General features: G+C 63.0%; 51 protein-coding genes and 1 tRNA gene (2 of these 52 only partly in view). 24 read left to right on the top strand and 28 right to left on the bottom strand.

What is annotated here, in order from left to right:
- The 3 genes from EN845_RS04745 to EN845_RS04735 all read left to right on the top strand — a co-directional run.
- On the top strand, nt 1–1,463 hold the 3' portion of the coding sequence (locus tag EN845_RS04745; protein WP_127871307.1) for an alpha-D-glucose phosphate-specific phosphoglucomutase. 166 nt of this gene lie to the left of the window's left edge; only the last 1,463 of its 1,629 coding nucleotides appear in the window; the start codon falls outside the window, past its left edge; its stop codon occupies nt 1,461–1,463.
- Between the two features lie 196 nt (nt 1,464–1,659).
- Nucleotides 1,660–3,657, top strand: coding sequence for a glycogen debranching protein GlgX (glgX, locus tag EN845_RS04740; protein WP_127276088.1), 1,998 nt, complete (start codon nt 1,660–1,662; stop codon nt 3,655–3,657).
- Nucleotides 3,657–5,291 carry an alpha-glucosidase family protein gene (locus EN845_RS04735; RefSeq protein ID WP_127871308.1) on the top strand — a complete coding sequence of 545 codons (1,635 nt, stop codon included), beginning with the start codon at nt 3,657–3,659 and terminating at the stop codon, nt 5,289–5,291. Before glgX ends, EN845_RS04735 begins: the two co-directional genes overlap by 1 nt.
- Nucleotides 5,292–5,319: 28 nt before the next feature.
- Here the strand turns inward: EN845_RS04735 and EN845_RS04730 are convergent, their stop codons facing one another.
- Together EN845_RS04730 and EN845_RS04725 are read right to left on the bottom strand one after the other, a co-directional pair.
- The gene (locus EN845_RS04730) at nt 5,320–7,089 is read right to left on the bottom strand and encodes a TadG family pilus assembly protein (RefSeq protein ID WP_127871309.1); all 1,770 of its coding nucleotides are present in this window, start codon (nt 7,087–7,089) and stop codon (nt 5,320–5,322) included.
- Nucleotides 7,090–7,536, bottom strand: coding sequence for a TadE/TadG family type IV pilus assembly protein (locus EN845_RS04725; RefSeq protein WP_167531186.1), 447 nt, complete (start codon nt 7,534–7,536; stop codon nt 7,090–7,092).
- 283 nt (nt 7,537–7,819) lie between these two features.
- Here EN845_RS04725 and EN845_RS04720 point away from each other — a divergent pair, with 283 nt between their 5' ends.
- From EN845_RS04720 to EN845_RS04705, 4 genes are all read left to right on the top strand, one after another.
- Nucleotides 7,820–9,412, top strand: coding sequence for a peptide ABC transporter substrate-binding protein (locus EN845_RS04720; protein WP_127871310.1), 1,593 nt, complete (start codon nt 7,820–7,822; stop codon nt 9,410–9,412).
- A gap of 164 nt (nt 9,413–9,576) precedes the next feature.
- Nucleotides 9,577–10,500, top strand: coding sequence for an ABC transporter permease subunit (locus EN845_RS04715; RefSeq protein ID WP_127279557.1), 924 nt, complete (start codon nt 9,577–9,579; stop codon nt 10,498–10,500).
- Nucleotides 10,493–11,614, top strand: coding sequence for an ABC transporter permease subunit (locus EN845_RS04710; RefSeq protein ID WP_127871311.1), 1,122 nt, complete (start codon nt 10,493–10,495; stop codon nt 11,612–11,614). The genes EN845_RS04715 and EN845_RS04710 overlap by 8 nt, the downstream gene beginning before the upstream one ends.
- A gap of 48 nt (nt 11,615–11,662) precedes the next feature.
- The gene (locus EN845_RS04705; RefSeq protein ID WP_127871312.1) at nt 11,663–13,282 is read left to right on the top strand and encodes an ABC transporter ATP-binding protein; all 1,620 of its coding nucleotides are present in this window, start codon (nt 11,663–11,665) and stop codon (nt 13,280–13,282) included.
- A 28-nt stretch (nt 13,283–13,310) separates the two neighbouring features.
- Here EN845_RS04705 and EN845_RS04700 read toward each other — a convergent pair whose 3' ends face one another.
- The 5 genes from EN845_RS04700 to EN845_RS04680 form a co-directional block, all read right to left on the bottom strand.
- Nucleotides 13,311–13,544, bottom strand: a complete 234-nt coding sequence (locus EN845_RS04700; protein WP_348630914.1) for a hypothetical protein — start codon at nt 13,542–13,544, stop codon at nt 13,311–13,313.
- Nucleotides 13,545–13,792: 248 nt separating this feature from the next.
- On the bottom strand, nt 13,793–14,242 hold the full coding sequence (locus EN845_RS04695; protein ID WP_245464386.1) for a hypothetical protein: 450 nt from the start codon (nt 14,240–14,242) through the stop codon (nt 13,793–13,795).
- Nucleotides 14,239–14,469: a hypothetical protein gene (locus EN845_RS04690; protein WP_127278659.1), complete on the bottom strand. Its 231-nt coding sequence runs from the start codon at nt 14,467–14,469 to the stop codon at nt 14,239–14,241. Before EN845_RS04690 ends, EN845_RS04695 begins: the two co-directional genes overlap by 4 nt.
- 578 nt (nt 14,470–15,047) lie before the next feature.
- Entirely contained in the window at nt 15,048–15,338 is a 291-nt protein-coding gene (locus tag EN845_RS04685) for a hypothetical protein (protein ID WP_127278660.1), read from the bottom strand.
- Between the two features lie 669 nt (nt 15,339–16,007).
- Nucleotides 16,008–16,084: transfer RNA gene (locus tag EN845_RS04680), tRNA-Pro, on the bottom strand.
- 199 nt (nt 16,085–16,283) lie between these two features.
- Between EN845_RS04680 and EN845_RS04675 the strand changes: the two genes are divergently transcribed.
- Nucleotides 16,284–17,804: a phosphomannomutase/phosphoglucomutase gene (locus EN845_RS04675; RefSeq protein ID WP_127871314.1), complete on the top strand. Its 1,521-nt coding sequence runs from the start codon at nt 16,284–16,286 to the stop codon at nt 17,802–17,804.
- 1 nt (nt 17,805) lies between these two features.
- Here the strand turns inward: EN845_RS04675 and EN845_RS04670 are convergent, their stop codons facing one another.
- Entirely contained in the window at nt 17,806–18,699 is an 894-nt protein-coding gene (locus tag EN845_RS04670) for an NmrA/HSCARG family protein (protein WP_127871315.1), read from the bottom strand.
- Nucleotides 18,700–18,812: 113 nt separating this feature from the next.
- Between EN845_RS04670 and EN845_RS04665 the strand changes: the two genes are divergently transcribed.
- The gene (locus EN845_RS04665; RefSeq protein WP_127871316.1) at nt 18,813–19,712 is read left to right on the top strand and encodes a LysR family transcriptional regulator; all 900 of its coding nucleotides are present in this window, start codon (nt 18,813–18,815) and stop codon (nt 19,710–19,712) included.
- A 51-nt stretch (nt 19,713–19,763) separates the two neighbouring features.
- Nucleotides 19,764–21,998, top strand: a complete 2,235-nt coding sequence (locus EN845_RS04660; protein WP_127871317.1) for a mannose-1-phosphate guanylyltransferase/mannose-6-phosphate isomerase — start codon at nt 19,764–19,766, stop codon at nt 21,996–21,998.
- Between the two features lie 6 nt (nt 21,999–22,004).
- Here the strand turns inward: EN845_RS04660 and betB are convergent, their stop codons facing one another.
- The 5 genes from betB to betI all read right to left on the bottom strand — a co-directional run bounded on the left by betB (nt 22,005) and on the right by betI (nt 28,309).
- A complete protein-coding gene (gene betB / locus EN845_RS04655; RefSeq protein WP_127871318.1) occupies nt 22,005–23,468 on the bottom strand; it encodes a betaine-aldehyde dehydrogenase in 1,464 nt (487 codons plus the stop codon).
- A 78-nt stretch (nt 23,469–23,546) separates the two neighbouring features.
- Complete coding sequence (gene betA / locus EN845_RS04650; protein WP_127871319.1) at nt 23,547–25,199, bottom strand: choline dehydrogenase; 1,653 nt, start codon at nt 25,197–25,199, stop codon at nt 23,547–23,549.
- A complete protein-coding gene (locus EN845_RS04645) occupies nt 25,192–26,196 on the bottom strand; it encodes a threonine/serine dehydratase (protein ID WP_167531187.1) in 1,005 nt (334 codons plus the stop codon). Before EN845_RS04645 ends, betA begins: the two co-directional genes overlap by 8 nt.
- Nucleotides 26,193–27,722 (bottom strand): choline-sulfatase, encoded by a 1,530-nt coding sequence (gene betC, locus EN845_RS04640; protein ID WP_127871321.1) that lies wholly within the window; start codon nt 27,720–27,722, stop codon nt 26,193–26,195. The genes EN845_RS04645 and betC overlap by 4 nt, the downstream gene beginning before the upstream one ends.
- A complete protein-coding gene (gene betI, locus EN845_RS04635) occupies nt 27,719–28,309 on the bottom strand; it encodes a transcriptional regulator BetI (RefSeq protein WP_127871322.1) in 591 nt (196 codons plus the stop codon). Before betI ends, betC begins: the two co-directional genes overlap by 4 nt.
- A 198-nt stretch (nt 28,310–28,507) precedes the next feature.
- Here betI and EN845_RS04630 point away from each other — a divergent pair, with 198 nt between their 5' ends.
- Together EN845_RS04630 and EN845_RS04625 are read left to right on the top strand one after the other, a co-directional pair.
- Nucleotides 28,508–29,674: an acetyl-CoA acetyltransferase gene (locus EN845_RS04630; RefSeq protein WP_127871323.1), complete on the top strand. Its 1,167-nt coding sequence runs from the start codon at nt 28,508–28,510 to the stop codon at nt 29,672–29,674.
- 27 nt (nt 29,675–29,701) lie between these two features.
- Nucleotides 29,702–30,706, top strand: a complete 1,005-nt coding sequence (locus EN845_RS04625; RefSeq protein ID WP_127280458.1) for an asparaginase — start codon at nt 29,702–29,704, stop codon at nt 30,704–30,706.
- Nucleotides 30,707–30,714: 8 nt separating this feature from the next.
- On the opposite strand, the gene EN845_RS04620 is transcribed toward EN845_RS04625, so the two are convergent.
- Nucleotides 30,715–32,091 carry a TIGR03808 family TAT-translocated repetitive protein gene (locus EN845_RS04620; RefSeq protein WP_127280457.1) on the bottom strand — a complete coding sequence of 459 codons (1,377 nt, stop codon included), beginning with the start codon at nt 32,089–32,091 and terminating at the stop codon, nt 30,715–30,717.
- Nucleotides 32,092–32,226: 135 nt separating this feature from the next.
- Between EN845_RS04620 and greA the strand changes: the two genes are divergently transcribed.
- Nucleotides 32,227–32,700, top strand: coding sequence for a transcription elongation factor GreA (gene greA / locus EN845_RS04615; protein ID WP_127280456.1), 474 nt, complete (start codon nt 32,227–32,229; stop codon nt 32,698–32,700).
- Nucleotides 32,701–32,712: 12 nt separating this feature from the next.
- Here the strand turns inward: greA and EN845_RS04610 are convergent, their stop codons facing one another.
- The 3 genes from EN845_RS04610 to EN845_RS04600 form a co-directional block, all read right to left on the bottom strand.
- Nucleotides 32,713–32,940, bottom strand: coding sequence for an AbrB/MazE/SpoVT family DNA-binding domain-containing protein (locus EN845_RS04610; protein ID WP_127871324.1), 228 nt, complete (start codon nt 32,938–32,940; stop codon nt 32,713–32,715).
- Between the two features lie 64 nt (nt 32,941–33,004).
- Nucleotides 33,005–35,125 (bottom strand): methylmalonyl-CoA mutase, encoded by a 2,121-nt coding sequence (gene scpA / locus EN845_RS04605; protein ID WP_127871325.1) that lies wholly within the window; start codon nt 35,123–35,125, stop codon nt 33,005–33,007.
- Nucleotides 35,122–36,564, bottom strand: a complete 1,443-nt coding sequence (locus EN845_RS04600) for a methylmalonyl-CoA mutase subunit beta (protein ID WP_127278924.1) — start codon at nt 36,562–36,564, stop codon at nt 35,122–35,124. Before EN845_RS04600 ends, scpA begins: the two co-directional genes overlap by 4 nt.
- Nucleotides 36,565–36,906: 342 nt before the next feature.
- On the opposite strand from EN845_RS04600, the gene EN845_RS04595 reads away from it, so the two are divergent.
- Nucleotides 36,907–38,448, top strand: a complete 1,542-nt coding sequence (locus EN845_RS04595) for a helicase HerA-like C-terminal domain-containing protein (protein ID WP_127871326.1) — start codon at nt 36,907–36,909, stop codon at nt 38,446–38,448.
- 34 nt (nt 38,449–38,482) lie between these two features.
- Here the strand turns inward: EN845_RS04595 and EN845_RS04590 are convergent, their stop codons facing one another.
- Both EN845_RS04590 and EN845_RS04585 read right to left on the bottom strand, forming a co-directional pair.
- Entirely contained in the window at nt 38,483–39,307 is an 825-nt protein-coding gene (locus tag EN845_RS04590; protein WP_127871327.1) for a L,D-transpeptidase, read from the bottom strand.
- Nucleotides 39,308–39,478: 171 nt separating this feature from the next.
- On the bottom strand, nt 39,479–40,141 hold the full coding sequence (locus tag EN845_RS04585; RefSeq protein WP_127278921.1) for a haloacid dehalogenase type II: 663 nt from the start codon (nt 40,139–40,141) through the stop codon (nt 39,479–39,481).
- Between the two features lie 156 nt (nt 40,142–40,297).
- Here EN845_RS04585 and EN845_RS04580 point away from each other — a divergent pair, with 156 nt between their 5' ends.
- From EN845_RS04580 to EN845_RS04565, 4 genes are all read left to right on the top strand, one after another.
- Nucleotides 40,298–41,176, top strand: coding sequence for a branched-chain amino acid aminotransferase (locus EN845_RS04580; RefSeq protein WP_127278920.1), 879 nt, complete (start codon nt 40,298–40,300; stop codon nt 41,174–41,176).
- Between the two features lie 177 nt (nt 41,177–41,353).
- Nucleotides 41,354–41,950: a superoxide dismutase gene (locus EN845_RS04575; protein WP_056563640.1), complete on the top strand. Its 597-nt coding sequence runs from the start codon at nt 41,354–41,356 to the stop codon at nt 41,948–41,950.
- 161 nt (nt 41,951–42,111) lie between these two features.
- Nucleotides 42,112–42,549 carry a cytochrome c gene (locus EN845_RS04570; RefSeq protein ID WP_127277813.1) on the top strand — a complete coding sequence of 146 codons (438 nt, stop codon included), beginning with the start codon at nt 42,112–42,114 and terminating at the stop codon, nt 42,547–42,549.
- A 9-nt stretch (nt 42,550–42,558) separates the two neighbouring features.
- Nucleotides 42,559–43,509, top strand: coding sequence for a cytochrome c (locus tag EN845_RS04565; RefSeq protein WP_127277814.1), 951 nt, complete (start codon nt 42,559–42,561; stop codon nt 43,507–43,509).
- On the opposite strand, the gene EN845_RS04560 is transcribed toward EN845_RS04565, so the two are convergent.
- From EN845_RS04560 to EN845_RS04550, 3 genes are all read right to left on the bottom strand, one after another.
- The gene (locus EN845_RS04560) at nt 43,506–43,907 is read right to left on the bottom strand and encodes an SET domain-containing protein-lysine N-methyltransferase (protein ID WP_127277815.1); all 402 of its coding nucleotides are present in this window, start codon (nt 43,905–43,907) and stop codon (nt 43,506–43,508) included. The two genes, EN845_RS04565 and EN845_RS04560, sit on opposite strands and share 4 nt — an antisense overlap.
- A 152-nt stretch (nt 43,908–44,059) precedes the next feature.
- Nucleotides 44,060–44,686: a LysE family translocator gene (locus EN845_RS04555; RefSeq protein ID WP_127277816.1), complete on the bottom strand. Its 627-nt coding sequence runs from the start codon at nt 44,684–44,686 to the stop codon at nt 44,060–44,062.
- Nucleotides 44,687–44,705: 19 nt separating this feature from the next.
- A complete protein-coding gene (locus tag EN845_RS04550; RefSeq protein WP_127871328.1) occupies nt 44,706–46,805 on the bottom strand; it encodes a S9 family peptidase in 2,100 nt (699 codons plus the stop codon).
- Between the two features lie 115 nt (nt 46,806–46,920).
- Between EN845_RS04550 and EN845_RS04545 the strand changes: the two genes are divergently transcribed.
- Together EN845_RS04545 and EN845_RS04540 are read left to right on the top strand one after the other, a co-directional pair.
- Complete coding sequence (locus tag EN845_RS04545) at nt 46,921–47,289, top strand: SH3 domain-containing protein (protein WP_127871329.1); 369 nt, start codon at nt 46,921–46,923, stop codon at nt 47,287–47,289.
- Between the two features lie 410 nt (nt 47,290–47,699).
- Nucleotides 47,700–48,125, top strand: coding sequence for a MucR family transcriptional regulator (locus tag EN845_RS04540; RefSeq protein ID WP_027143963.1), 426 nt, complete (start codon nt 47,700–47,702; stop codon nt 48,123–48,125).
- A 98-nt stretch (nt 48,126–48,223) separates the two neighbouring features.
- Here EN845_RS04540 and EN845_RS04535 read toward each other — a convergent pair whose 3' ends face one another.
- The gene (locus EN845_RS04535) at nt 48,224–48,652 is read right to left on the bottom strand and encodes a SufE family protein (protein ID WP_127277819.1); all 429 of its coding nucleotides are present in this window, start codon (nt 48,650–48,652) and stop codon (nt 48,224–48,226) included.
- Between the two features lie 100 nt (nt 48,653–48,752).
- Nucleotides 48,753–49,103, bottom strand: coding sequence for a DUF5330 domain-containing protein (locus EN845_RS04530; RefSeq protein WP_127277820.1), 351 nt, complete (start codon nt 49,101–49,103; stop codon nt 48,753–48,755).
- A 534-nt stretch (nt 49,104–49,637) separates the two neighbouring features.
- Here EN845_RS04530 and EN845_RS04525 point away from each other — a divergent pair.
- From EN845_RS04525 to EN845_RS04515, 3 genes are all read left to right on the top strand, one after another.
- A complete protein-coding gene (locus EN845_RS04525; RefSeq protein ID WP_127277822.1) occupies nt 49,638–51,389 on the top strand; it encodes a HAMP domain-containing sensor histidine kinase in 1,752 nt (583 codons plus the stop codon).
- On the top strand, nt 51,364–52,182 hold the full coding sequence (locus tag EN845_RS04520; RefSeq protein WP_127871330.1) for a peptidoglycan-binding protein: 819 nt from the start codon (nt 51,364–51,366) through the stop codon (nt 52,180–52,182). The genes EN845_RS04525 and EN845_RS04520 overlap by 26 nt, the downstream gene beginning before the upstream one ends.
- 70 nt (nt 52,183–52,252) lie before the next feature.
- Nucleotides 52,253–52,600, top strand: a complete 348-nt coding sequence (locus EN845_RS04515; RefSeq protein WP_127871331.1) for a DUF1491 family protein — start codon at nt 52,253–52,255, stop codon at nt 52,598–52,600.
- Here EN845_RS04515 and EN845_RS04510 read toward each other — a convergent pair.
- Nucleotides 52,578–53,603, bottom strand: a complete 1,026-nt coding sequence (locus EN845_RS04510) for a hypothetical protein (RefSeq protein WP_167531188.1) — start codon at nt 53,601–53,603, stop codon at nt 52,578–52,580. The genes EN845_RS04515 and EN845_RS04510 overlap by 23 nt on opposite strands.
- A gap of 210 nt (nt 53,604–53,813) precedes the next feature.
- Between EN845_RS04510 and EN845_RS04505 the strand changes: the two genes are divergently transcribed.
- Complete coding sequence (locus EN845_RS04505) at nt 53,814–53,999, top strand: hypothetical protein (RefSeq protein ID WP_127277826.1); 186 nt, start codon at nt 53,814–53,816, stop codon at nt 53,997–53,999.
- A gap of 58 nt (nt 54,000–54,057) precedes the next feature.
- Here the strand turns inward: EN845_RS04505 and EN845_RS04500 are convergent, their stop codons facing one another.
- From EN845_RS04500 to EN845_RS04490, 3 genes are all read right to left on the bottom strand, one after another.
- On the bottom strand, nt 54,058–54,627 hold the full coding sequence (locus EN845_RS04500) for a DUF1254 domain-containing protein (RefSeq protein ID WP_127277827.1): 570 nt from the start codon (nt 54,625–54,627) through the stop codon (nt 54,058–54,060).
- Complete coding sequence (locus tag EN845_RS04495) at nt 54,620–55,204, bottom strand: DUF1214 domain-containing protein (protein WP_127871333.1); 585 nt, start codon at nt 55,202–55,204, stop codon at nt 54,620–54,622. The genes EN845_RS04500 and EN845_RS04495 overlap by 8 nt, the downstream gene beginning before the upstream one ends.
- Nucleotides 55,205–55,312: 108 nt before the next feature.
- Nucleotides 55,313–56,511 carry the 3' portion of a penicillin-binding protein 1A gene (locus EN845_RS04490; RefSeq protein ID WP_127871334.1) on the bottom strand. The gene runs 955 nt beyond the window's last position, so 1,199 of the gene's 2,154 nt are visible here — the last part of the coding sequence; the start codon falls outside the window, past its right edge; it ends in the stop codon at nt 55,313–55,315.

Genomic DNA, 56,511 nt, shown 5'->3' with positions numbered 1-56,511 from the left:
GCGATGGCCGCTTCTACAACCGCGAGGTCATCCAGAAGGCCATTGCCATGGCCGCCGGCAACGGCTTCGGCAAGGTGATGGTAGGGCAGGGCGGCATATTGTCGACGCCGGCGGCCTCGCATGTCATCCGCAAATACAAGACCTTCGGCGGAATCATCCTGTCGGCCAGCCATAATCCCGGCGGCCCGCATGAGGATTTTGGCATCAAGTACAATGCCGGCAATGGCGGCCCGGCGCCGGAAAAGCTGACCGACGCCATCTTTGCCAAGACCAAGGCGATTTCGAGCTTCAAGATCGCCGACATCGATCCAATCGACATCGATACGGTCGGCACCGTCAAGGCCGGCGGCATGACCGTCGAGATCATCGATCCGGTCACCGACTATGCCGAGTTGATGGAGAGCCTGTTCGATTTCGACGCGTTGCGCAAACTGTTCAAGTCGGGCTTTCGCATGCGCTTCGACGCCATGCATGCGGTGACCGGACCCTACGCCAAGGAAATCCTCGAACACCGGCTCGGCGCACCGAACGGCACCTGCCGCAATTTCAAGCCGCTGCCCGATTTCGGCGGCCATCACCCCGATCCCAACCTTGTCCATGCCAAGCACCTCTATGACGAGATGATGGGGCCGGACGCGCCGGATTTCGGCGCCGCTTCCGACGGCGACGGCGACCGCAATTTGATCATCGGCAAGGGCATTTTCGTCACCCCGTCGGATTCGGTCGCCATGCTTGCCGCCAATGCCCGCCTGGCGCCCGGCTACAAGGAGGGGCTGAAGGGCATCGCCCGCTCGATGCCGACCAGCGGTGCCGCCGACCGCGTCGCCCACAAGCTCGGCATCGGCATCTACGAGACGCCGACCGGCTGGAAGTTCTTCGGCAATCTGCTCGACGCCGGCATGGCGACGATCTGCGGTGAGGAAAGTGCCGGCACCGGCTCCAACCATGTCCGCGAAAAGGACGGTCTGTGGGCGGTGCTCCTGTGGCTCAACATCCTCGCCGCGCGCGGCGAAAGCTGCAAGCAGATCGTCACCGAGCACTGGGCGGCCTATGGGCGCAATTACTATTCGCGGCATGACTATGAAGAGGTGGAGAGCGACCGCGCCAATGCGCTGGTCGACGAACTCAGGGCCAAGCTCGGCTCGCTGCCCGGCACCAGCGTGCGCGGCCTGAAGATCGCCAATGCCGACGATTTTGCCTATCACGACCCGGTCGACCGCTCGACCAGCGAGCACCAGGGCATAAGGATGCTGTTCGAAGGCGGCTCACGCGTCGTCTTCCGCCTCTCCGGCACCGGCACCTCGGGCGCGACCCTGCGCGTCTATATCGAGCGCTACGAGCCGGACAAGTCGAGGCACGATCTCGACACGCAGGAGGCGCTCGCCGATCTCATCGCCGCCGCCGACGACATTGCCGGGATCAAGAGCCACACCGGCCGCGACAAACCCAGCGTGATTACTTGAGGGTGGGGAGGCGCGACTCCCCCTTCTCCCCTTGTGGGAGAAGGTGTCGCCGAAGGCGACGGATGAGGGGTGCTCCAGCTTGGCGCAAACCGGCGCCCGGGACACCGATGCCTCATTCCTTCCAACACCCCTCATCCGTCTCGGCGCTGCGCGCCGATCCACCTTCTCCCACAAGGGGAGAAGGGAAGGCGCTCGCGTGAACAATCTCGGCGCCGCCATCACTTCCGAAGGCATCCGCTTTGCCGCCTGGTCGTCGTCGGCGCGGCGGCTCTGGGTGTCGATCTTCGATGAAACCGGCGACCACGAAATCGAGCGGCTTGAACTCCAGCCCGAAGGCGAGGGTTTTTACGCCCTGTTCGTCGCGGGTCTCGCCGCCGGCACCCGCTACGGCTTTCGTGCCGATGGCGACTATGCACCCGAGCGTGGGCTGTGGTTCGACCCCGACAAGCTGCTGACCGATCCTTATGCCGCCGAAATCGACCGGCCCTATGCCTATCACTGGCGGCTCGCCGCGCGGCGCAATGAGGGTGCCGACACCGCGTCGCTGATGCCCAAGACCGTGGCCAAGGCCTTGCCCGCGGCCCCACCGATCCTGCCGCCGCTGTTTCGTCCGGGCGGCCTGATCTACGAACTGAATGTCCGCGCCTTCACCAAGCTCCACCCGGATGTGCCGCAAGAACAGCGTGGTACGATCGCCGCACTTGCCCATCCGGCCATCATCGAGCATCTGCAAAGGCTCGGCGTCTCCGCCGTCGAATTGATGCCGGTGACGGCGTCGATCGACGAGCGGCATCTGCCGCCGCTGGGCTTGAGCAACGCCTGGGGCTACAATCCCGTCACCTTCATGGCGCTCGACCCTCGCCTCGCACCCGGCGGCCTGACGGAATTACAGGACACGGTCGCAGCGCTGCGCCGGGTTGGCATCGGCACCATTCTCGACCTCGTCTTCAACCATACCGGCGAAAGCGACAGGCTGGGGCCAACGCTCTCGCTGCGCGGCCTCGACAACCAGGCCTACTATCGGCATCGGCCGGATGGCGGGCTGGTCAATGACACCGGCACCGGCAACACCATCGCTTGCGACCATCCGGTGGTGCGCGAAATGGTGCTCGACACGCTCCGTCATTTCGTGCGCCGGGCTGGCGTCGACGGCTTCCGGTTCGATCTGGCTCCGGTGCTGGGCCGGGTCGATGGTCTGTTCGATCCGGAAGCACCACTGCTCCGGGCCATTGCCGATGATCCGGTACTTTGCGACCGCGTGCTGATCGCCGAGCCTTGGGATATCGGGGCAAACGGATATCAACTGGGCAATTTTCGGCCACCGTTCCTCGAGTGGAACGATCGCTACCGCGACGATGTCAGACGCTTCTGGCGCGGCGATGCCGGCATGGTCGGCACTCTCGCCACGCGCCTTGCCGGTTCGTCCGACGTGTTCAACAGGGCAGGGGAGCCGGCAAGCCGCAGCGTGAACTTCATCGCCGCCCATGACGGCATGACGCTGGCCGACATCGTCGCCTACGAGCGCAAACACAACGCCGACAATGGCGAGCAGAACCGCGACGGCCATAACGACAACCTGTCCTGGAACAATGGCGTCGAGGGAGACACGAACGAGGCAGCGATCATCAAGGCGCGCTTCGACGACCAACGCGCACTGCTCGCCACGCTGTTCGCCTCGCGCGGCACCATCATGCTGACGGCAGGCGACGAATTCGGCAGAACGCAGCAAGGCAACAACAACGCCTATGCGCAGGACAACGCCATTACCTGGCTTGACTGGACAGGCCGCGATCAGGCGCTGGAGCGTTACGCATCGGCGCTTGCAGCGCTTCGCCAGGCGGTGCCGGCACTGTCGGACACACGTTTCCTGGCCGGAGAACCGGTCGAGGCTTCAGGCGTTCCCGACGTCGCCTGGCTGACCGAGACGGGTGAGCCGCTCGCAGAGACCGACTGGAACGACTCCAGCCGGCATCGCCTTGTCATGCTGCTTGGCGGCGAGGATGGCAGGCTTGCCGTCATGATCAATGGTGACCGCCGCCAATGCGTCTTCACCTTGCCGGCGCGCGATGGCTTCCAGTGGCGCCCGGCAATCGAGACACAGGCGATCGACCTCCTGCGCCCGCTGCCGGGCCGCAGCGTCAATTTCATGATCGAGGGCCGGACCGGAAACGGTGGCGCCGGGAAGGGTTCGTAATGGCCGACGACAATGCCAGGCAGGGAGCCGAGTGGTGGCGAGGCTGCGTCATCTATCAGATCTATCCGCGCTCTTTCCAGGACACGACCGGCGATGGCAGCGGCGATCTCAAAGGTATTACGGCAAGGCTCGCCCATATCGCCTCCCTCGGCGTCGACGCTGTCTGGCTGTCGCCCTTCTTCAAGTCGCCCATGGCCGACATGGGCTATGACGTATCGGACTACTGCGACGTCGACCCGATGTTCGGCACGTTGGCGGATTTCGACGCGCTGGTCGCCGAAGCGCATCGGCTCGGCCTGAAAATCATCATCGACCAGGTGCTGTCGCATTCATCCGACAAGCATGAATGGTTCATCGAAAGTCGCGCCAGCCGCGACACCGCCAAGGCCGACTGGTACGTCTGGGCCGACGCCAGGCCCGACGGCGGCGCGCCCAACAATTGGCTGTCGGTCTTCGGGGGGCCATCCTGGGAGTGGGACGCGACCCGTCGCCAATATTACATGCACAATTTCCTCGCCTCGCAGCCGGATCTCAATTTCCACAATCCGGAAGTCCAGGACGCGTTGCTGGACACGGTGCGGTTCTGGCTGGAGCGCGGTGTCGACGGCTTCCGGCTCGACACGGTCAATTACTATGTCCACGACCGCTGGCTGCGCAGCAATCCGCCCTTGGCTTCGAGCGTTGCCGGCACCAACACGGAAACCAACACCTACCTCTATCAGGAGCATCTGTTCGACAAGACGCAGCCGGAGAACCTGGCGTTCCTCAGGCGTTTCCGCGCGTTGCTCGACGAATTTGGCGACCGCGCCGCCGTCGGCGAGATCGGCGATGAAGGCCGCTCGCTGCAGACGCTCGCAGCCTACACCTCCGGCGGCGACAAGCTTCAGATGAGCTACACGTTCGATTTGCTCGGCTCGCAATTTTCGGCGGCGCATGTGCGTGGTTGCGTCGAGGCGTTTGAGAATGCGGTTGCCGACGGCTGGGTCTGCTGGGCCTTCTCCAACCATGACGTCGTGCGCCATGTCAGCCGCTGGACGCGGCCGGATGGCGATCCCGATCTGGTGGCCAAATTCTCGATCATGCTGCTCGCCTGCCTGCGCGGCTCGATCTGCCTCTATCAGGGCGAAGAACTCGGCCTTGAGGAAGCGGAGCTTGCCTATGAAGATTTGCGCGATCCCGTCGGCATCCGTTTCTGGCCGGGCGTGAAGGGCAGGGACGGCTGCCGCACGCCGATGGCCTGGGAGGTCGGGGCCGACAATGCGGGCTTTTCCACCACAAAACCATGGCTGCCTGTGCCGGCAAGCCATCGCGCCCGTGCGGCGGATGCGCAGAACGGCGAGGAGCAATCGGTGCTGTCGGTCTACCGCTCCACGCTTGCCTTGCGCAGACAGCACCCGGCACTGGTCGGTGGTTCGATCCGTTTTCTCGACGCCGAGGGAGACATGCTCGCCTTCATCCGCGAAGGAGACGGGGAGAGGCTGCTCTGTGTCTTCAATTTCGCCGGGGAGCCGGCGACGTGGCCCTTGCTGCCTGATATCGGAACCGTCGCGGCTGTCCTGGGCGGTACCGCGGCTGTCGAGGAAAACGCGCTCTCGCTGCCGGCTCTCGGTTGCTTCCTCGGTCGGCTCGGCTGATCGGCGCTTCGGTTGCGGCCAAGCGGTCCTACTGAACGAGCACTGCCCGTCCGCAGGTCGCACCGGTGACGCGCACGTCGGCCTGGCCGACACCGACGCCCAGGGCTGAAAGCACATTGTAGAGCAAGTCGTCGACGGGCGCCGTTACGGTGTTGAGCAGGGCCACCACTGCCGGTTTGACCGTTCCAAGCAGGGCGGTCAGATCGATGCCCAAACCAAGCGCATTGACCGAAAGCGACAGGTTGTTGACCAGAGACGTGGTGAGCGACTGCGAGATGTTTCGCGTCGAAACGGTCTTGATCGTCTTGTTGGCGATGTCGGTTGCGTTGAAGGTCAAGGTCTGCGGGCTGTTGTTGGTGATCGCGGTCGCGGCCGAACCCATCACCTGAATCAGCGGGATGTTGATCAGCAGGAGCTTCAGACTCACATCGGCGATCTCGGCGTCGGTGAAGGTCTGCGGCTGGCTGAAATCGGCGAAGCCGGACGGGTTGTTGCTGTTGGCCAGGTTCAAACGCGCAATGCCGGGGTGCGCGGCGATGGAGACATTGATGCTGGACGGCCCTGTCGGACAGCTTATGTCGGTCAGCTTGGCCTCGGCATAGGCGACTTCCACATTGAGCGGCAGATTGACGGCAAGCAGGCTGATGCCGCCGGCCAGGCTCGGCGTGCCGACACCGACGGAGGCCGTCAGCTTGATGCGCGTCTGGGCGGTCCGCACGACGGTGCCGATGCCATCGATGGCCAGCCAGGGCGAGGATTGCATCGGCTCCCCAATGGCGATGCTGAGCTTGGTGGAGAGCAGCCCCGGGATGGTCGCGCCGAGATCGACCGCGGCCTGGTTGGTGCCGTTGGCGAGTACGGCCGCCGCCGTCAGCATCCCCATTGCGCTTGCGTCTACGCCAAGGCCGGACGGCTGTTGCCCGAGGCCCAGGCTGCCGATGGAACCAAGGTTGACAAGACTGCTGAGTGGGATCTTGACGGTGCTGGTCGACTTGGAGGCGATGGTCTGCAAGGCGACCTTGGCGGTATTGCCGAGACCGGGAACATTGGCCATGGCAGTAGCGATCTGGCCGACGGTCGCCTTCGAGGCCAAAACGTCGGAATAGGTGCCGGCCGTGATGTTCAGTTGTGTGCCGAGCGCACTGACGAAGGAAAGCACGCTTACATCGGCCGAGATCAGTCCGTTGTAATCCATGACGCTGAGCGAGATGTTGCCGCCGAGAAGTCCGCTCAAAAGTGGGTTGAGGATGCCGCCATTGACGCTGAGCAATCTCGACCCGACCGAGAATGTCGCCTGCGGCGTCATGCTGGCGGTGGCTTGGGTGCCGATGACGGGAGTGGGGATCAGCGAGCTTGCGAAGTAGCGCTTGGGGATCTTCGCCAAAGTCACCCGGACGGCATTGTAAGGCGTCACGCCCGCCTGGAAGCGCTGGCTGACATTAGCGGTCGATGAGGCATATCGGCCTTGCGTAACCGTCACCACCGTCTTCCCGGCGGCCGCCGGGATGGTCTGGCCCGAAGCTTGAACAACGACACCCGGCATGCCGTTGTCGGTGAGCGTGGTGACGACGGCTGTGTTGACGTTGTTGATGTTCGAGGCAGCGGTGATCGCTGCCAGGTCGACCATCGCCTGGGCTTCCCGGCGCTCGGTGTAGATGGAGGCCTCGTCTATCGCCACCGCGGCCAGGGCCAGCGCGACCGGCGCGCTCAATGCGGTCATGACGGCGAAGTTCGCCTTCCTGTCCCCCATCATCGACCGTGCAAGCCGGCCGATGCCCTTGCCCGCCCGCTGCAGCATTCAGATACCCCCGACCCTGATCGTTGACTGACGCCTGATGGTCGTCCCTGGCATGGCTATGCCCGGGAACAGATTCCAGATCGGCAGGTTGCGGGCATCGTACGAGATGGACACCACGAACTGGCTTCCGTCGGCAACGCTGTCATTGGCCTGGTAGGTCAGTTTGCTGGCGTCCACGAAGGGGTAACCGCCGGCGTTGTTGGCGAGGTAGCTGGCCACGAGCGTCTGGCGCTCGGTCTGGTTCACCCCGGCGATAGCCGTCCGGGCGGCGTCGGCTGCAATTTGCTGTATCGAATTGGCGGCGCCAAAATAGATGCCGTACCCAACCATCCCGAGCAAGAGAAGCATGAAGAGCGGCGACAGCAGGGCGAACTCGACCGCTGAAGTGCCCGAATTGTCTGTTCGGAACTGGCGCCTTCGGACCTTGGAAATGAGGTTGTGAACCATGGCTCCACCATGCCCAAGTTCGCATGCAGAAAGCGAAAACTCTGGACGCAACCAAAGGATGTGCTCGATTGAAAAAGACTCTCTAATTTAGTCATTTCTTCTGCAATAATGAGGCTTGACTTAGGGTCAATCAGTACTCGGTTGAAAAGATCTGACCTCCTGTCTAGTCTCCTGCCACCAGCCGCCGGAGGGAACCGGCGGCGCGCTCAAAGGAGCCAGACATCGGTTCCGGGGCGTCAACACGTAAAGGCGCGCCGATGGCAGCGCCGACAGGGAGAACTTCATGCTGAAAAATATGCTGAAGGCGACGGTGTTCGCCACGACCATGACCTTGGCTGCCGGTACGTTCTTGACGCCAGCCTTCGCCGAGACCGTCTATAACAGGGGCACCGCCGCTGAATCCGAATCGGTCGACCCACACAAGACCTCGACGGTCTATGAAGCCAACGTGCTGCGTGACCTGTTCCAGGGACTGGTCATGCAGGATGAGAAGGCCAACCTCATTCCGGGCGCCGCCGAAAGCTGGACGGTATCGGATGACGGCACGGTCTATACCTTCAAGCTGCGCAAGGACGGCATGTGGTCGGATGGCAGCCCGGTGACGGCGGACGACTTCGTCTACGCCTTCCACCGGCTGGAGGATCCGGCGACCGGCGCGGAATACGCTTCGATGCTGTATCCGGTGAAGGGCGCGGAGGACGTCAACACCAAGAAGGGCAAGCCGGAGGACATGGGCGTCAAGGCGATCGACGCCAACACCCTGGAAGTGTCCTTGAAGGCGCCGACGCCGTACTTCCTGGAGATGCTGACCCATCAGGCGACCTATCCGGTCAGCAAGGCCTCGATTGAAAAGCTCGGCGCCGACTGGATCAAGCCCGGCAAACTGGTTTCGAACGGCGCCTATACGCTGGCTGAATGGGTTCCCAACGACCACATGAAACTGGTCAAGAATCCGAAATTCTGGGACGCCGCGACCGTCAAGTTCGACGTAGTCAACTACATCCCGACCGAAGATCGTTCGTCGGCGATGAAGCGCTTCGAGGCCGGCGAACTCGACAGCTATGACGATCTGCCGACCGAACAGCTGGCCGACCTCAAGACCAAGTTCGGCGACCAGATCCATGTCGGACCGTATCTCGGCACCTACTACTATGCGATCAAGACCGACAAGGCGCCGTGGAACAATCCGGAGCTGCGCAACGCCATCTCGATGGCGATCGACCGTGACTTCATCGCTGAAAAGGTCTGGCAGAACTCGATGCTGCCCGGCTATTCGATGGTGCCTCCCGGCATCGAGGGCTACACGCCCGCAATGGCCAAATACGCCGACATGCCGCAGATCGACCGCGAGGACGCCGCCAAGAAAATCCTCGAGAAGCTTGGCTACACGCCCGAGCATCCGCTGAAGATGGAGATCCGCTACAACACCTCGGAAAACCATAAGAACACGGCAGTGGCGATCCAGGAACAGCTGAAGCCGCTAGGCGTCGACGTCACGCTGCTCAACACCGACACCAAGACCCACTACTCCTTCCTCGAGCAGAAGGGCGACTATGACGTGGCGCGTGCCGCCTGGATCGCCGACTACAAGGATCCGGAAACCTTCCTCGGCATCACGCGCAAGGCCAGCGGCAACAACTATTCGAACTACAACAGCCCGCAATACGAAGCGGCAATGGACAAGGCCGCGGCCGCCGGCGGCAAGCCCGAAGAGCGCATGAAGGATCTCTCCGCGGCCGAGCGCATCCTCATCGACGATGTCGGCCAGATCCCGCTTCTCTACTACAGCTACCACGATATCGTTTCCTCGAAGCTGCACGGCTTCGTCGACAATGTGATGGACGTGCATCCGTCGCGCTTCGTCAGCAAGGACTGATCCCTGGCCAAGCCGCCGCGCAACCGAATGCGCGGCGGCGCTGGTTTGCCATCGCATCGGTCCGGGAAGCGGAATCGATTTTCGGAAAGTTCGGTGCGAAGATTTGAAGGCTGGAGCGCAATCGTCCGAGTGGACGGGCGTGCTCTGGATCAAGCGGGGCACCGATGCTGCGATACGTATTCCGGCGGCTTTTGACCGCCATCCCGACGCTGTTCGTCATCGTGACGATGGCGTTCTTCCTGATGCGCGTCGCGCCAGGCGGTCCGTTCAACCAGGAGCGGGGTCTGAGCCCCGAGATCAAGGCCAATCTTGAAGCCCAGTTCGGCCTCAACGATCCGCTCTGGCTGCAATATGTCCACTATCTCGGCAATCTGCTGCGCGGCAATTTCGGCCCGAGCTACAACATGCCGGATTTCACCGTCACCGAACTGTTTGCCAAGGGCCTGCCCATTTCCGTCCAGCTCGGTGCCTCGGCGCTGATCCTGGCGCTGTTGCTCGGCAGCGTGCTCGGCACCATTGCCGCGCTTAACCAGAACAAGCTTGGCGACTATACGGTGATCGCCCTGGCGACCGCCGGCAGCACCATCCCCACCTTCGTCATCGCGCCGGTGATCCAGCTCCTTTTCGGGCTGACCTGGAGGCTGTTGCCGATCGGCGGCTGGGGCGACGGCGCCTTCATCAACAAGGTCGGCCCGGTGCTGACGCTTGCCTTGCCGCAGATCGCCATCGTTGCCCGCCTGATGCGCGGCTCGATGATCGAATCGCTGCGATCCCATCATATCCGAACGGCGCGCGCGCTCGGCCTCTCCGACTGGTCGGTGGTGGTCAAGCACGCGCTGCGCGGCGCCATCCTGCCGATCGTCTCCTTCACCGGCCCGGCTGCGGCGGCACTGCTGACCGGCTCGGTCATCGTCGAGACGATCTTCTCCATTCCCGGAGTCGGCCGCTATTTCGTCGATGCCGCGCTCAACCGCGATTACACACTGGTGATGGGAACGGTGGTGGTGATCGCCATTTTCACCATCGTCTTCAACCTGATCGTCGACGTCATGTACGCGGTCGTCGACCCTAGGGTGCGCTATGACTGACATCACGGCCACGGCTCCCGCCATCGTTGGTCGCTCGCTTTGGGGCGATGCCTGGGCGCGCCTCAAGGCCAATCGCGCCGCCATGTTCAGCCTCTACTACCTCATTCTGATCGGTGTCGTCAGCGTCTTTGGCCCCTGGTTCGTGCCGCATCAATACACGACCATCTACGCCGACTATGTGCGCATGCCGCCAAGCCTGTCGGCCTACCCGAAACCCGATATGATCGAGACGGCGCTTGCCGAAGCGATCAAACGCATGCGGGTCGACATCAAGGAGTGGCACCAGGAAGGGAGCCAGGTCTTCGTCACGGTCAAGTCGACCAAGCCGATCGACGACCGCAACATCCGCTACCTCGACCGTTCCGATGCCTTCGACGACACCAAGATAGAGAGCAAGTCCCCCGACGGCCTCGAAGTGACGATGAGCGCATCGGTCAAGCAGCAGTATTTCCTGTTCGGAACCGACAACACTGGCCGTGATCTGTTGTCGCGCACGCTGATGGCCGGGCGCATCTCGCTTGCCATCGGCCTGCTCGCCGGCATCGTTGCGGTGGTGATTGGTGTGATCTATGGCGCCGCCGCCGGCTTTTCCGGCGGCAAGGTCGACGAGGTGATGATGCGCATCGTCGACGTGCTCTATTCCTTGCCGTTCATCTTCTTCGTCATCATGCTGATGGTGTTCTTCGGCCGCAACTTCGTGCTGATGTTCCTGGCGGTCGGTGCCGTGCTGTGGCTCGACATGGCGCGCATCGTGCGCGGGCAGGCGCTGTCGATCCGCCGGCAGGAATATGTCCAGGCGGCGGAAGCCATGGGCATCGGCCAGCGCGGCATCCTGGTGCGCCATGTCATCCCCAACCTGCTTGGCCCCGTGGTGATCTACATGACCCTGCTGGTGCCGCAGGTCATCATCCTGGAGAGCTTCCTGTCGTTCCTCGGCCTCGGCATCCAGGAGCCGATGACCAGCTGGGGCGTGCTGATCTCCGTCGGCGCCAAGAACATCGGCACCGCCAACTGGCTGCTCCTGTTTCCCGCCTTCTTCCTCGTCTCGACATTGTTCGCCCTGAATTTCGTCGGCGACGGCCTGCGCGACGCGCTCGACCCAAGAGATCGATAAAGATTGGGATCGGTAAAAATGGGGATAGATAAAATGGGGATCGCTGACATGGCCACTCCCGAAACGATCCTCAGCGTCAAGGACCTGCGCGTGCGCTTCCGCACGCTCGACGGTGCCGTCGAAGCGGTCAAGGGCATCAACATCCATGTCAATGCCGGCGAAACCGTCGCAGTCGTGGGCGAATCCGGCTCCGGCAAGAGCCAGACGATGATGGCGGCGATGAGCCTGCTGGCCTCCAACGGCGAAGCGTCGGGCCATGTCGATTATCGCGGCCGCAATTTGCTCACATTGAGCAAGTCCGAGCTGAACAAGGTCCGCGGCCGCAAGATCAGCATGATCTTCCAGGAACCGATGACCTCGCTAGATCCGCTTTATTCGATCGGCAACCAGCTGATGGAGCCGATCCGCAGGCATCGCGGCCTGAGCGCCGCCGAAGCGCGTGAAGAGGCGCTCAAGCTGCTGCGGCTCGTCCATATTCCCGATCCGGAACGGCGGATGAAATCCTATCCGCACGAGATGTCCGGCGGCCAGCGCCAGCGCGTGATGATCGCCATGGCGCTCGCCAACGACCCCGACATCCTGATCGCCGACGAACCGACGACGGCCCTCGACGTGACCATCCAGGCACAGATCCTGATGCTTCTGGCCGAGCTGCAGCGCAAGCTCGGCATGGCGATCGTCTTCATCACCCACGACCTCGGCATCGTGCGGCGCTTCGCCGACCGGGTCTATGTCATGCGCCAGGGAGAGGTCGTCGAGGAAGGCGCGGCGGAAGCGATCTTCGCCAACCCGCAGCATGCCTACACCAAGATGCTGCTGGCGGCCGAGCCGACGGGGACCAAGGCACCTCCGCCCGCCAACGCGCCCGTGGTGCTCGAAGGCAGGAACGTCGAAGTCACATTCAGGATCGGCGGCGGGTTCCTGGCCGGCGAACCCCTGATGCTGCGGGCTGTCGATCACATCTCGATCCGGTTGCAACGCAACCAGACCATCGGCATCGTCGGCGAATCCGGATCGGGCAAATCGACGCTCGGCCGCGCCTTGCTGCGGCTGTTGCCGAGCGATGGGCTCATCCGGTTCGGCGATCGCGACATTTCCACGGCCGACCGGCAGCAGATGCGGCCGCTGCGGCGCCAGATGCAGCTCGTCTTCCAGGATCCCTTCGGCTCGCTGTCGCCACGCATGACCGTCGGCCAGGTCATCACCGAAGGGCTGCTGGTGCATGAGCCGAACCTTTCGGGAAAGCAGCGCGACCAGCGCGCTGTCGAGGCGCTACGCGAAGTCGGCCTCGATCCCAACGCCCGCAACCGCTACCCGCACGAATTTTCCGGCGGACAACGGCAACGCATCGCCATTGCCCGCGCCATGATCCTGAAGCCCAAGATGGTCGTGCTGGACGAGCCGACCTCGGCGCTCGACCGCTCGGTGCAGAAACAGATCGTGGAATTGCTGCGCAAACTCCAGGCCGACCACGAACTGTCCTACCTGTTCATCAGCCACGATCTCGCGGTGGTGCGCGCCATGGCCGACTACATCATCGTCATGAAGCAGGGCAAGATCGTCGAGGAGGGGCCGACCGAGGCCATCTTCAGCAACCCGCAAGCGCCTTATACGCAGACGCTGATGAACGCCGCGATCGACGTCACGCGGTTCCGGTTGAGCGCGTGATGAGCCGCTGCAGGTAAGGCCCGTTCGCTCAGCCCGCCGAACTCGCGCACTTGTGTGCGCGCATGGCGACAGCGGCATCCTGCTGTTGCTTCAACCGGTCGATCCTGGCCGTTTCACGATTGGCGACCGCCGTCTTCACGCGCGATCCGCCAAGCAGCCAGCGCGGCACGCTGGTGTTGGCGACCTTGCCGCGGGTGATCGCGGTTTGCGAGATGTCGCTCGCGCTGCTTCCCACGGCGCTGTTAAGCTCGGTGCAGCTCATGCTCTCGTGTTTGGCCGGATCGGCCCTTCCGCCGATCGTCCCGCATCCGCCAACCAGGAGCATGGCAGCCAGAAGAACCGGTGCTGACCCTGTTGTTGAGATCAAATTCATATTCGCGTCCGGTTCGCCGTGTGCCGGCCCCCTCATATTCGTCGGTCAAACTAGCGCGGATGCCCTTTTCGTCAAAGTTTGACCGGCCGGCCGGCTCTGCGCTGGTTACCGGCCCGTCTCACTGTCGTCGAAAATTCTTACGCTGCTTCGGCGGCCAATCCGGTCATGGGGACACAACCGCCGCCGAGCACCATTTGGGCAATGTCGGCCGCGTTGTCATCGACATGGGCTGTCACCAGCACGATCCCTTCGCCGACACTGCGGCGCTCCGGCCTTCTGGCGGTCGCGACCAAGGGTCCGAGCAAGCCGCCGAGGGCGCAGCCGCAGAACGTGCCTGTCAGGGCCATCGCCGACAGGCCGGTTGCGAAAGGATTGATGCCGTAAGCAGCAAAAGCGCCCAGGCACGCCAACAGCCCGGCGGCAGCGCCAAGCATGACTGCCGGAGATTTCAGGACACCGATTTCGTCGTGGTAGGGCCCGATAATGGCGATCTGTACGCGCGGAACCCCGGCCGCCAAAAGGTTGCCGGCGATCCGGGTCGCTTCGGGATGGGATTCAAAAAGCCTGCTGATTGTTGGCATGGTCATTCAGGACGTGTCGTGTCCGTCAGCGCGTCGGTAACGAAGGATGCGGCGATCAAGTCGTCGCCATCGATCCGGCCTTGACCGTCCTCCATTACCGCCGCGACCTTTTGGAAGGTCTTGATTTCGCCCTCGGTGATCCGCGCGCTGCGCATCCTGCTCCGGAGGTCTGCCACGCGCAGCTGCAAGATATCGGATCTTGCGTCTTCACGATTCGAGATTGTGCTGGTCATTTATTCCGTCTCGTTTTTTGATGGTCCTCGCGCCCAATCAACCGAACTTGGAGCGCGGGCAAACGTTCCCGGTTAGGGCTTCGGTCTGGTAAGGCGCGGGACTTAAGTCTTGCACCAGGACGCAATGGTCTTGCCGGGCGCGGAACCCGGAACGGCCGCTGATTGCCGCCGTTTGTCCGCTAGCAGATTGTGGGAGGAAGCCGATGGAGAAGAGTGTTGACCAGGCGCGTTGGTTGCTCGCACCGATCTTCGCGACGGCCATCACTTTCATGGTGGCCGCAATAGTCCTCGGCTAACCTCCTCGCACATCGGCGCAATCCAGTCCCTTCCTGCGCTGACAGGGTTCGCTCGCTCTTCCAAGTGGCGAGCGAACCCTGGATTTGGCACAAACCCTGGCTGGACTGGCCAGCGTCGGGAAAATTGCCTGACCCGAGCCGAGCTTCCATAACTTACCAGCGGTGATGGGGTATTCAGGACTGGCACGGTCCACTGCGCCTGGATTTTCAGCCGCGCATAGCGTGCCAGGGAAAGTCATCTGGTGGCCAGGCTTGATCGAGAGCCGGGCCACCAGTCGGTAATCAGTAACCGCCGTTTTCGATCACCACCGGGTGGTGGTGACGGTGGGTGGAGATGGAGCCGGTGACGACAACGGCATCCCGATCCTGCCGATAATGATGCCGGCGACCATGGTCGTAGAACGCAATCGTTCCGTGGTGACGGTGATGAAGCCGCTGACCTTCCTCGTTGATGATCCTGACCTGGTTGTGATGTCGATGATGGGTCGTGACGACAACGTCCGCCTCAGCGGCCGAAGCCAAAGCGGGCAATCCCATCGAAAGCGCCAAAGCGCACATGATCATTGTTTTCACTGCAATTTCTCCATTGCCTTGATTAGCCCTTCCTTGGATACAACTGCCGCTGACCCCTTTGGTTCCGGGTTTCCCGGGACAGGCGGGGACGTGCGGCAGGTCGAAGGGCGGCTATGGCGTCGCTGGCCAAGGATGCAAAAACCGCAACATTTAGCCACCGCCCCCTAGCCATCCTCATGCCACGGCTAGTCGCGGCATCGCGTTCTCTACGGTTTCACTCAGGCTGCGGAACATTAGGAGGGTCTAACTGTTCTATCTCCGCGGCAGGCATCACAATTGAGGTCTGCTGAAGATCAGTCGGCAAAGGCTGATCGGCCCGTGTCCTCCGCCAGAGGCGCGGGCTCACCAGGCAACAGGAGAGAGTCTATGAACAATATCATTTGGCTCGTTGGAGCGGTGGTCATCGTCATTGCGATATTGAGCTTCTTCGGCCTCCGTTAGGCGCCGCGCGCCATGCCCTGTCGGAGTGTGATCCGTGGCAGCGACGCCGCGAACACTCTCCGCAGATTGACCGGCACGATGCAGGAACCTCGTTGCTCATGCGTCATGCGAGGAAAGGGATTTCGTGTCCGTTCCCCGCGCTGAGGGAAAAGGCATCAGCCTGGACGCAGGCTATCAGGTGAATCGCCGATTGCGCCAAAGTCGGGATGCGCTAATACATTGTTTTTCTGGTCGGAGTGGCAGGATTTGAACCTGCGACCCCCTCGTCCCGAACGAGGTGCGCTACCAGGCTGCGCTACACTCCGTGACCAGACCGCGGGCTTATAGCCGCCACACTTCGTTCCTGCAAGCGGCAATGGCAGCACTTCTGTCGCATTTCGTGCGCTTTCGTCGGGGCTTGCCGGAAAGCTCGGATTTCCATCCGGGATAAACGCGGCTTAAAGCCTTGTGTGCTAAGCCGCTGCCTCGATAGATCGTGTTTCTGTCTCCTGGAGCCCTGCTGTCTTGCCCCCAAAAATCGTTGGCGAAGCCTGGCCCAACAGCTTCGAATTCGAAACCGCGGCGCTGATCAAGGCATCCGGGTTTCGTGAATATGATGCGCGCTGGTGGTTCGGTCATCCCGGTTCGACGGTGCCGCCGGAACTCAATCTGATCGGCGTCCAGGCGCTTGGCATGGGGCTCGGCACGCTGATCCGCCGTCTCGGCGCCGGACCCGACATCGTCACCGGGCATGATTTCCGGTCCTATTCGCTTGGCATCAAGCTAGCGCTGGTTTCCGGGCTGATGGCGGCCGGCGCAAGGGTGAAGGACATCGGCCTGGCGCTGTCGCCTATGGCCTATTTCGCGCAGTTCGCACTGGAGACGCAGTCCGTCGCCATGGTCACCGCCTCGCACAACGAGAACGGCTGGACCGGCGTCAAGATGGGAGCCGCGCGGCCGCTGACCTTCGGGCCTGAGGAGATGACCGCGCTGAAGGCGATGGTGCTCGCCGGCGATTTCGACCTTACAGGCGGCGGCTCCTATGATTTCGTCCGCGATTTTCGCGCCACCTATCTCGACGACCTGGTCGGGGACAAGCGCATCACACGCAAGCTCAAAGTGGTCGCTGCTTGCGGCAATGGCACTGCCGGCGCCTTTGCCCCGGAAGCCTTGCGGCGCATCGGTTGCGAGGTGATTCCGCTCGATGCCGAACTCGACCATACCTTCCCGCGCTACAATCCCAACCCGGAGGACATGCGGATGCTGCATGCCATCAGGGACAAGGTGCTGGAGACAGGGGCCGATGTCGGTCTGGGCTTCGATGGCGACGGCGACCGCTGCGGTGTCGTCGACAATGAAGGCAACGAAATCTTCGCCGACAAGGTCGGCGTCATGCTCGCGCGGGATATTTCGCGGCTCCATCCGGGTTCGACCTTCGTCGTCGACGTCAAGTCGACCGGACTGTTCAACACCGACGCGGTGCTGCGCGCCAATGGCGCCGTTACCGACTACTGGAAGACCGGCCATTCCTACATCAAACGCCGCGTTGCCGAACTCGGCGCTGTCGCCGGCTTCGAAAAGTCAGGCCATTTCTTCTTCAACCCGCCGATCGGGCGCGGCTATGACGACGGGTTGGTCACGGCAATCGCCATCTGTCAGATGCTGGACCGCAACCCGGCCAGTTCGATGGCCGATCTCTACCGTGCGCTGCCGCTGACCTTCGGCACGCCCACCATGTCGCCGCACTGCGCGGACGATGTGAAATACGGCGTCGTCGAACGGGTGGTCTCCGATTTTCAGGCGATGCAGCGGGACGGTACCAGTTTCGCGGGCCAGAAGATCATGGACCTCGTCACCGTCAATGGCGTCCGCGTCGTCGCCGAGGACGGCACCTGGGGTCTGGTGCGCGCCTCGTCGAACAAGCCGGAACTGGTCGTGGTCGTCGAAAGCCCGGTCTCGTCCGAGCGTCGCCGGCAGATGTTCGATGCCGTCGACGCCGTGCTGCGCCGTAGTCCGGAAGTCGGCGCTTATAACCAGACTTTCTAGGTCACCGCCCCGCTGCGGGCGCTGCGGCCGTCAGCATGCTCCAGTCAAAATCGTGCGCCCAGTCGGCAAAGCCGTGCCAGCGCACCTCCGGGAATTCCCTGTGCAAGGCGGCGATATCGACGTCGTAGCCGACGCGGTCGAACCATTCGAACATCAGCGCCGCGTCCTCGCTCTGCTGGCGGGCGACTGCGATCGGGATTTCCTGGTAGCGGATCGGGTGGCCGATGGCGCCGGACAGGATTTTAGCCTGCTCTTCGCCTGACAATTCGTCGCCGGCGAAATCGAAGCGCTTGCCGAACACTTCTTCCCGCCGCTCGACCAGAGCGGCCACGAAGGCGCCGATATCCACCAGGGAGACGAGCTGGAGGACGCGCTTGGGCGGCATCGCGAAGGCATGGATGCCTTGGTTGAGCGCACCGATCGACCATGGCGCAACGGCATTCTCCATGAAGGCCACCGGCGCGCTGATCGTATGGGGAATGCCGAGCTGCTCGATATGTCGCTCGACCAGATATTTGCTTTCGAAATGCGGGATGCCGGTGTTCTTGTCGGCGTCGGCAACGGAGGAATAGATCAAGTGTCCGACGCCGGCGGTCTTCGCCGCATCGGCGGCTAGGATCCCCAGACGGGTCTCTTCCTCGAGACCGGCCTCATAGCTGTTGCCCATCAGGAACATGGTGTCGACGCCTTTTGCGGCGCTCACGACCGAGTCCGCATCGGCGAGATCGCCGGCCACCACCTCGGCGCCCGCCGACGCCAGTTGCCGCGCGCCCTCGCTGCCCGGCTTGCGCGTCAGTCCCTTGACGTGATGGCCCCTGGACAACAGCGCACGCGCTACCGCGCCGCCTTGCTGGCCCGTGGCGCCGGTCACAAGAATGTTTCGTTTGCTGGTCATTTCGTCTGCTCCTTTTTCTCTGTCCGGCTTGTTTGCCTGGACCAAAATTAGGCTCTGTCGGATTGATGCATAACTGCCTATAATTGGAAAACTTTGTCTCACGTGTGAGTACAATGATCGATCTCAACGATGTCATCGTGTTTGCTCGCGTCGTCGAAGCCGGCAGCTTCACCGCCGCCGCGCGTCTGCTCGCCATGCCAAAGACGTCGGTCAGCCGCCGTGTCGCCGCGCTCGAACGCGAGGTCGGCGTGCGCCTGTTGCAGCGCACGACACGCAGCCTCAACCTGACGGATGCCGGGCGTCTGTATTATGAGCAAAGCAGCCAGGGGCTGCGCACGATCGAGGAGGCGAATCTGCGTCTGGCGGAGGCGAGGGCGGAACCGTCGGGCACCATCCGCATTTCGGCCCCGGTAGGTTTTGGCGGCTATTTCCTCATCCGCGCCGTGGTCGACTTTCTGGCGCTGTATCCGAAGACCAATGTCGAGCTTCGGCTCACCGACGACAAGCTCAACCTGGTCGAGGACGGTATCGACCTCGCCTTCCGCACCGGCACCCTCCAGGATTCGACGCTGATCGCCCGCAAGCTCGGTGCCGCGCGCAGGTTGCTCTGCGCCAGCCCCGACTATCTCGCACGATATGGAATGCCGGAAGGCCCGGCGGATCTCGCGCGCCATCGATGCGTCATCGCGGGCCCATCGGCCTCGGGCGCCCATTGGGTGCTGGATGGACCACAAGGCCAGGAGACGGTCGTGGTCACCGGGCGCTTCGCCGCCAATGAAATGCAGGCGGTGCTTGCTGCCGCGCTCGCCGGCTTCGGTGTCGCCCAATTGCCCCAGGCGATGGCCGAAGGGCTGATCGATCAGGGGCGCCTGCAGCGCGTCCTCGAGGATTACACGACACCGGCCGGCGGACTGCATGTGCTCTATCCGAGCAGCCGCCACCTTTCGCCCCTGGTGAAGGCCTTTATCGAACTGGCGGCCGAGCGGATTTCCAATCGGGCAAATACCGCTTAAAGGGCGTCTGTGCTACCCAATCGACCTCCAATTCCCGAGCGCGAGACCTGAATGACCGAGCGGATCGTCAGTTTTGTCATGAGCGGCGGCGTTGGCTCTCGGCTATGGCCGCTGTCACGCGAGGACAATCCCAAGCAGTTCCACGATCTGTCGGGCGATGGCTCCATGCTGGCCAAGACCTTGCGCCGCCTGACGGCGAGACCGGCTGGCGAGACGCCGATCTTCCTGATCGCCTCGGAACGTCACGCCGATCGTGTCCATGCCGACTTGGCCGGTCTCGATCTTGCCGGCGGCGGCCCGCTGTTCGAGCCCGCGGGACGCAACACCGCCGCCGCCGTCGCACTGGCGACGCTGCGCACTCTGTCGGAATTCGGCGACAGCCTGGTGCTGGTGGTGCCTTCCGACCATGAAATAGCGACGGCGGGGCAATTCTGGCAAAGTATCGAAGCGGGATCGCAGGCGGCGCGCGCCGGCCGCCTGGTGGTGTTCGGCATCAAGCCGACCCAGCCGGAAACCGGTTACGGCTATATCGAGGTATCGGCCGAGAAGGGCGGGGTGTTCGACGTTTCGCGCTTCGTCGAGAAGCCCGACCTCGCGACGGCCAATGATTATCTCAAGGCGGGAAATTTCTACTGGAACACCGGCATCTTCCTGTTTCGGGCGGGTGCCATGCGCGACGCCTTCGAGGCATTCCAGCCCGATATCTGGCGCACTACCGAAGCGGCCTACAAGGCGGCGACATCGGACCTGTCCGGCCTCTATATGCCGCTGGAGCTCTACGCGGCCATCCCGTCGAACTCGATCGACTATGCCATCATGGAGCGGGCAAAAGACATCGCCATGGTGCCGGCCGGTTTCCGCTGGAACGATCTCGGCTCCTGGCAATCGCTCCTCGACGTCGGTCCCGCTGACGAGCGAGGCAACGTCGTCGTCGGTGATGTCGTCGCCATCGATTGTGAGAATTCCTATATCCGCAGCGACGGCCGCCTGCTGTCGGCGATCGGCATGAAGGACGTTGCCATCGTCTCGACGGCGGATGCCACTTTCGTTGCCCCGGTGAGCCACAGCCAGCACGTCAAGAAGATCGTCGAACAACTCGAAAAATCGGGACGGCTGGAAACCAGATTCACGCCAGCGCACGACCGCGTCATCGAAAGCGGCGCCTGGCGGCGGCGCGTGCATCACTGGCTGTTCCAGGAGACCTTGCCGCTATGGTCGACATCAGGCGTCGACGAGCGCCATGGCGGCTTCCACGAGGCGCTGGGTTTCGACACCAGGCCGCTCGTCAAGCCCAAGCGCATGCGCACCCAGGCCAGGCAGGTCTATGCTTTCGCCGTTGCCAAGGAACGTGGCTGGACCGGCCCGGCCGACCGGCTGATCGCGCATGGCATCGATTTCATGGCAGGGCAGGGCCGCACCGAACGGGGCGGTTGGGTGCGCACGCTGAATGTCGATGGCTCCGTCGCCGACCCGGTCGAGGACGCCTACGATCATTCCTGCATTCTGCTGGCACTGGCGCACGCGCATATGTCGGGCAATCCCGATGCCTTGCGGCTCGGCGAGGAGACCTTCGCCTTCCTCGATGCGCATCTGGAGGACAGCCGCATGACGGGGTTCCTCGAGACATCGGATGGGGCCGGCGAGCGGCGCTCCAATCCGCACATGCATCTGCTCGAAGCTTTCCTGGCCTGGCACCAGGCGACCGGAGAGCGCGCGCATCTGCGACGCGCGGCCCGCATCATCGACCTCTTCCGCAGCCATTTCTTCGACCCCGAGAGCTGGACGCTCGGCGAGTATTTCGATGCCGAATGGAAACCGGTCTTGGGAGAGAAGGGAACCTGGACCGAACCCGGCCATCACTTCGAATGGGCATCGCTGCTGGTCGATTTTGCCGATCGAAGCGGCCAGGCCGAGCTGAGCGTCTATGCCCGAAAACTCTATGCCTCGGCGATCGCCAACGGCCTTAACCGCGCCACCGGCCTTGCCTATGGGGCAGTCTCGCGGCAGGGCCTGCCGCTCGACCTGATGTCGCGCAGTTGGCCGCAGGCCGAAGCGCTCAAGGCGGCGATCGCGCTGGATGGCTCGGGCGGCCCTGATCTCAAGCCGGAGATCGAGGCGCGCGTCGGCCGGCTGTTCCGCTGGCACATCGACCCGGCGCCGCTGGGCCTCTGGATCGACCGCATCGACGAACGCGGCCGCTCGCTGGCGTCAGACGTGCCGGCGAGCATCTTCTACCATCTGGTCTGTGCGCTGACCCAGTATCTGGATGGGACGGTGGACAAGTAGGCGGGATCAGTACGGGCTTGCCACGTCCCCGGTCTCGACATAGACCGACTTCAGCTGCGAATAGAGCGCCAGTGCCGCCAGCGAATTCTCGCGGCCGATGCCCGATTGCTTGACCCCGCCGAAGGGGATTTCCACAGGGGTCAGATTGTAGGCGTTGATCCAGCAGGTTCCGGCCTGCAACTCGGCAATGACGCGGTGGGCGCGCGGCAGGTCGCGTGTGAACACGCCCGCCGCAAGGCCGAACTCGGTGTCGTTGGCGCGGTCTATAACCTCGTCCTCACCGTCGAATTTCAGCACGCTCATGACCGGGCCGAAAATCTCCTCGCGGGCGATGCGCATGGTGTCGGTGACGCCGGTGAAGACCGTAGGCTCGACGAAGAAGCCGCCCTGGAAGCCCTGCAGCGACGGCACGTTGCCGCCGCAAGCGAGCGTGGCGCCATCCTGCTTGCCAGCCGCGATATAGCCGACGACCTTGTCTTGCTGCGCCTTGTTGACCAACGGACCCATCTGCGTATCCGGATCGAGCGGATCGCCGATGCGGATTTTCTTGGTTCGCTCGACCAGCCGCTCGACAAAGCGGCCGTGAATGCCGCTCTGCACGAAGACGCGCGTGCCGTTGGAACAGATCTGGCCGCTCGAATAGAAATTGCCGAGCATGGCGCCGCCAATGGCGTTTTCGAGATCGGCATCGTCGAAGACGATCAGCGGCGACTTGCCGCCGAGTTCCATCGTCGCGTGCTTCATCCCTGAGCCGGCCAGCGACAGGACCTTGCGCCCGGTCGGCACCGAGCCGGTCACCGAAACCTTGGCGACGACATCATGGCCGACCAGCCCGGCGCCGACATCGCCATAGCCTTGCACGACGTTGAACAGCCCGTCGGGTAGACCAGCTTCCGAGTAGATCTCGGCCAGCGCCAGCGCCGAAAGCGGCGTGTTTTCCGATGGCTTGAACACCATGGCGTTGCCCATGGCGAGCGCCGGCGCCGATTTCCAGCCGGCGATCTGGATCGGATAGTTCCAGGCGCCGATACCGACGCAGACGCCAAGCGCCTCGCGGCGCGTGTAGGCGAAGGGTCCGCCGAGGTCGACCGCTTCGCCGTTGAAGACGGCGACCGCGCCGGCGAAATATTCAAGGCAATCGGCGGCGGAAGGCGCGTCCGCCACCAGCGTCTCCTGGATCGCCTTACCGGTGTCCAGCGTCTCGATGCGGGCAAGGTCGGCGTTGCGGGCGCGCAAAATGTCGGCGGCACGGCGCAGAATGCGGCCGCGCTCGACCGGCTTGAGCCGCGCCCAGGCCGGCTGTGCGGCGCGTGCGGCCTCGATAGCGAGTTCCAGCACGTTCGGCGTCGCCGAACGCAGCATGGCGATGGTCTCGCCCGTGGCAGGATAGATCACCGGCAGCGGCGCGCCCCCTTCGTCCTCGATATAGCGTCCGTTGACATAGTGCGAAGCCGTGGGCTGGGCGCGCATGGGGATCTCCAATTCGTCTGCGCCCAAGTGGGCGGCTCAATCTATCGAGGCGGCTCGATCGGTTGCCCGGATCATGGCCTATCTGTCAGATGCCTGCCAGCGAGGATTGATCCATGGCTCCTGGTTGGACGGCGCGAGCGGTGTACGGCCAAGGATGTGATCGGACGCCTTCTCGCCGGTCATGATCGATGGTGCGTTGAGGTTGCCGTTGGTCACGCGCGGGAAGATCGAGGAGTCGGCGACCCGTAATCCGTCGACGCCGATGACCCGGCATTCCGGATCGACGACGCTCGATTGATCATCGACCCGGCCCATTCGACAGGTGCCGCAAGGGTGGTAGGCGCTTTCGGCATGGTCGCGAATGAACATATCGAGATCGTCATCCGACTGCACATGGCTGCCCGGCGAGAGTTCCTGTCCGCGGTAGGCATCGAAGGCCGACTGGCCGAAGATTTCGCGGGTCAGGCGGATGCAGTGACGGAACTCCGCCCAGTCGTCCGGATGCGACATGTAGTTGAAGCGGATGACCGGCTTCGCTTTCGGATCCGGCGAGCGCAACGTCACCGAGCCGCGCGACTTCGAGCGCATCGGCCCGACATGCGCCTGGAAGCCATGCGACTTCGCCGCCGCCTTGCCGTCATAACGCACCGCCGCCGGGATGAAGTGATACTGGATGTCGGGATAGTCGACGCCTGCCTGCGAGCGCACGAAGGCGGCCGCCTCGAAATGATTGGTGGCGCCCAGGCCCGATTTGAAGAACAGCCACTGCGCCCCGATCATCGCCTTGGAGAACGGGTTCAGCACTGAATTCAGGGTGATCGGCTTGGTCGATTCCTGCTGGATGTAGAGCTCCAAATGGTCCTGCAGGTTGCCGCCGACGCCGGGCCGATCTGCCACGACGGCAATGCCGTTCTCGCGCAAATGCCCGGCCGGGCCGATACCGGACAGCATCAGGATTTTTGGCGAGTTGATCGACGACGCCGCGACGATCACTTCGCGTCGTGCCTTAACGACCTGAATCTGTTTGTGGGCTTCGATCTCGACGCCGATGGCGCGTTGATTCTCGATAATCACCCGGCGCGCAAAGCCTTTGACCAGACTCACGTTTTTGCGCCTGAGTGCCGGCTTCAGATAGGCTGATGCCGCCGACCAGCGGCGGCCGCCCAGAATGGTCTGCTCCATCGGCCCGAAGCCTTCCTGCTTGGCGCCATTGTAGTCGTCGGTCAGTTCAAACCCTGCCTGCCGGCCCGCTTCGACGAAGGCGCCATAGAGAGGATTGCGCCGCGAGCCGCGCTGCACATGCAGCGGGCCGCCGTGCCCGCGCCAGCCATCCTCGCCACCGTCGGAATCTTCCATGCGCTTGAAATAGGGGAGCACGTCAGCAAAACCCCAGCCGGCCGCTCCCTGTTCGGCCCAATGGTCGAAGTCACGGGCGTGGCCGCGCACATAGACCATGCCGTTGATCGAGGACGAGCCGCCGATCACCTTGCCGCGCGGCGTCGCCAGCACGCGGCCGCCCAGATGCGGCTCCGGCTCACTGGCGAACCCCCAGTCGTAGAGGTTCATGTTGAGCGGGATCGACAGCGCCGACGGCATCTGGATCAGAGGTCCGATATCGGTGCCGCCGAATTCGATGACGATGACCGAATGCTTGCCGTCTTCAGACAGGCGATAGGCCATGGCCGAGCCGGCGGAGCCGGAGCCGATGATGACGAAATCCGCTTCAAGCATCGTTCATATGCGCCATAAAATCGGCGAGCGAGACATTGCCGCCGGTTGCCACCACGAGGACGGTCTTTCCCGCCACATCCACCTTGCCACCGAGCAGTGCCGCCAGCGACGCCGCGCCCGAAGGCTCCAGCACCAGCTTCATCCGCTCGAAGGCGATCTTCATTGCCCGCCGCACCGACTGGTCGTCGACGGTGATGCCGCGAACACCCGCTGCCTTGACTGCTGCGAAGGGGGCGTCGCCGGGCCGGCGCGACATCAGCCCGTCGCAGATCGACTTCGGGCCAATCGGCATGGTCTCGATCGAGCCATGCGCCAGTGACGAGCCCATGCCGTTGAACCCTTCGGGCTCGACGCCGATGATCTCGGTCGCCGGCGACAGATAGTGGAAGGCGAGCGAAACGCCGCCGATCAGCCCACCGCCGCCGACCGAGCAGAACAAAAGATCAGCGCTGGCGTCCTTGGCCGACAGCTGGTCGAGCGCCTCGAGGCCGGCGCCCGCCTGGCCGGCGACGATCTCGGGATCGTCGAACGGATGCAGCAGAGCCAGACCTTCGGTCTCCGCGATCTCGCGCGCCTTTGCGGCCGCGACCTCTTCACGCGCCCGATCGCCATGATCGGTCAGCACGACGCGGGCGCCATAGCCTGATGTCGCATCACGCTTGGCGGCCGGGGCGTCGATCGGCATGACGATGGTGACCGGGATGCCGAGCGCCTGTCCGGCGGCCGCCAGCCCTTGCGCGAAATTGCCGGAGGAATAGGCGACGACGCCCTTCCTTGCTTCGTCGGGCGAAAGCCGCTTCAGCCGCCAATAGGCGCCGCGAACCTTGAAGGATCCGGCCCACTGCAGCGATTCCGGCTTGATGAAGACCCGGGCCGCACCGGTTTCCTTGGCGAGTGCCGTCGATTCCAGCAGCGGCGTGACCTGTGTCGCCTGGGAGGTGACGGCATAGGCCTGCATGAGATGATCGAGGGTGGGAACGAGAAGATCTGTCATCATTCGCCTCGCGGATACCTTTTGCTCTCTTCAAGATTGTCGAGGTTCATGTGATTGCGCATGTACCGCTCTGACGCCTTCTGCAGTGGCTGGAAATCCCAGGGGTAATAGGCGCCATTGCGCAGCGCCGGATAGACCACCCAGCGGCGCGCCTGGCTCTCGCGCACGGCGGCGTCGAAGCCGGCCATGTCCCAACGCGCCCTGACCTTGTCCATGAACTCGGCCACCAACGCCACATTGGCGGGATCATCGGCAAGATTGTCCCGCTCCAGCGGATCGGCTTCGAGATCGAACAATTGCGGCGGATCGAGTTCGCAATGGACGAATTTGTAGCGGCCCTCGCGGATTGCCACCAAGGGCGCATAGGAGCCTTCCGCGGCGTACTCGATCAACACCGGTGCCGTGCGCTGCCCGCCCTTGGTGAGCGGCAGCAGCGACTGGCCGTCGGTCCACGGCGCGATCGACCCGATGTCGATGCCGGCGAGGTCGCAAAGCGTTGGCGCCACGTCGAGATTGGAGACCGGCGCGTCGATCAGCCCGGCCGGCACGCCCTTGCCGGCGATCATCAGCGGCACCCGCGCCGAGCCTTCGAAGAAGCTCATCTTGAACCACAGGCCTCGCTCGCCCAGCATGTCGCCGTGATCGGAGCAGAACAGGATGATCGTGTCGTCGAGCATGCGCGTTCGGGTGAGAACGTCGAGGAGCTCGCCGAGCTTGTCGTCGACATAGGAGATGTTGGCGAAATAGCCGCGCCGCGAACGACGCACCTGCTCCGGTGTGATCTCGAAAGAGGGATAGTCGCTGGCGTGGTACAGCCGCTGGGAATGCGTATCCTGCTCGTCATGCGCGATGAAGCCGGTTTCCGGGTCCAGCGCCTGGCAATGCTCATAGAGATCCCAATACTGCTTGCGCGCGACATAGGGATCGTGCGGGTGCGACAGCGAGACGGTGAGGCACCATGGCCGATGGCTTGCATCGTCCTGTTCGCGTGAAAGCTGATAGAGCTTCTGAGACGCGAGGAACACGACCTCGTCGTCATACTCCATCTGGTTGGTGGTCTCGGCGATGCCGGCGCCGGTTACCGAACCCAGATTGTGATACCACCACTCGATGCGCTCGCCGGGTTTGCGGTAGTCCGGCGTCCAGCCGAAATCCGCCGGATAGATGTCGGTGGTCAGCCGCTCCTCGAAACCGTGCAACTGATCCGGACCGACGAAATGCATCTTGCCCGACAGGCAGGTGTAGTAGCCGGCGGCACGCAAATGATGGGCGAAGGTCGGGATCGACGAGGCAAATTCAGCGGCATTGTCGTAGACACCGGTGCGCGACGGCAACTGGCCGCTCATGAACGAGGCGCGGCCCGGTGCGCAAAGCGGCGAGGCGGTGTAATTGTTGGCAAAGCGCGCCGAACGCGCCGCCAGCGCTTTCAGATGCGGCGTGTGTAGAAATTCCGCTGGCCCATCCGGGAAAAAGGTCCCGTTGAGCTGGTCGACCATGACGATCAGGAAATTGGGTCGCTTCGCTGTCACTGTTTGTGCTGTCCGCCAAGTTTGGTTTCGAGATAGTCCTCGACCAGCGCGATCGCGGTCGCGGCGTCGGGCACGCCATCCTTCAGCGCGCGCCTGATGTAGAGCCCGTCGATCATTGCCGCCGTCGCTTCCGCGGCGCGGTCGGCTTCGGTCCTGGGCAGGATACCGATCAAACCGCTCATCAGGTTCGAATGCAGCCGCCTTGCGTAGATTCTGAGCAACCGGCGCAGCGAGGACGATTGCTGCGCCTCGACATAGAAGGCGAGCCATGCGGCGATGGTCTCCGCCTGGAACTGGATGTCGGAAAAATTGACAGCTACCACGGCCGACACGCGCTCGCGCGGGGAGGTGGTGGATTGAAGCGCGCGGCGCATGTCGATGGTCAGTTCGGCCAGGATGTGCCGCATCGTCGCGAACAGTAGCTCGTCCTTGGCGCCGAAATAGTGATGGGCAAGGGCCGAAGACACACCGGCGCGTCCGGCAATCTCGGACATGGTCACGTCAAGCGAGCCGCGCTCGCCGATCGCCGAGATCGTCGCGTCGATGAGCGCCTTGCGGCGCAATGGCTCCATTCCGACTTTTGGCATGCTGTTCCCGATTTTTTTGGGAGATTATTTTTTATTGACGCGTCAATCAACAAAAAATCGATGCTAACGCGACCTGCACCAAGCGATTGTTGCGTGGCGGCTCTTCACGGTTCGAGCAGGAATGTTTATATTTGAACAATAAAGACGAAGTGCGCCATGAGCCCACATGCTAGGCTGGCGCCAAGGATGGAGACCGGCATGACCGCATGTATCGTTGGCTGGGCACATTCGCGCTTCGGCAAGCTCGAGGGCGAGACGCTCGAAAACCTGATCGTCAAGGTCGCGACGGACGCGCTCGATCATGCCGGCATCGGCCCGGACGAGGTCGACGAGATCGTGCTTGGCCATTTCAACGCCGGCTTTTCGGCGCAGGATTTCACGGCAAGCCTGGTTCTCCAGGCCGATGACCGGCTGCGCTTCAAGCCGGCCACGCGCGTCGAGAATGCTTGCGCAACCGGTTCGGCCGCCGTCCGGCAGGGCATCCGCGCCATCGATGCAAACGCTGCCCGGGTCGTTCTGGTGGTCGGCGCCGAGCAGATGACGACAACGCCCGGGCCGGAAATCGGCAAGAACCTGCTCAAGGCGTCCTATCTGCCCGAGGACGGTGACACGCCGGCCGGTTTTGCCGGCGTCTTCGGCAAGATCGCGCAGGCCTATTTCCAACGCTATGGCGACCAGTCGGATGCGCTCGCCATGATCGCGGCCAAGAACCACAAGAACGGCGTCGACAATCCCTATGCCCAGATGCGCAAGGATTTCGGCTATGAATTCTGCAGGCAGGAGAGCGAGAAGAACCCGTTCGTCGCCGGGCCCTTGAAGCGCACTGATTGCTCGCTGGTCTCCGACGGCGCCGCCGCCCTTGTCCTTGCCGACACGGCGACGGCGCTGAAGATGCGCCGCGCCGTCGCCTTCCGTGCCAACGAACACGTGCAGGATTTCCTGCCGATGTCGAAGCGCGACATCCTGGCCTTCGAAGGCTGCGAGCAGGCCTGGACCCGCGCGTTGAAGAATGCCGGCGTGACGCTCGACGATCTCTCCTTCGTCGAGACGCATGACTGTTTTACCATCGCCGAATTGATCGAGTATGAGGCGATGGGGCTGGCCAAGCCCGGTGAAGGCGCCAAGCTGGCGCTGGATGGCACAACGGCAAAAGACGGCCGCCTGCCGGTCAATCCCTCAGGAGGCCTGAAAGCCAAGGGGCATCCGATCGGCGCCACTGGGGTCTCCATGCATGTCTTGACCGCCATGCAGCTTGTTGGTGAAGCCGGTGGCATCCAGGTGCCGGGCGCAAAACTCGGCGGCATCTTCAACATGGGGGGCGCGGCTGTCGCCAACTACGTTTCCATTCTTGATCGGATCAGGTAAACCGCCCCGGCATTCACGGGAGGTGACATGGCCAATCCGGTTCTGATCGAAGTCTTGCGCGGCGCCATTGTCGAGAGCGCCCATCGCGGCGCCGTCGCTGTCTTCGATGCCGGCGGCAAGCCGGTCCTGGAGATCGGCGACACATCGAAGCCGGTCTTTCCCCGCTCCGCCGTCAAGGCGATCCAGGCCCTGCCGCTTGTCGAAACGGGTGCCGCCGATGCCTACGGCTTCGGCAACCGCGAACTGGCGCTAGCGTGTGCCTCCCATTCCGGCGAGCCGGCACATGTCGACCTGGCGCGGTCCATGCTGGCCGGGGCCGGGCTGGATAGGTCGGCGCTCGAATGCGGCACCCACTGGCCCTCGGATCATGACGCCGAGATTGCGCTCGCACGTGCCGGCGGTTCACCAAATGCGCTTCACAACAACTGTTCCGGCAAGCATTCCGGCTTCCTTTGCACCTGCGTGCATTCCGGCATGGAGCATCGCGGCTACGTCAAGCCGGGGCACGCTTTGCAGGAAATGGTGCGCGACGCCATGCAGTCGGTCACCGGCGCTGTCCACGGCGCCGACGAACGCGCGACCGATGGCTGCTCGATCCCGACCTATGCGGTGCCGCTGAGGAGTTTCGCGCTCGGCTTTGCCCGCATGGTGACGGGACAGGGCTTTGGCCCCGAGCGGGCGAAAGCTGCGAAGCGACTGCTTTCGGCCTGCATGGCGGAGCCGTTCTTCGTCGCGGGCACCGGCCGTGCCGACCTGCTGCTGATGGAAGCCGCTCCCGGGCGGATTTTTGCCAAAGGCGGGGCCGAGGGCGTCCATTGTGCCGCGCTTCCGGAACTCGGCCTTGGCATCGCGGTCAAATGCGATGACGGTGCCGGTCGCGCCGGCGACGCAATCGCTGCCGCCGTCCTCGCCAGGCTGCTGCGGGCGGACGAAGCCTTGTCGGCGAAGCTGCTCGAACTGGCGAACGCGCCGATCGAAAGCCGCATTGGCGCCAAGGTCGGGGCGCTGAGGCCGACGCCGGTCTTGAATTGAAGTGGCAATCAGCTGACGCGGTTGCGCTCGACGGTCAGATGCGCAAAGCCGCTGCTGCTGGTCTGGGTAAGGTCTGACGTCACCGGCTCGGCCCAGCGCTGGCCGACAACCGCCCCGTTCGACGCACCGTCGATGACATTGTCGGAGATGACGGCGGTGCCGGCGCCCTCGACCACGCTGACGACGATACCGGTGCCTGCCTTGCGGATGATGTTTCCCGTGGCCACGACATTACGCAGATACGGCCCCCAGCCGATCGACATGCCGTAGAGCGGTGCATTCTCGATGACGTTGCTGGAAGCAATGGTGTCGGCTTCGACGGCGATACCGACGCCGAAACCGGGCGGGTCGGCGGTGTAGGGGCCTGATGTCGACAAATTGCGCACGATGTTGCCGGAGCAGACACCCATGCGGCCGCCTTCGTTGAAGTTGACGATCGAGATACCGTTGGCCGCACCGTCGACGATGTTGTTGGAGATGACGGCGCCCTCGAACGAGAACTCGGAGTAGACCGCGGTCTCGCCCGAGCGTAAGCAGGTGTTGCCCGATATCTGCAGATTGCTGGAACTGTTGGCGCGGATCGCGGAGAAGGCGCAGTCCGAAACCACATTGCCCGAGATGACGACATTTCCGGCGCGGAAGGCATTGATGCCGTTGCCGTTCTGGCCGGTCCCGCCGCTGCGCGCGCCAATGCGTTCGACGCGGTTGCCGGTGACCATGGTGCCGTCTTCCGCGGCTTGCCAGCGGTGCACGAGGATGCCGCCATTGGCGCAATCGGAGACGGTGTTGCCGGTGACTGCCAGTCCTGCGGCTTCGACGGAATAGATGCCGGCGTCCGCCGCTCCTGATATGTCCGAACGCTCGATCCTGCCCGCCGCGTGTTCCAGCGCCAGCCCGTTCTTGCCGCTTCCGGTGATCTGGCAGTTATCCACCACCAGGTGAGCGACCCGGCGCAGATCGAGCAGCCCTTGTGCATAGTCGCCCATCGAGCGGTTCGAACCGTCGAAGACCAGCCCGCTGAGTTCGATATGGTCGGCCTGTTCCGCCATGAACAGATGGCCGTCGCCGCCATAGACGATCCGCGTCGCACCCGGTACTCCGGACAGACGCACGCGGCCAGGCAGCGAGAGATTGGACACCACATAGGTGCCGGGCGGCAGGAAGACTGGCATGTCGCGGCCGTTGGCATCGCGCAGCAGCTTGGCGAAGGCCTTGCTCTGGTCGTCAAACGTGCCGGGCTGCACGCCAAGTTCCGTGGCATTGATGGAACCGCGCATCGAGGCCTTCTCGATGCCGGTCAGGCTGGCGGCCGCCGCCTTGCCGAGCGCGAGGCCCATCACGGCAAAGCCGGCGGTCTGAGTCAGCAGCATTCGTCTGTTCAACATCGGCACACAATCCAAGTGTTCAGTCCGACACCCCAGTGTCCAGTCCTGACACCGCAGGAATCATGCCAGACGCTGGGCAGCCGTTCTCGGGGGGCATGGCTTGTCGAGCGGCCAGTCGGCGCCTAAGTTCAGGAGATGAGCAGAGCTTTTACCCGCGAGGAAGACAGCGAGAATGCCATCGCCGGCGTTGGCGAGAGGCCGATCAGCACGCACCGCAACCTGGTGACCGAGCGCGGCCTGGCGCAGATCGAGGACAATCTGGCCGATTTGCGCGACGTGCTGGCGAAAGCCGAGAGAAAGGCCGATCGCGAGCGCATCGCGGTCGTGTCGCGTGACCTGCGCTACTGGACCGCGCGGCGGGAGAACGCCGAACTGTCCGTACCGGAGCCCGGCAGCGACGTCGTCCGCTTCGGCATGGGTGTCACGCTGGAAAGTGATGACGGCAAGAAGGTGCACTGGAAGATCGTCGGCGAGGACGAAGCCGATCCCGCCAAGGGCAGCATCTCGCATGTCTCGCCGATGGCGGTGGCGCTGTTCGGCAAGAAGGTCGGCGACGTCGCCAGCGTCAACGGCAAGGAGTGGGAGATCGTCAAGCTCTCAGAGAGTTGACGCAAGGCCCGTCTACTTGGCCATCCTTTGCAATACGGCCTCATACTGGTCCATGACATCACGAGCAGCGCGCATCTGCCGTTCGACGTCGTCACTTCTCATCGGTCTTAGAATGACGCCGTCATCGGTTTCGATGATCTGGAATTGATCGCCTACTCGCATGTTCAGGTTGTCCAGCATTTCCTGCGGCAAGATCACGACACCTGATCCGTCGTCGAGCTTGCGGACAATAGTCTTCACGGGCCGTTACCCTTGGTTGCGTTCGTCATTGTGACACAACCTTTCCGGCGCTACAATGTTTCGCTCAACGCGCCAGCAGCCGATGCAGCAGCCTCTCGGCCGCCTCCGGAATAACCGTGCCCGGCGGGAAAATTTCCGCAGCCCCCGCCTTCAGCACAGCCTCATGGTCCTGCGGCGGGATGACGCCGCCGGCCACGATCAGCATGTCGCCGCGGCCGAGCTTTTTCAGCGCGTCGCGCAATTCGGGGATCAGCGTCAGGTGTCCCGCCGCCAGCGACGAGGCGCCGATGATGTGGACATCGTGCCCGACGGCCAGTTTCGCGATCTCTTCCGGTGTCTGGAACATGGCGCCGACGGTGACGTCGAAGCCGAGATCGGCGAAAGCCGTGGCGATCACCTTCTGTCCGCGGTCGTGGCCGTCCTGTCCCATCTTGGCCACGAGAATGCGCGGCTTGCCGCCATTTTTCTTTTCGAAGGCATCAAGCTTGTCCCGCAGCCGGTCGACCACCGGATTGTCGCCGAGCGCCTTGCGGTAGACGCCGGAAATGGTCTGCACCGTGGCCACATGGCGGCCATAGGCTCGTTCCAAGGCGAACGAGATTTCGCCGACAGTGGCGTTGGCGCGCGCGGCGCGGATGGCGAATTCAAGGAGATTGTCCTCGCCTTGTGCGGCACGTGTCAGCGCATCGAGCGCGCTTTCGACGGCGGCCACGTCGCGCGTGCCTTTCAGCCGTTGCAGCTTCGAGAGTTGCCGGGCCCTGACCTCGGCATTGTCGATCTTCAGCACATCGACCTCGATGTCGTTCTCCGGGCGATGCGCATTGACGCCGACCAGCATCTGCTCGCCGGAATCGATGCGCGCCTGCGTGCGGGCCGCCGCTTCCTCGATGCGCAGCTTGGGTATGCCCTTTTCGATCGCCGCCGCCATGCCGCCGAGAGCCTCGACCTCCTCGATATGAGCAAGCGCACGCGCCGCCAGATCGTGTGTCAGCCGCTCGAGATAGGCCGAACCGCCCCACGGATCGATGATGCGCGTGGTGCCGGACTCCTTCTGCAGGACAAGTTGCGTGTTGCGGGCGATGCGCGCCGAATGGTCGGTCGGTAGCGCCATTGCCTCGTCGAAGGAATTGGTGTGCAGCGACTGGGTATGCCCTTGGGTCGCCGCCATCGCCTCGATCATGGTGCGGATGATGTTGTTGTAGGGATCCTGCGCCGTCAGCGACCAGCCGGAAGTCTGGCAATGGGTACGCAGCGACAGCGATCGCTCGTCCTTCGGCGCGAAATTCTTTTTCATCAGCGTCGCCCACAACAGGCGCGCGGCCCTGAGCTTGGCCACTTCCATGAAGAAGTTCATGCCGATCGCCCAGAAGAAGGACAGGCGCGGCGCGAAACTGTCGATGCCGAGCCCTGCCGCGACGCCGGCGCGGGCATATTCGATACCGTCGGCGATCGTATAGGCGAGCTCCAGGTCGGCGGTCGCGCCGGCCTCTTGCATATGGTAGCCGGAGATCGATATCGAGTTGAACTTCGGCATGTTCTTCGAGGTGTAGGAGAAGATGTCCGAGACGATCCGCATCGAGGGCTTCGGCGGATAGATGTAGGTGTTGCGGACCATGAACTCCTTCAGAATGTCGTTCTGAATGGTTCCCGCCAGATCTTCCTGTGCGACGCCTTGCTCTTCCGCCGCCACGATGTAGAGCGCCATGATCGGCAGCACGGCTCCGTTCATCGTCATCGACACGGTCATGTCGCCGAGCGGTATGCCGTCGAACAACTGACGCATGTCGAGGATGGAATCGATGGCCACGCCCGCCATGCCGACATCGCCGGCGACACGCGGATGGTCTGAGTCATAGCCGCGATGGGTGGCAAGATCGAAGGCAACCGAAAGACCTTTCTGGCCGGCGGCAAGGTTGCGCCGGTAAAAGGCGTTGGACTCTTCGGCGGTCGAAAAGCCTGCATATTGCCGGATCGTCCAGGGCTGCTGGACATACATGGTTGGGTAGGGGCCACGCACGAAGGGCGGCAGGCCGGGATAGGTGTCGAGATGCGGCAGGCCCTTGAGGTCGCCCTGATTGTAGAGATGCTTGACGACGAGGCCTTCCGGCGTCGTCCGCTGCCCCTTGACCTCGACAGGCGCGCGGCGCGGTGGCACCCAGCCGATCTGACTGAAATCCGGAATCAAGAAGCGGCCCCGATGGATTGATCGATGCGGACTGGAGGCAGCGGCTCGCACAGGACGACGCCCTCGGTGAAGGCAGGTCGCCGCTCAGCGTCCAGCGTCTCGACCGGACGCTCGCCTTTCAACGGATAAAGCGTGGCGCCGATCATGGCCCGCTCGCCTGACTTGAAGGCAATGCCGCGCTGGACGGCAGCAGCGCGGACGCGTTGCTGGATATGTCCGTCCCGAAGGCTGGAGAGCACGCCACCCTCTGCCTCGATCGCCTGCAATTCCGCCCACGCTGCTTCGCAAAGATCCGACGTCAGCGCTTCGACGGCGCCGGAGCCATGGGCGGGATCGGCGACATGGTCGACATGGCTTTCATTGGCCATGATCAACTGCGCGTTGCGCGCGACGCGGCGGGCAAAAGCCGCCGGCAGGCCATGCGCGATCGTATGCGGCAGGATTGAGATCGAATCGGCGCCTCCCGCCGCCGCGGCGAAGCAGCCGATCGTCGTGCGCAGGATGTTGGTTTCGGGGTCCAGTGCCGTCATCATGCGAAATGATGTCTCGGCATGGATGTTGGCCGTGGAATTGGGGATCGAGCAGGCCTCCTGCACCCGTGCCCACAGCCTGCGCAAGGCCCGCACCTTGGCCATTGACAGGAACTGGTCCTGGTCGACGCTGAGCGCGAAACCGATATGAGGCGCGGCATAGACGAGCGGCTGCCGCGCCTTCTCGAACATTCTCAGATACGAGACCGCCGAGGCCAGCATGATGCCGAGTTCCTGCGCTTCCGTGGCGCCGGCATTGTGAAAAACGCGACCGTCCGCCTCCAGGAGCACACCCGGAACGCCCATCGAGAAGAAATGCGCCAGCGATTGCGGCATCGATTCCTGCAGTGCCTCGATCGACATGCGCAGTCGGCCGGTGCCGGCGAGGACGGCCGCCGGATCGATGCCGAAGGAAAGGTTGAGCTTTGCCGGATCGGAGCGCCGCTTGCTCAGGAACGCCACCAGCCAGTCGGCCATGGGGCGGCTCCAGGGGTGGGTGTCGATGCGGATCTGGACCCTGTTGAGGGGCACGCCCTCCAGCACCGTCTCCAGTGCCTGCGCCGTCCTCGGCAGGCCGTAGCCGAACGCGTTCGGGGCACCTTCGAAGACGAGCGACAGTCCCGTCGCGCCTTGCGCAATGTCTTCCAGGGCCTGGCTCTTGGCGCGATCGACATCGGGGTCGTCGACGCGCTGGCTGACGATCCAGGGCGATTGAGGATTGGCGCGCACGATCGGTTCGGCTCCGGTCGCGCGGTCATAGAGCGGCTCGACGCGGATGTTGTCGTCGGTATGCGAGATCAGCTTTTCCTCGAAGGATGCGCCGGCCAACGCCTTTTCCGCCAAGGCCAGCCATCGCTGACGCTCCGCATCCATTGGCTCAACATCCCTGGTCAAGGCTCCGGCGCCCATTCGTCGTCCTCGTTCTGTGTGGCCGCACCAGCCCGGCCAGCCCAGTCTACGGTCCCCGGTCGGTTACCGCAATGCACGTGCAAGGTCCGAATCCCACTCACCTGATATTCGATCCACCTGATATAGGTCGGCTTGGGTGGGCGGACCATGGACGATTGCCAAACACCATCGAAATTCGCAAGTTCCAAATCCGATCCTGGCGATTGGTCCGATTTGGACGATTGGCCCTGGATTGGATGATCGGCCCGCGTTGGACAATTGTCATTGTCGCTGTGCAACAGCCTCACTATACCTTCGGGCAAAGGCTGGCTTTGGGCACATCAGTTTGCGGAGACCCGACATATGGCTGACGACACCAGTATTTTCATCGGCGCCAGCCGCAAGCCCGACGACAGCTATCAGCGAGCTGAAAATCTGCTGCTGCAATACGGCAATCGCCATGGCCTGGTGACCGGCGCCACCGGTACCGGCAAGACCGTCAGCTTGCAGATCCTGGCGGAGGGATTTTCCAACGCCGGCGTGCCGGTCTTCTGCGCCGACATCAAGGGCGACGTTTCCGGCATCGCCATGATGGGCACCGCGCAGGATTTCCTGGTCAAGCGGGCGGAACAGGTGAAGCTCGACCCTTACGACTTCCAGGAATTCCCGGTCATCTTCTGGGATCTGTTCGGCGAGCAGGGCCACCCTATCCGCGCGACCATTTCGGAAATGGGACCGCTGCTGCTGTCGCGGCTGATGAACCTGACCGACGCACAGGAAGGCATCATGAACATTGCCTTCCGCATAGCCGATGAGGAAGGGTTGCTGCTGCTCGACATGAAAGATCTGCAGGCGCTGCTCGCCAACATTGCCGAGCGTGCGGAAGAGATCAGCGCCCGTTACGGCAACGTCACCAAGCCATCGGTGGGGGCCATTCAGCGCACGTTGCTGGTGCTGGAGCAGCAGGGCGCGGCGAACTTCTTTGGCGAGCCGGCATTGCGCATCGCCGACATCATGCGCACGACCCGCGATGGTCGCGGCGCCATCAGCGTGCTGGCCGCCGACAAGCTGATGATGAATCCGCGCCTCTACGCGACGTTCCTTCTCTGGCTGATGTCGGAGCTGTTCGAGGAATTGCCCGAAGTCGGCGACCCCGACAAGCCGAAGCTGGTGTTCTTCTTCGACGAGGCGCACCTCTTGTTCGACGAGGCGCCGAAGGTGCTGATCGACCGGGTCGAGCAAGTGGTCCGCTTGATTCGCTCCAAGGGCGTCGGCGTCTATTTCGTCACGCAGAACCCTTTGGATATTCCCGAAAAGGTCCTCGCCCAGCTCGGCAACCGCGTGCAGCATGCGCTGCGCGCCTACACGCCGCGCGAGCAGCAGGCGGTGAGGACGGCGGCCGAGACCTTCCGGCCCAATCCCGATTTCGACTGCGCCACCGCCATCACCCAGCTCGCCACCGGCGAAGCGCTGGTCTCGACGCTGGAGGCCAAGGGCATTCCGTCGATGGTCCAGCGCACGCTCATCCGTCCGCCGTCGTCGCGGCTTGGACCCATTACCCCCGCCGAGCGGCTGAAGCTGATCGGGGAAAGCCCGGTCACCGGCCAGTACGACCAGGTCATCGACCGCGAATCGGCGTTCGAGATGCTGCAGAAGAAGGCCAAGGAGGCGCAGGACGCCGAGGCGCAGCAGGCAGACACCGGCGGCTCGCGCTGGACCATTCCAGGCTTCGGCAATGACGATCCAGCGCCGCAGTCCGGTGGCAGGCGCGCGCCGGCGCCGCGGCCGTCCAATCGCCAGACGGTGGCGGAAGCCGCAATCAAGTCGGTGGTGCGATCGGTCGGCTCGTCGGTCGGACGTGCGATCGTGCGCGGGATTCTGGGGAGTTTGTCGCGGGGGCGGTAGGATCGGGCAGCGGCGTTGCCGCTGCCCTGTGAGCTCAGAAGATCGCGTCCGTGACCGCCTTGACCGGGCCGAGCAGCACCGATCCATCCGGCACGCCGGCGTCGATCGGGATGGCCTTGTGGTTCGCCGTCGCCACCATGGGCTGGCTGGCGTTGCTGGTCACGATGACCGGGCTCTTCGACGGCACGCGGTCATAGAGATCGATGATGTCCTGGTTCATCAGGCGCACGCAGCCCGATGACACCGATTTGCCTATCGAGCGCCATTCCGGCGAGCCGTGCAGGCGATAGAGCGTGTCCACATTGCCCTGGAAGAGATAGAGCGCGCGCGCCCCGAGCGGGTTCTTCAGGCCGCCGGGCATGCCGCCATTGTCGGCGCTGTACTGCTTCAATTCCGGCTGGCGCGCGATCATCTCATCCGGAGGCGTCCATTTCGGCCATTTCTGCTTCCACTGGACGACGGCGTCGCCCGACCATTCGAAGCCGGCGCGGCCGAGCCCGACACCATAGCGAATGGCCTGGCCGCCCGGGCGAACCAGATAGAGGAAGTGGCCTGTCGTATCGACGACGATGGTTCCCGGCTTCTGTCCGGTCGGGTCGGGCACGATCTGGCGCAGGAACTGCGGGTCGATCCTGTCGACCGGGATGGCCGGCAGATCGAAGCCGCCATCGTTGACCGCCGCGTACATAGACGCATAGTCGGCGAGCGGCGGCTCGACATAGGTAGGTGGCGGCGGCTCGGCCGGCCCCGGTCCGGTGGTTGCGCATGCCGAAACCGCGATCGAGGCGGCGCCCAGGGCTGCGGCGTTGAGAAAGCAGCGACGGCTCAGGCGATAGGATTCGATTTCGGTTATGGACATGGCTGCCTTCTTTAAGACTCAAATCGCAACAAAGCGTCAACACGCCGACGTCCGCCGCGGGTGCCTAACAACACCTGAGGCGATAGGCGGTTCCGATTCTGGCCCGAACGTGGACAAACAAAGGCGAAGCTGTGACTGCGCCGCCACTGTGGCGTTGGGGCCACAGGTCTGTCAGCTGCCGGATACGAGGGCCTCCAGCGATGGCAGGATCAGGGCCGGCGGCAAGTCCCGGTATTCCTCCGGCTGGTTGGAGCGGTTGATCCAAACCGTGCGGAAACCGAATTTGGTGGCGCCCGCAATGTCCCAGCGATTGGAAGACTGGAAGGAGACCGCGCCTGGATAGAGGCGCCAGCCGGTGGCGACCATGTCGTAGACCGCTGGGTCGGTCTTGAAGCGCCGCACCGCATCGACCGAATAGACGTCGTCCAGGACCTGGTCGAGTGCCGCGGACTTTACTGCCGCTTCAAGCATTTCGGGCGAGCCATTGGAGAGGATAGCCAGTCTGGCGCCGGAAGCCTTGAGCGCCTTCAGCACGGCTGGCACTTCGGGGTAACAGTCCAGCCTCCAATAGGCCTCCAGCAACTTTGCCTTGAGACCAGGATCGGCCGAAGGGACCTTGCGCAAGGCGAAGTCCAGCGCCTGTTCCGTCAACTGCCAGAAATCGCAATAGGCGCCCATCAGCGTGCGCACCCAGGAATATTCGAGTTGCTTGGCGCGCCAGATTTCGGACAGGAGCTGGCCGTCCGGGCCGATCGCGTCTGCATGGCGGCGCACGGCGGCGTGCACGTCGAACAGTGTGCCGTAGGCGTCGAAAACATAGGCGGCGTATTGCATGGCAACAGTTTTGAGGCGAGGCGGGACAAGGTGCAAGCCTTGATTGCACCGCACCCGTCGCTGGCCTCAACAAATCTCCCTGATGATGGTTGACGAGGCCTGTCAAAGCATCTTCCAATGGCTGTCACATAAGATTGACCGGAACGGGAAAACGCGATGACACTGGCGGCAGCGGCGCAATCCGCGACATGGACTTTCATCGATGGCGATTGGTACGAAGGCAATGTCGCCATTCTGGGGCCGCGCAGCCACGCCATGTGGCTCGGCACCAGCGTGTTCGACGGGGCTCGCTGGTTCGAGGGCGTGGCGCCGGACCTCGAACTTCATGCCGCACGCGTCAATGCCTCGGCGATCGCGCTCGGCCTCGCGCCGAACATGACGCCGGAGCAGATCGTCGGGCTGACCTGGGACGGATTGAAGAAATTCGACGGCAAGACGGCGGTCTACATCAGGCCGATGTACTGGGCCGAGCATGGCGGCTACATGGGCGTGCCGGCCGATCCCGCCTCGACCCGTTTCTGCCTGTGTCTCTATGAATCGCCGATGATCTCGCCGACCGGTTTTTCCGTGACCGTATCGCCGTTCCGGCGGCCGACCATCGAAACCATGCCGACCAATGCCAAGGCCGGCTGCCTCTATCCCAACAACGGCCGCGCCATCCTCGAGGCCAAGGCGCGCGGCTTCGACAATGCACTTGTGCTCGACATGCTGGGCAATGTCGCGGAGACCGGAAGCTCGAACATCTTTCTGGTCAAGGACGGCCATGTGCTGACGCCGGCGCCCAACGGAACCTTCCTGTCCGGCATTACCCGCTCGCGCACGATGACGCTGCTCGGCGACTATGGGTTCAGGACGACCGAAAAGACGCTTTCGGTGCGGGATTTCCTCGAAGCCGACGAAATCTTCTCGACCGGCAACCACTCCAAGGTGGTGCCGATCACCCGCATCGAGGGCCGCGACCTGCAACCCGGCCCGGTGGCCAAGAAGGCACGCGAACTCTATTGGGATTGGGCGCATTCGGCCTCGGTTGGCTGAGATGCCGGTTTGAGCTTTTTGTCGCTGCGCGGTTGGCCGCAGGAAAAGCGTGTGACAGTTCTCGGGAACCCGCTTAGAAAGAGAACCGACGCTTCACTTCCGGAGTTGTTCCAGCTCAATCGCGACCTATCTTACTCCGGTATCCACACCGGATTTTTCCACGAGGGAGTACTACCCATGGCTTTCGAATTGCCCGCTCTGCCCTACGACTATGAGGCCCTGCAGCCCTATATGTCGAAAGAGACGCTGGAGTATCACCACGACAAGCATCACAAAGCCTATGTTGACAACGGCAACAAGCTCGCCGCCGAAGCCGGCCTTGGCGATCTTTCCGTCGAAGAGGTGGTCAAGCAGTCGTTCGGCAAGAATGCCGGTCTCTTCAACAATGCCGCACAGCATTACAACCACATCCATTTTTGGAAGTGGATGAAGAAGGGCGGTGGCGGCAACAAGCTCCCTGGCGCGCTGCAGAAGGCTTTCGACAGCGATCTTGGCGGCTATGACAAGTTCAAGGCCGACTTCATCGCCGCCGGCACGACGCAGTTCGGTTCGGGCTGGGCATGGGTTTCGGTCAAGGACGGCAAGCTGGCGATCTCGAAGACGCCAAACGGTGAAAACCCGCTCGTTCATGGCGCATCGCCGATCCTCGGCGTCGACGTCTGGGAACACTCCTATTACATCGACTACCGCAACGCCCGGCCGAAATATCTCGAGGCCTTCGTCGACAGCCTGATCAACTGGGATCACGTTCTCGAACTCTACGAAAAAGCCTGACAGGCCTCCAGAAAAGCCCCGCAAGACGGGGCTTTTCTTTTTTGTACCGAAGTGCCGCACAAGCAAAGGTCATACAAAATTCATGCCGCGAGAAGGGAATATTCCTCCCGCCACGTCCGTTAACGTCCTGTCCTGAATGCCTTCATCACGGAGCCAAATGAATGAGAAAGCTTGTCATCGCCATCTCCATGCTCGCACTCGCCGCGTCGGCGGCCTTTGCCGATCCGATCCTCGACCGGCAGGCTCTGATGAAGGAACGCGGAAAGATCGTCGGCGGCCTGGCGAAAGTGGTCAAGGGCGAGGAACCCTTTGATGCCGCCGCGGTGCTGACGCAGCTGCAGGCCGTGCAGGAAAATGCCGAGAAATTCGACGTAGAGGCCTTGTTCCCGAAGGGCAGCGATGCCGGCGACACCACGGCGGCACCAAAGATCTGGGAAGACATGGCCGGCTTCAAGGCGGCCGAGGACAAGTATCTCTCCGACGTCAAGGCCGCGGTCGCGGCAGCTCCTGGCGATGTCGATGCGCTCAAAGCGCAAGTCGGCGTTCTTGGGTCGAATTGCGGCGCCTGCCATCAGAGCTACAGGGTCAAGAAGGGCTGATTGCCTGATATGGCATGGCTGAAGAAGCTCGTCGGCGCGGCCCTCGTTCTGGGCGTCGTCGGCGCGGCAGCCGGTTGGCTGCTGTCGGCGCCGGTCAAGCTTGATGCGGCGGCGTTGGCGCAACTCGGCCCCGGCGATGCTGTTCGGGGCAAGCGGATTTTTTATGCAGGCGGCTGCACCTCCTGCCATGCGAAACCTGGGTCGCAGGGCGATGCACGGCTTCAGCTCGTGGGTGGCCTTGAACTCAAGACGCCGTTCGGCACCTTCGTTCCGCCCAATATTTCGCAAGACCCCAAGGACGGCATCGGCGCATGGTCGGCCGAGGATCTCGCCAACGCCATGTTGAAAGGCGTATCGCCCTCGGGTCATCATTTGTATCCGGCGTTTCCCTACGCGTCCTACGCGCGCATGAAACCTTCCGACATTGCCGATCTCTATGCCTTCCTGAAGACGCTTCCCGCCGTCGCCGGCAAGACGCCGGGCAATTCGCTGGCGTTCCCGTTCAACATCCGGCGCGGCATTGGCCTATGGAAGCGCCTCTATCTCAGCGACCAGCCTGTCATTCCGCTGCCTGGCGGCACGCCGGAACCCGTGATGGCAGGCCGCTATCTGGTCGAAGGGCCAGGTCATTGCGGCGAATGCCATACGCCCCGCGACTTGGCTGGCGGCATCAGGAAAAGCGAATGGCTGGCCGGTGCTGTGGCAGCCGAGGGCTCGGGCGTCGTGCCGAACATCACTTCGGGTGGGAGTGGCATCACCAACTGGTCGGAAGCCGACATTGCCAACTACCTCGAAACCGGGTTCACGCCGGATTTCGATTCCGCTGGCGGCGCGATGGTCGATGTGCAGCGCAACATGGCCGAGCTGACGGCGGACGACCGTGCGGCGATTGCCGCCTATCTCAAGGCGGTACCGCCGCATCCCAACGGCTATCCGCCGCGCAAGAAAAGCACGAACTAGTCTTCGGACTGCAGGTGTCGATCGCCGAGGAAATCGAAGCCCGTTTCGAAGAAATGGTTGTAGTTGCAGGTCATCTCCTCGCCGGGCGCGATGTCGCGCAAGGCGTAGGTTTCCTCGGGCGACGAGACATCGCAATTCGGCTCGTCGTCATGGTTCATGTAGCGGGCGTCGTCGGCTTCGAAGACGATATAGGCCGGATCGCGCCGGTCGGGGTAGGAATAGCGGTCGAGATAGTTCTTCACCGGCCCGGTCTCGCCCTCATAGGTCTCGACGTCGATGATCCGGTCGAACCGGGGGTCGAGCTTCCAGACCAGCGTGCCCTTGGCAATGTGGTGCTTGGCAAACACACCGATGCCCTGGATCGGCGATTTGTCGAGATAGACGTCGACGAGCAGCATGATGGACCCTTGTGCGAGTGTGGGCTTCGTGGCCGGGAAAAGTCGTGCTTTGGGTAACGCGCGAGCGTCGCAATTGCGAGCGGAAATGAGCCGCGCGGAATTCAAAAAGTCATGATCATCATGCCTGCCGACAGACGCGTGGCTGCCTGACCTCAGCGCTGTTGCAAGGCCAGGCGTACACCGAGCGCACAATAGATGCCGCCGACAACCTTGCCCTGCCATTTCAGCACTGTCGGATTTCGGTGCAGGAAACTGCCGAGCCGCCCCGCGCTCACCGCGAACACAACCGTGCTGAATAGGCCCAGCACGACGAAGATGATCCCCAATACGGCCAACTGAACCATCGCCGATCCGTTTTCGGGCCGCACGAACTGAGGCAGGAAAGCGAGGAAGAAAAGCGCGGTCTTGGGGTTGAGCACCTCGGTCAGGACAGCCAGTCGAAACGCCTTGCCGGCGGAGATTGCAAGCGCGCCGGCGGTCGGATCGGTCGGCGCTTTCTCGATGATGGCGCGAATGCCGAGGTAAACGAGATAGGCCGCGCCGATATACTTCACGATGCTGAACAGCGTCGCCGATGTGGCGATGATCGCCGAGATGCCGACCATCGCCATGACGGTATGAAACACATCGCCGGCCGCGATCCCGGCGCCGGTGGCGATCCCGACCCTGGTTCCCGAACTCGTCGCGCGCGCGATCGTCAACAATGTGGCCGGACCCGGAATGAAGACAAAGCCGAACACAACCGCGATATAGGCTATCAATGTGGACAGATCGATCACCGCGGCGTTCCTCCGTTAGCTATGCCTTGTCCGTCACCTTCAGGGTGAAGGCATAGGTATAGGCGATCTCCTCCAGGCGTGAAAACCGGCCGGACGCGCCGGCATGGCCGGAATCCATGTTGATCTTGAACAGCACCGGATTATCGCCGCTCTTGCGGTCACGCAGCCGCGCCACCCACTTGGCCGGCTCCCAATAGGTGACGCGCGGATCGGTAAGACCGGCGAGCGCCAGGATCGCCGGGTAGTCGAGCGCGGCAACATTGTCGTAGGGCGAATAGGCGGCGATCGTCCGGTAGTCGTCGGCCGATGCAATCGGATTGCCCCATTCCGGCCATTCCGGCGGGGTCAGCGGCAGCGTCGCGTCGAGCATGGTGGTAAGCACGTCGACGAACGGAACCTCGGCCACGATGCCTCCGAAGCAATCCGGCGCCATGTTGGCGATGGCGCCCATCAGCATGCCGCCGGCCGAGCCGCCCTGCGCGACGATGCGGTCATGCGCGGTATAGCGCTCGGCAACGAGGTGACGGGCGCAGGCGATGAAATCGGTGAAGGTGTTCATCTTCTGTGCCCGCTTGCCGTCATCGTACCAGCCATAACCCTTGTCCTTGCCGCCGCGGACATGGGCAATGGCAAAGACTAGGCCGCGGTCGACGAGTGAGAACCAGTTGGTATTGAAGGCGGCCGGCACGGCAATGCCATAGGAGCCATAACCGTAGAGCAGGCAGGGCGCGGAGCCGTCCAGCGGCGTGTCGCGGTGGTGCAGAAGCGAGATCGGCACCAGTTCGCCATCGGCCGCGGGCGCCATCAGCCGCCTCGTGACGTATTGATGCGGGTCGTGGCCGGACGGCACTTCCTGGGTCTTGAGCAGCACACGCTCACGGGTGCGCATGTTGTAGTCGAACATCTGCGACGGCGTCGTCATCGACGAGTAGGAAAAGCGCATCATCTCGGTGTCGTATTCCAGGGACCCCGAAAGGCCGAGCGAGAAGGCTTCCTCATCGAAGAAGATCAGATGCTCTTCGCCGCTGGCGCGGTCACGCACGACGATGCGCGGCAGGCCTTCCTTGCGCTCGAGCCGGACCATGTGGTCCTTGAAGCCGATCACCGACAGGATCAGCCGGCCCGGTTCATGCGGCACCAGTTCCTGCCAGTTGGCGCGGACAGGATCGCTCGCCGGCGCCGTCATGATCTTGAAGTCCTTGGCACCGTCCGCATTGGTCAGGATGAAGAATATGTCGCCGCCTTCCTCCAGCTCATACTGAAGGCCGGTCTCGCGCGCCGACACCAGCTTCGGCTCGGCAAACGGATCGCTGGCGCTCAACAGGCGATATTCCGAAGTCTCGTGATCGTTGATGCCGATCATGATCCATTGATTGTTGCGGGTCCCGTCGACGTTCATGAAGAAGCCGGGGTCGGTTTCCTCATAGATCAGGCGGTCGTTTTCAGGATCTTGGCCCAAGGCGTGGAACAGCACTTTGGACGGCCGGTGGTTCGGATCGAGACGCGTATAGAAGAACCCGTCATTGCCTGCGTCCCAGACGCCCGAACCGCCGGTGGCGGGAATCTGGTCCGCCAGTTCCCTGCCATCGGCAAGGTCGCGCACACGCAGCGTGTAGAATTCGGAACCCTTGTCGTCGAAGGCCCACAGCAGCTTGCGATGATCGGCCGAATGATCGACGCCGCCAAGCCGGAAATAGGCCTTGCCCTCGGCCTCGGCGTCGCCGTCGAGCAGGATCTGCTCGAGTCCGCCGTCGCGCGGCATGCGGAAATAGCGCGGCTGCTCGCCGCCAAGCTTGAAGGAAGACCCATAGGCGTAAGGACCGTCCTTCATGGGAACGGAAGAATCGTCTTCCTTGATGCGGCCCTTCATTTCCTTGAAAAGCTGCTTTTGCAGATCCGACGTGTCGGCCATCAGCGCCGACTGGTAGGCATTCTCGGCTTCGAGTTCGGCGCGGATCCCAGGATCGAGCAAGGAAGGGTCCCTGAACATCTCCTGCCAGTTATCCGCCCGCAGCCAGGCATAGTCATCGGTTCGCGTGATGCCGTGATGCGTATCCGAGACCGGCCTTTTTTCGGGGGCAGGCGGGTTGACGGTCGGAAATCGGGAAGTCCTGGTCATTGCGTCTCGCTCTGGAAATATCTTGATCGATGTATGAACGCGCAGATCAGCGCGGGTTCAAGAGCTGTTGCGTAGAGGGTGGTGTCGGGCCCTGAGATGGTCGGGAGGAGAGAAGATGACTATTCGGTCTCGTTTTGCTGCGGTCTTCGCCGTCGCTTCGTTGACCCTGATCTTTGCCGGCCAGTCTCATGCGACCGTATTCGCAGCTTGGCAAGGGGCCAATGTGTCGTTCGGCGATACGCTCAATGTGCGTAAATATCCGTCGGGCATCTCCCAGAAGCAGGCCGCATACCCGAACGGGACCGTCCTGCAGATGACCGGACGATGCACTGGCGGCATGGATCTGCTCGATATTGCCGGCCAGGCGGCATGGAAAGAGCAGCAGACGGTTCGCTATCGCTGGTGCGAAGTCTGGCATGACCCCGCCAGGAACGGCGTCTTCGTCACCGGCTGGGCCTATGGCGGATACATCGTGCCGCTTTGACCCCGGAGTGGCCTGCTTGACCGGGGAATGGTTTGGCAACCTGTGGTTTTGTGGACAGGTGTGAACAACCAAGCTTGCCGGTGTGCTCGTCAAGCAAACCGGAGCATTGAAGCTTGTTTTGTGAGTTATCGCGAATGTAACGATTAGCTGACCCAACGTCAGCCTTTGTCCGTTTGGCGACCGAAATATCGAAAAATTACATGGTGCACGAAAGATTGAAGCTGATCCCGGAATAGTTGATCAACATTCCTAAATATAATGCAAAGAGCGAATTGACTTACTTGACGTGTGGTCGCATTGATGTCCCCGTGACACGAATCGCGGATGCTCTATCTGCAAAAAATTCGTGCAATGCCCTGCTTGTAAAAAAGGGCGCAGACCGACGTAACTCTTGTTGGGGCCTGAAGACCATGGATATTGTCGAAACACCTTCCAGAAACAATGATGCGCTGATCGAGCTCACCGCCGATGTGGTGGCTGCCTATGTCAGCAACAATCCCGTGCCGGTCGGCGAACTGCCGAACCTGATATCCGATGTCCACGCCGCTCTTGGGCGTGTGGGCGGTACCGTCGAACAGCCGCCTGCGGACAAGCAGAAGCCGGCTGTCAACCCGAAGCGCTCGGTTCACGACGACTACATTGTCTGTCTTGAAGACGGCAAGAAGTTCAAGTCGCTCAAGCGTCACCTGATGACCCACTACGATCTGACGCCCGATCAGTATCGCGAAAAGTGGAACCTGGACCCAAGCTATCCGATGGTTGCCCCGAACTACGCGGCGGCCCGCTCGCAGCTTGCCAAGAAGATGGGCCTCGGCCGCAAGCGCAAGGCGCGGTAGCCGATACTGCCGGATTGGACCTGAAATCGGACGGCGCCTTCGGGCGCCGTTTGATTTTGAGGGCCAGAGCAATTCCAGGAAAGGTGTGAAGAAGCCTGTCAGGCAGTCTGCGCGAGCGCCATCTCGGCGTCGCGCTTGATGCGCTTGACCATCGAGCGAAGGCCGTTGGCGCGCTGGGGGGACAGGTGCTCGTCGAGGCCGAGTGCCTTCAGCGTTGCTTCAGCGTCGGTTTTCTGGATTTCGCTGGCTGTCTTTCCGGAAAACAGCGCCAACATGATCGCGACCAGTCCGCGCACGATATGGGCGTCCGAATCGCCCGTGAAGGTGATGACGGGATCGGCGCCCGAACCCCGTTCGGTGGTCAGCCAGACCTGGCTGACGCAACCCGGCACCTTGTTGGCGGCGTTGCGCTCCGCATCGGGGAAGGGAGGCAGCGCTTCGCCGAGCTCGATGACGTAACGATAGCGGTCCTCCCATTCCTCGAGGAACGAGAAGTCGTCGCGGATCGTCTGGATCGTGGTCGTCATGACCCGGATATAGTCACGCGGCGGCGCCGCGTCACGGAAAAAACAAGGACACCGCGGGCGTCGAGAGGGCAAACGATCCGCGGTGCGCCGTCGAGACGGCTTAATTCTTTATCGGCAGGTTGACCGTCTGGGGCAGGACGATTTCGTCCGGCACGCTGCCCGTCATTGTCGAGGTGTCGGGGCCGGCGGACTTGTCGTCCAGCATGGCGGCCGCGATCTTGGCGGTCTCCTTGGCGCGTGCGGTGATGGTGTGCATCGCCGACTTGCCGGTTTCGCAGACATCGGGCTTGCGTTCGCAGATTCCGGCGATGTCGCCGACGGCGTCGCGCGCCGCGAACAGGGCCTGGATCGGCCCGACGCTTTCCTGGCCCGTTTCATCGGACCCGACGCCCAGCGGCAGCGCCAGCAGCACAAGTGAAAACCAGAAAGCCATTCTTATCAGGAAGAACATGCCTTGCCTCTCGTCGTGACCGGATCATGCATCATATGGCATGACCTCTTTTATGGGCAGGATATTGGCACACAGGGACGAAAGACGGCTTGCATGATCGCCGAGAATTTTCCTCAAATTTTAGGCAAATTCGAAACGAAGCGTTTTTGCTGTCGATTTGTTTCATATCGGGACGATTCTCGTTACCATCCGATAACCATTTATCTATTTGTTTATATGACATTTTTCGCAAATCAAGGCGATCCCGTTCCTGCCGCTTGGCCGCTGATGGCGGGCGTTCGCGAATAACCCTCCGTTTACTATGGCTGCATTTGCCCGGGTTTTCGGCGGCCGTCATCCCGATATTTCCCGCAGGGCCGGCCTTGGTCGGCCCTGCCTTATCCATTCCTTAAACGCTGGATGCGAGTTTCAAAGCCAATCAAGACAATCTGCAAAAGCAGAGCTGTTCCCGACGAGTGCGAGTGCGTTGAGTTGATGCCGATCGAGGCCAGATACGCTGAATTGCCTGGCGCAATGGCGGCCGGTTGTGAACGCATGGTTCATCCCAGCGTTCTCGGGCGCAGCGACCGCGAGCGCCAGCGCCGTTTCATAGGCGTGATGCTGGCCGCGCCGTTCTTTGCAGCGGGTGCCGCGGTCACGCTGGTTACATCGGGCATGGGGGCCGCCGTGACCATGGCCGCCATTTTCGCCGCCTTCGGTCTGTGCTGGTTCGTCGCCCTCCTGGTGGCCGCGACCGGCAAGATGGCCGCCGCGGGACCGATCGCGCTGGCGATGGCGGCGATTGCCCTTGGCGGTCTCATCGGTGCCGCAGGCGGATTGAGTTCACCTGTCGCCATGCTTGCCCTGGCGCTGCCATTCGAAGCCTGGTGGATCGGCGCGTCGCGGCGTGCGGCATTGTGGGGGGGCGCCTCGGCCGCCATCGCCATCGCCATTCAGTCCCTGTCGGCCGCCTTCCTCCCCTTCGTGGACGCGCACATCGCCGCCTGGCATTGGTTGGTGCCATTGGCCTGGGCGCTGACCCTCATCCCGCGCATATCGGCTTTTCGCGGTACCGCCGGCGCGGCCGATACGGTCGATGCAGGGGACCGATTGGAAGACATCATCGACGCGGTGGTCTTGCGGATCGCCCGCCACGGCGAAGTCGTGGATGCGTCCGCCAAGGCGCGTACGCTTCTGAAATTGCCGCCTGAGCTGTTGTCCGGAACGGGCCTCTTCGACCGCGTCCACCTGTCGGACCGTGTCGCCTATCTCAGCGCCCTGGCCGACATGCGAGACGGCGCACTGTCGCGTCGTCTCGAATTGCGCATCAGGCTGCCCCAGAGTGGCAACGGCACCCAGAACGGAAATGGGTTTGTGGCCGACAACTATCAGCCATTCGCGCTGGAACTGGTGCGCGGCGAGGAACAAAGCGACGTCTTCACGCTTGTCCTGCGCGAGAATGACGAGACAGCGCGGCTGCGCGAAGAACTGGCGCAAGCCAATGAGACGGCGGCCGCCGCCGAAGTGGCCAAGGGCAGGTTCCTGGCGGTGGTGAGCCATGAACTGCGCACGCCGTTGAACGCCATCATCGGCTTCTCCGACATGCTGCTGCATGAGATGTTCGGCGCCTTCAAGGACCCGCGCCAGAAGGAATATGTCGGCCTCGTGCGGGATTCGGGCCAGCATTTGCTGGCAGTCGTGACATCCATACTCGACGTATCGAGGATCGAATCGGGCGTCTACGCCACCGAACCGGAGCCGTTCCGGTTCGTGGAAGCCGTGGACATGTGCCAGTCTATGATGCGGCTGCAGGCACAGGCCAAGAATATCGACCTGCGGACGCAGATCGCCCCTGACGCAGGCGATATCAATGCCGATCGCCGCGCCGTACAGCAGATGCTCATCAACCTCGTTTCCAACGCGATCAAGTTCACCCCCGACGGCGGCGACGTCGTCGTCGGCGCCAAGCGGATCGGCTCACGTCTGCATTTCTGGGTCAGGGACACCGGCATCGGCATCGCCGAGGAGGATTTCGCCAATCTCGGCAAGCCCTTCATGCAGATCCAGAACGATTATACCCGCCGTTTCGAGGGGACGGGTCTTGGCCTTTCCCTGGTGAAGGGGCTGGTCGCCTTGCATGAAGGGACCATGTCGATCGAAAGCATGCCGGGCGAGGGCACCACGGTGACCATCAGCCTGCCGGTCAGCGGGCCGAAGGGACGCCCCGCCAACCAAACCGGAGTGCTGACGATGCCGGTGACGAGGGCGAAAGGGGACGGAAATGGCTCGCTCCGCAAAACAGCCTAAGGCGGTCAAACGCCGCAGCAATGCCTTTCAGGACGGCGCCATCGCCGTTGGCGGCATGATTTCGCGCAATCCCGTCCTTGTGGGAGGATCGACCGCATTCCTGGTGACGCTGTTCTACGTCTCGGCGAATGCACTGTGGTATCAGCCTTTCCCGCACGCCGGGGCATTTTTCGCCACACGCAATTTCCAGGGCTTTCCGCACGCAGCCGACGAGCCGGAGACAACGATCAACATCGTGCGGCCCAACGCTGCGCCCGCCCCGATCAAGGGCGATCCGGTGGTCGAGCAGGTGCAGGGCATATTGAAGGATCTCGATTTCTATTCTGGTACCGTCGACGGCATTTCCGGCCCCAACACGCGCAAGGCCATACAGGCCTATCAGCAGAAGGTCGGGCTGAACGCCTCGGGCGAGATCGACGCGCTGCTGCTGGACCAGTTGGGGGCAACGCCGAAGACCGCCGCCGTGCCCAAGCCGCAGCCTCGTCCCGCCATGCCGTCGGCCGCCGTTCCCGTGTCGTTGCAGACGAATTCTGGGCAGACGAATACTGGGCAGACGAATTCCGGGCAGACGAGTTCCGCCCCGGCCTCCACCGAAGGACCCGACCCCCGCATCGTCAAGATCCAGGCCGGGCTCAAGGCCTTCGGCAATGATGACATGCAACTGGATGGCGTCGTCGGTGCACGCACCAAGGCGGCGATCAAGGAATTCCAGTCGCTGTTCGGACTGCCGCAGACCGGCGAGCCCGACGAGATCGTCTACGTCAAGATGCGCGAGATCGGCCTGACCAACTGACGGCCGAAACGACGGCTCGCCCTGCATGGGAAATTTCGATAGAGAGCCCGCATGTCGTCGGGAGTCTTCCATGCGTGTAACCGCTGATCTGTGGGTGTCGGCCCTGTTGCGCCGGGTTTTTGGCGCTGGCGGATTTGCCGCCGTGGTCAATCGCGGTGCGACCGAGGCCGGGGCTGTGTTCATCCTGGCGCGGGGCAGGATGGGTGAAACGGCTCTCTACGGGCCGGCACCGCAGACAAGCTACGATTCGGCCAAGCCCGAGGACCGTTTTTTCAGCCTTCTCGCCACCGGCGATGATGCCGCCGTGCTGGATGCGAGACTTGAGCGCGAGAAAAAATTCGATCCCGACATCTGGGTGGTCGAGATCGAGGCCGGGAGCGTTCCCGTCGAGGAGCTTATTTCCGTGAAGACGCCCTGAGGCCGGGGGCGTCGGCTTCGTCGCCGTTCGAGGCCTTGCGGCTGTCGCCGTTCGTCGGCGAAACGTTGCGAGCCGCCTTCGACAGGGTTTCGGCTTTCCATCCCCGCACCGTCTCCAGGGCCGCATCGCGATGCAGCAGGCGGTAACGGTCGAGATAGGTGCGGATGGCCTGCGGATGCGGGAACAGGCCGGGATAGACGGCAACCGTGATCAGGAATGCCCGGTCCTCGCTGAAGTCGAGCGAACGCAGCGCCGCAAGCAGCGGCGCATAGTTCTGGTTGGCGGTCAGCGATTGCGCGATCGAGAAATCAATGTCGAGGGCGTCCGCTAGCGCGGTCTGGAAGAAGGCGGCGTTTCCCGTCAGGGCCGTCTCGCGCAGTTTGACATAGGTTTCCACACCTGGGAACGCATCGACCTTCGCGGCCACGGCTTCGTCGCCGGTGTGCATCATGGAGCGCAGCCTGCGCCGCGCGTTCTCGGCGGCAACGCCGGGCGTCTGCTGGGTTTCGGCGCTGTCCGCCATCGCTTGCGTCTTCACGGCAAGGCCTTGCGCCGGGGCTGTTTCCCGATCCCGCACCCGCACCAAGGTCGGTCTTTCAAGCGCCCTGATCAGATCGGCGATGGTCGGGTTCAGCTCCTTGCGCCGCGCAATGGCGCGCGCATGCGGCAGTCCATGCCGGCCAATCAGCGCGATCAGGTCGATATCGCTGACCGCGCGGGAGCGAATGAGTAAGGGCGCGGCAATATCGACCGGCTCCTCGCACAGGCGACGCACCAGGGCCGCGGGTGCATATTCGCATTCGGAAAGGGCGGCTGCCACGTAGCGTCGCGATTCGACGGACACGTCGTCGAACAGCGGCAGGGTCAAGTCCTCGAGCTGGCCGATCTCGCGGCGCGACGGGCGCGTCAGTGAGCAGAACGCCGACACGGCGGCGCGGAACAACCTTTCGGCTTTTCCCGATTCCGTCCTGATCGCGATTTGCCTGAAGTCCGAAGATGACACGAGGGATACGCCTGACACCGGATACACACTTGGCCTCGCGCCACCGGAACTGTGCCGGCTTCGCGATTGCCTCGGTCAGAACGCTCTGACCTCTAGACAAAGATCAAGTTAGCGACGATCCGTTAGCGGTCCGTTAACCCTCTGCCGGCCTTAATGATATTTGGAGGCGTTGCGTTGTGCTCCGGGGAAACCGAGAGGAATGCGCGAACCATGGGCATGGTACTGTCTTTCGTGCCGCGTGCGGCACCGACCAATCGAGCCAAGCAAACCACCGAGATACCGGCGGCCGTGATCATATTTCCCGGCATCCGTTATGAGCGGCCCAACACCGGCGAAGCGCGGCCCGCAGGCCCGGACAAGCCGGGATCGCCACGGACGCCGGTGCCGCATCACTAAACCTTAAGGCTGTGGCCTGGTCCGCCAGCCCTTCAGCTCTGGACCTCTGGTCGGCGGCCTAGAAATCCTGCAGCTCGCAGGAACTTTGATCGAGAAAGCGCGACACGATCGGCTTCCAGCTCTCGTCGGGCACGAAGCTGCGGATGACGAAGATGCCTTCGTCGATGGGCGCCTCGACAAAAATCGCTCCCTGCAGGTCTTCGGGCAGGTCCTTGCGCACGTCGATCATCTGCGCCGGCGTCAGCACGACTGCATCCAGCTTGCCGCCCGTCGCCGTATGGTCGTTGAAGGAATAGACATTGTGACCGCTGCGGTCATAGACCGACACCGACCAGAAGGGGACGTTTCCTGGTGCCTTGATCCGCACCATTCCCTCCTCGAGGTCGAAGCGGCAGGCCGTGGCATAGAACAGCGGGTCGACCGACTTCACCACCGGCGCACCGCCCGCTTCGGCGTCGAGCCGATTCATCCTGTAGAGATCCGACGCCAGGGAGAGACGCGACCAGGCATCACGTTCCGAAAATTCCGGCACCAGAAGCAGGACGATAATGTGGACGATGCCGGCGCCGACGAGGCCGAGCAGGATGGCATGCAGAAGCCTGCGCAGTGCGGCACGCAAACTACGCATCGCAGCCTGCCTTGACGATCCTGGGCAGCGAAACGTCCGACAGGCCGGTGCTGCTGGCGATTGGCGTGTCATAGAAGGTCAGGACGAAGTACATCCTTCCCGAACCGTCGGTCAGAAGCCAGTTGCCCGGCATCGGGTGATGGCCGACGGAAATGATCACCGAATTGTCCGGTTGGCGCAGCACCTCGTAGGACTGAAGTGCCGCAAGCCGCGATTTGCCCGTCTCGACGACGCCGAGCGATTGATCGGCGGCATAAAGCGTCCAGAAGCGGGCCGTCGGAAATCCACCCTCGATCCTGTAGGTGCATTCCCGCTTGAGCTGGTCGCCGGCGGCATCATTTTCCGCCACGAAGGACAGGCCTTCGGCGCGGCCGAGCGCCAGCACGCCCTCGCGCGCCACGCGCGCCTTGGAATAGGGATCCGCGGCCGGTGTGCCGATGTCGGGGAAGGCGGTCCACTGGCCGATCCTGATCGCGCCGACGCCGTCCTGGATCTTCAGCGCATACCAGACGCTGGCACCGCCCCCGCCAACGGCTATGGCAAGCGAGATCAGCATCAGGAAAGCATTCTTGAGCATTAAGGGCCGGGTGCGCGAGGATTGCCGTTCGGGGATATCGCGGCGCAGGGCCCTGTGGCAAGCCGGCGTGATGGTTTTGCCTGTCGGTCTTGTCGCACCGGGCGGATGTCACAGGGCCGAAAGCGTCTCGGGTGGAGTGGGGGCCTCGAGTTTGGGCGCCATCTGGAACAGTTGGCTCATGTCCCGCAGCGTCTGCGTGGTTCGGCTGGACAGCACCGGCGGCCGCTCGGCGGCGGCGTCGGCCGCTGCCTGCTCCTCGCTCTTCTTCTGCGCGTCGGCGGCCTTGGCCGCGATCTCCTCGTCAACGAAGGGTTTGTCGATACCGGGGATCGGCTTCAGGTCGATGTTCTGGTGCGCGTAGACCATCAGCCGCTGCCACACCATCGCCGGCAGCGAGCCGCCGGTCATGTTCTTGGTGGGGGTGAAATCGTCATTGCCCAGCCACACGGCCGCCGTGTAGTTGCCGGTGAAACCCACGAACCAGGCATCGCGGTAGGATTGTGTCGTGCCGGTCTTGCCGGCGACGACGATGTTGGGAATTTGCGCCCGCCGCGCCGTGCCCATCACCGGCACGGCCGCCAGCATGGTGTTCATGGATTTCAGCGCCTGCTCGGACAGCACGCGATGCGGCGGCGGCGCGTCCTTGGTCCAGTCATAGACCACGTCGCCGGTGCGGGTGACGAGCTGGGTGATGCCGTGCCTGGAGCCGACGAAGCCGTTCTGGGCAAAGACGCTGTAGCCAGTCGCCTGGTCCATCACGGTCATGCCCGAGGTGCCGAGCACCATCGTCTTGTGCCCTTCGAGCGGCGACTCCACGCCAAACGATTCAGCCAATGCCTTGATCGGCGCGATTCCGAGATGGTCTTTCGCCAGTCGTACCGGCACGGTGTTGATCGACTTGGCCATCGCCATGATCAGCGTGATGTTGCCCGCCGACTCGCCGCTGTAATTGTGCGGTGACCAGTTGCCCCAGCTGATCGGCCCGCCCGAAATGATCGAGTTCGGCGTGAAGCCGTGTTCCATCGCCGTGGCGTAGACATAGGGCTTGAACGACGAGCCGGTCTGCCGCAGTGCCTTGGTGGCACGGTTGAACTGGCTGGCGCCGTAATCGCGGCCGCCGACGATCGCCCGCACCGCGCCATTGGTCTCGATGACCACCACCGCGCCTTCGGTGACGTTGTACTCCTTGCCGAACTGGCGCAGGTGGAACTCGACGGACTCTTCCGCCGCCTTCTGGATGTTGGCGTCGAAGGTGGTATGGGCGACCAGCGAGTGCTGGCCGGGCTTGGCGATCTTCTTCACCTCGT

The sequence above is a fragment of the Mesorhizobium sp. M8A.F.Ca.ET.202.01.1.1 genome (genome assembly GCF_004791595.1).
Taxonomy (GTDB): Bacteria; Pseudomonadota; Alphaproteobacteria; order Rhizobiales; family Rhizobiaceae; genus Mesorhizobium.
The sequence above is the reverse complement of the archived record's forward strand: the minus strand, read 5'-3'. Positions and strand labels throughout refer to the sequence as shown.

What these genes read in the sequence shown, in the direction of transcription:
- EN845_RS04700 (WP_348630914.1), bottom strand. Translation starts at nt 13,544, where the DNA reads ATGAGCTGCACCGAGCTTAACAGCGCCGTGGGAAGCAGCGCGAGCGAC.
- EN845_RS04535 (WP_127277819.1), bottom strand. Translation starts at nt 48,652, where the DNA reads ATGACGACCACGATCCAGACGATCCGCGACGACTTCTCGTTCCTCGAG.
- EN845_RS04560 (WP_127277815.1), bottom strand. Translation starts at nt 43,907, where the DNA reads ATGCTGCTCGTCGACGTCTATCTCGACAAATCGCCGATCCAGGGCATC.
- EN845_RS04545 (WP_127871329.1), top strand. Translation starts at nt 46,921, where the DNA reads ATGACTATTCGGTCTCGTTTTGCTGCGGTCTTCGCCGTCGCTTCGTTG.
- EN845_RS04595 (WP_127871326.1), top strand. Translation starts at nt 36,907, where the DNA reads ATGGCTGACGACACCAGTATTTTCATCGGCGCCAGCCGCAAGCCCGAC.
- EN845_RS04730 (WP_127871309.1), bottom strand. Translation starts at nt 7,089, where the DNA reads ATGCTGCAGCGGGCGGGCAAGGGCATCGGCCGGCTTGCACGGTCGATG.
- betI (WP_127871322.1), bottom strand. Translation starts at nt 28,309, where the DNA reads ATGCCAAAAGTCGGAATGGAGCCATTGCGCCGCAAGGCGCTCATCGAC.
- EN845_RS04500 (WP_127277827.1), bottom strand. Translation starts at nt 54,627, where the DNA reads ATGCGTAGTTTGCGTGCCGCACTGCGCAGGCTTCTGCATGCCATCCTG.
- EN845_RS04670 (WP_127871315.1), bottom strand. Translation starts at nt 18,699, where the DNA reads ATGACCAGCAAACGAAACATTCTTGTGACCGGCGCCACGGGCCAGCAA.
- EN845_RS04735 (WP_127871308.1), top strand. Translation starts at nt 3,657, where the DNA reads ATGGCCGACGACAATGCCAGGCAGGGAGCCGAGTGGTGGCGAGGCTGC.
- EN845_RS04590 (WP_127871327.1), bottom strand. Translation starts at nt 39,307, where the DNA reads ATGTCCATAACCGAAATCGAATCCTATCGCCTGAGCCGTCGCTGCTTT.
- EN845_RS04625 (WP_127280458.1), top strand. Translation starts at nt 29,702, where the DNA reads ATGGCCAATCCGGTTCTGATCGAAGTCTTGCGCGGCGCCATTGTCGAG.
- EN845_RS04660 (WP_127871317.1), top strand. Translation starts at nt 19,764, where the DNA reads ATGACCGAGCGGATCGTCAGTTTTGTCATGAGCGGCGGCGTTGGCTCT.
- EN845_RS04540 (WP_027143963.1), top strand. Translation starts at nt 47,700, where the DNA reads ATGGATATTGTCGAAACACCTTCCAGAAACAATGATGCGCTGATCGAG.
- EN845_RS04585 (WP_127278921.1), bottom strand. Translation starts at nt 40,141, where the DNA reads ATGCAATACGCCGCCTATGTTTTCGACGCCTACGGCACACTGTTCGAC.
- EN845_RS04620 (WP_127280457.1), bottom strand. Translation starts at nt 32,091, where the DNA reads ATGTTGAACAGACGAATGCTGCTGACTCAGACCGCCGGCTTTGCCGTG.
- EN845_RS04645 (WP_167531187.1), bottom strand. Translation starts at nt 26,196, where the DNA reads ATGATGACAGATCTTCTCGTTCCCACCCTCGATCATCTCATGCAGGCC.
- EN845_RS04725 (WP_167531186.1), bottom strand. Translation starts at nt 7,536, where the DNA reads ATGGTTCACAACCTCATTTCCAAGGTCCGAAGGCGCCAGTTCCGAACA.
- EN845_RS04550 (WP_127871328.1), bottom strand. Translation starts at nt 46,805, where the DNA reads ATGACCAGGACTTCCCGATTTCCGACCGTCAACCCGCCTGCCCCCGAA.
- EN845_RS04665 (WP_127871316.1), top strand. Translation starts at nt 18,813, where the DNA reads ATGATCGATCTCAACGATGTCATCGTGTTTGCTCGCGTCGTCGAAGCC.
- EN845_RS04575 (WP_056563640.1), top strand. Translation starts at nt 41,354, where the DNA reads ATGGCTTTCGAATTGCCCGCTCTGCCCTACGACTATGAGGCCCTGCAG.
- EN845_RS04695 (WP_245464386.1), bottom strand. Translation starts at nt 14,242, where the DNA reads ATGACCATGCCAACAATCAGCAGGCTTTTTGAATCCCATCCCGAAGCG.
- EN845_RS04565 (WP_127277814.1), top strand. Translation starts at nt 42,559, where the DNA reads ATGGCATGGCTGAAGAAGCTCGTCGGCGCGGCCCTCGTTCTGGGCGTC.
- EN845_RS04715 (WP_127279557.1), top strand. Translation starts at nt 9,577, where the DNA reads ATGCTGCGATACGTATTCCGGCGGCTTTTGACCGCCATCCCGACGCTG.
- EN845_RS04630 (WP_127871323.1), top strand. Translation starts at nt 28,508, where the DNA reads ATGACCGCATGTATCGTTGGCTGGGCACATTCGCGCTTCGGCAAGCTC.
- EN845_RS04600 (WP_127278924.1), bottom strand. Translation starts at nt 36,564, where the DNA reads ATGGGCGCCGGAGCCTTGACCAGGGATGTTGAGCCAATGGATGCGGAG.
- greA (WP_127280456.1), top strand. Translation starts at nt 32,227, where the DNA reads ATGAGCAGAGCTTTTACCCGCGAGGAAGACAGCGAGAATGCCATCGCC.
- EN845_RS04720 (WP_127871310.1), top strand. Translation starts at nt 7,820, where the DNA reads ATGCTGAAAAATATGCTGAAGGCGACGGTGTTCGCCACGACCATGACC.
- EN845_RS04520 (WP_127871330.1), top strand. Translation starts at nt 51,364, where the DNA reads ATGGCTCGCTCCGCAAAACAGCCTAAGGCGGTCAAACGCCGCAGCAAT.
- EN845_RS04580 (WP_127278920.1), top strand. Translation starts at nt 40,298, where the DNA reads ATGACACTGGCGGCAGCGGCGCAATCCGCGACATGGACTTTCATCGAT.
- EN845_RS04710 (WP_127871311.1), top strand. Translation starts at nt 10,493, where the DNA reads ATGACTGACATCACGGCCACGGCTCCCGCCATCGTTGGTCGCTCGCTT.
- EN845_RS04525 (WP_127277822.1), top strand. Translation starts at nt 49,638, where the DNA reads ATGGTTCATCCCAGCGTTCTCGGGCGCAGCGACCGCGAGCGCCAGCGC.
- EN845_RS04505 (WP_127277826.1), top strand. Translation starts at nt 53,814, where the DNA reads ATGGGCATGGTACTGTCTTTCGTGCCGCGTGCGGCACCGACCAATCGA.
- EN845_RS04515 (WP_127871331.1), top strand. Translation starts at nt 52,253, where the DNA reads ATGCGTGTAACCGCTGATCTGTGGGTGTCGGCCCTGTTGCGCCGGGTT.
- EN845_RS04495 (WP_127871333.1), bottom strand. Translation starts at nt 55,204, where the DNA reads ATGCTCAAGAATGCTTTCCTGATGCTGATCTCGCTTGCCATAGCCGTT.
- EN845_RS04530 (WP_127277820.1), bottom strand. Translation starts at nt 49,103, where the DNA reads ATGTTCTTCCTGATAAGAATGGCTTTCTGGTTTTCACTTGTGCTGCTG.
- EN845_RS04570 (WP_127277813.1), top strand. Translation starts at nt 42,112, where the DNA reads ATGAGAAAGCTTGTCATCGCCATCTCCATGCTCGCACTCGCCGCGTCG.
- betA (WP_127871319.1), bottom strand. Translation starts at nt 25,199, where the DNA reads ATGCTTGAAGCGGATTTCGTCATCATCGGCTCCGGCTCCGCCGGCTCG.
- betB (WP_127871318.1), bottom strand. Translation starts at nt 23,468, where the DNA reads ATGCGCGCCCAGCCCACGGCTTCGCACTATGTCAACGGACGCTATATC.
- EN845_RS04690 (WP_127278659.1), bottom strand. Translation starts at nt 14,469, where the DNA reads ATGACCAGCACAATCTCGAATCGTGAAGACGCAAGATCCGATATCTTG.
- EN845_RS04705 (WP_127871312.1), top strand. Translation starts at nt 11,663, where the DNA reads ATGGCCACTCCCGAAACGATCCTCAGCGTCAAGGACCTGCGCGTGCGC.